This window comes from Nonomuraea sp. SYSU D8015 (genome assembly GCF_008065375.1).
Taxonomy (GTDB): Bacteria; Actinomycetota; Actinomycetes; order Streptosporangiales; family Streptosporangiaceae; genus Nonomuraea.
In genome coordinates this window covers 118,138-174,753 of record NZ_MU084032.1, presented here as the reverse complement: position 1 = coordinate 174,753, position 56,616 = coordinate 118,138, and the positions used below count along the sequence as shown (strand labels likewise).

The window sequence follows — 56,616 nt, the reverse complement described above, 5'->3', positions numbered from 1 at the left end:
GCTGCTATGGCGTAGTGCCATGACGGTCTCGCTCTCGACGCTCAGCTCCAGATGCCTCCACTTTAGCTCTACCTAAATCTTTAGGCAAGCCTAAACTCGGGCGGACTCTTGACGGCCGGCTGCAAGCGGCATATGCCAGCATCGCGCGAGAAGATCATGCGTGAGGAGGCGAAGTGGCCGTCATCGTCGGCGTGCACGGGATCGGCAAGTACAACTACTACCTGGAGGCCGGCGGGTCCGCGGCCGGTGCGGCGGCGGCCATGCGCCTCAAATGGGACCGCTACCTGCACCTGGCGCTCGGGGGCGAGGCCAGGGCCTACTTCAGCGAGATCGCCTACTTCTCCCACCACCTGCACGACGGCAGGTCCGACCCGCGCTCCGTCGCCGCCATGGAGGCCCCGGCCCAGCAGGTCCTCGTGGAGTGGGCCAAGAACCTGGGCGTCGGCGAGCATCTCACGGGCGCGCTCAAGTCGTTGACCGGCTGGCTGCTCAGCAGGCTCGACGGCCGGTCGGCGGCGTTCGCCGAGCGGTTCGCGCCGGAGGTGGCGGCGTACCTCACCGACCCGGGCAAGAGGGACAAGTGCCGGCAGGTGGTGGCCGAGACCATCAGGAGGAACCGGCCGAAGGTGGTCATCGCCCACTCGCTCGGGAGCGTGGTCACGTACGAGACCCTGTGGGCCCACCCCGACCTGCGAATCGACCTGCTGATCACCCTCGGGAGCCCGCTCGGCATGCGCAACGTCGTCTTCGAGCGCCTGCTGCCGGCCCCCGTCAACGGCCGGGGCGAGCGCCCGCCCGGCGTCCGGCGCTGGGTGAACATCGCCGACAAGGACGACATCGCCGCCATCCCGCCTGATCTGGCGGGCTGCTTCGCCGGCGTGGACGCCGAGGAGCTGGTCAACCTCGACTGGATCGACTTCCACACCGCGGAGAAGTACCTGGGCTGCCCGGCGCTGAACCCGCATCTGCGACCATTCCTGGCATGACATGGATTGTGTTCGACTACGGCGGCGTCCTGTCGCTGCCTCAGCCCGAGTCCGACGCCGACGCCATGGCCCGGGCGGTGGACGCGGAGCCGGAGGGGTTCAAGGACCGCTACTGGCGCCACCGCCTGGAATTCGACCGGGCGAGCCTGACACCGCACGCCTACTGGTCGGCGGTGCTGGACAGGCCCGCCAGCCATGCCGAGGTCGCCCGCCTGGTGGCCATGGACGTCGCCAGCTGGGCCCACCCGAACGAGGGCACGGTCGGCCTGCTCGGCGAGCTGATCGAGGCGGGCCACGACGTGGCGCTGCTGTCCAACGCGCCCGCCTGCCTCGCCGACGGCCTGGACGAGCTGCCCTGGATCGCCGCCATCGGCCGCCGCGTCTACAGCGGCCGGATCGGGCTGGTCAAGCCGGACAGGGAGATCTACGACGAGACGGCCCGCACGCTCGGCGCCGCCCCCGCGGAGATCGTCTTCATTGACGACCGCCCCGAGAACGTCGAGGGCGCCGAACGCGCGGGCATGGCCGGCGTGCACTTCACCGATGCTGCGTCGCTCCGCCGAACCCTGGCCGACGTACGGGAGGCCGCCCGCTGATTCAACGGCGAAATGCCGGTTATGTGATCTGAGGCGTCGCCGCCCCCCTGCTCGGCGAGCGGGGCGGCGACCGTGTGGCAGGGGGCGACCGACGCCGACCGGAACCGGACGACGAGGACGGCGTCGGCGTGGCCGGTCATCGGCCGGAGGAACTTCGCGAACAGGACGACTGATGCTGTTCACCCGCCCTTGACTCCACTGTCACGGCGGGGTCAGCGCAGCCGGACATACCTGGGAACGTGGACCGCAGAGCCTTCCTGACAGCGGCGACAGCCGGCTTCCTCGCCTCGCCGACCCTCGCCTCACCGGCGTCGGCCTCCCCCTCCAGAACCCTCCGATCCGACCCGTTCACGCTCGGCGTGGCCTCCGGCGACCCGTCGGCCGACGGCTTCGTCCTGTGGACCAGGCTGGCCGTCGACCCGCTGGGCGGCGACGGCCGCGGCGGCATGCCGTCCCGCGACGTGGAGGTGGACTGGCAGGTCGCGGCCGACGAACGCTTCTCGAAGATCGTCAAGTCCGGTACGGCCACCGCCCGCGCCCGTGACGCCCACAGCGTCCACGTCGAGCTCAAGGGCCTGGAGCCGGGGCGCGAGTACTTCTACCGCTTCAGGAGCCAGGGCAGGATCTCGCCCACGGGCCGCACCAGGACGACGCCCACCGGCGAGACGACGCCGCTCACGTTCGCCGTGGCCGCGTGCGCCCACTACGAGCACGGCTACTACACCGCCTACCGCCGCCTCGCCGAGCAGGAGCCCGACCTGGTGGTGTTCCTCGGCGACTACATGTACGAGTACGGCCCCAGCGGCTACACCGCGCTGGCCGGCCGCGTACGCACCCACACGCCCGGCAAATGCCAGACGCTCGCCGACTACCGGCTGCGGCACGCCCAGTACAAGAGCGACCACGACCTCCAGGCCGCGCACGCGGCGGCGCCCTGGCTGGTGGCGTTCGACGACCATGAAGTGGAGAACAACTGGGCCGGCCCGGTCTCCAGCAAGGAGACACCCGGGTTCACCCGGATGCGGGCGGAGGCGTTCCGCGCCTACTACGAGAACATGCCGCTGCGCCGCGCCAGCCTCCAAGGGGCGGTGCTCAAGGTGAACCGGCGCATCTCCTGGGGCACGCTGGCCCGCTTCCACCTGCTCGACACCCGGCAGTTCCGTGACGACCAGGCGTGCCTGGACGGCGTGCGGGCCGGGTGCGACGACCGTCTGGAGGCCGAGCGCACACTGCTCGGGGCCAGTCAGTGGCGCTGGCTGGAGGAAGGGCTGCGCGGCTCCACCACCCGCTGGAACCTGCTCGGCCAGCAGATCATGATGACGCACCGCGACTACAAGATCGGCCCCGGGCGCGAGGTGAACCTGGACTCCTGGGACGGGTACGCGGCCGAGCGCACCCGGCTGCTGAGATCGCTGGCCCGCACGTCCAACCCGGTGGTCCTGACCGGGGACGCGCACATCCACCACTCGGCCGAGCTCAAGACCGACTTCGACGACCCTGACTCGCCGGTGGTGGCCAGGGAACTGGTGGCCTCGTCGATCGCGAGCGACGGGGACGGGTACCGGGACCGGACGTGGATCGCGGAGGCCCTGCAGGAGAACCCCCACATCTCCTTCATGGACCAGCGGCGCGGCTACCTGGTGGCCCGACTCACCCGGGACGACCTGGCCGTCGACTTCCGGACCCTGGACTACATCTCCCGCCGGGGCGCCAAGGCCAAGACGGCCCACCGCATCACCATCCCGGCCGTCACGGGCGCCGCGGCGGCCGGCCAGGCGGGTGCTCCGCGGGTCGGCTGAAAGCCGGCTGGAGATCGGCTGAAGATTCCCTCAACGCGCTGACCCGCCGTCGTGCGGCCAGGGCTGGGCCGGTCCTGCGCCGACATGCCAGCTGACATCGTGGGCGGGCGTTGGGCGCCCATGTCGCGCCGCCTCCATGCCCGTCGGCGTCGCACCCTGGCGCTGGGCATCGCGGCGGGGTGCGTTGCCGGTGCGCCGGGATGGCACAGCCGGCGGACAGCGCGTCCACCGGAATGGTCCCGCGCCCCAGGGCGGGACGGGCCGGTCATGCGCCTGGCCAGGAGCCGTCGGGGAACTCGCCCGACGCGCTGCCGGACATGACCACTTGGTCGTTCTCGTCCAGCCCCGACGTCACCTCCACGTACTGGTCCCCGCGCACCCCCGTCCGCACCACCTTCGCCAGGTCACGCCCACCCGCGCGCACCGTGACCACCTGGGTGCCGTCCGACCTGCTCCGCACCGCCGCCGCGGGCACGTAGACGACGTTGTCGGCCTCGTCCGTGGTGATCGTCACCGAGGCCGTCTGGCCCAGCATGAGCCCGGCCGGAGGCTCGTCGAAGGCGAGGGTGACCGAGTAGCGGACGAGCCGGCCGTCGACCGTGGCCGTAGGGGCGATGGCCGTCACCGTGCCCTCGTGGCGCTCGCCGTTGCGGGTGGCGAGCGTGATCCGGGCCCTCTGGCCAATGTCGAGCCGGTTGACGTCGGACTCGGTGACCATGGCCTGCACCTGCAGCTCGTCCAGGTCGCCGAGGCTGATGAAGGTGCTCGTGCCCGCGGTGTCGCCGACGTCGCCCGCGACCGACAGCACCGTCCCCGCCACCGGCGCCACGATGCGGGTGGCCCGTACGGCGTCGGCCGCCTGCTCCAGGGCGGCCTCGGCGCGGTCCACGTTCGCGGCGGCCTGGTCCTCGCCCGTCCCGCCCTTCGTCCCGGCCGGGGCCGGACCGCAGGAACCCGTGCCCGGGTCCGGGCGGGCGCCGCCGGTCGCGCCGGTGCTCGGCCTGGCCGAAGGAGGCTTGCCGGTGGCGGTGGGCCTGCCGCTCGTGGAGGGTTTTCCGCTGGTGGACGGCTTGCCGGTGGGGGAGGGGGTGGCCGATGGACCGTCGCCGGTGGAGGGCCCGTCCCCGGTCGGCAGCGATCCGCTGCTCCGGCTCGGGGTGGGGGTGACGGTCGCGGTGACCGTGGCGGTCACGGTGACCGTCACGGTGGGCTGGGGCTCGGTGGGCACGGAGGTCGGGGCGGTCGTGGGGCGAGGGGGGTCCGTCGGATGCGGTGCCGGGCTGGAGGTCGAGGTCGGCGTCGGGCTCTTGTCCCCGTCCGTGCGCGCCCCTGCCTCTCTGGTCGCCTCCGTGCCCATGGAGGGGCGGCCCGACGGCCCGAGCGCGCCGCCGCCTGCCGGGGCGGAGGTTCCGGTGGTGGGGGTGGCCGCGGGCGAGCCGCCGCCCGGGGCACAAGTCGTGCCGGTGCTCCCCGAGGTGCCGTTCCCGCCGGTCGTGCCGGTGCCGGCGGTCGTCGCCGTTCCGGATGACGCCTGGTCCAGGGCCTCCTCGGCGACCGCCAGGTCGGCCTTGGCCGCCTCGTACGCCTCCCGCGCCGCCCGCCCGTCGATCCGGGCCAGGACCTGCCCTTTCTCGACCTTGGACCCGACCCTGACGTACACCTTGGCCACCGTCCCCGAGGAACCGAAGGCGAGGTCGCGGCGGGAGCCGTCCACGGTGGCGCCCGCGGCGCTCACCACGGCATGAACCTGCCCGCGCTGGGCGGAGGCGAGCCGCACCTGGACGGCGGGCGGCGCGTCGTCGCGGAGCGCGACCGCCAGGCCGGAACCGGCGGCGAGCACGGCGAGGGCGAGCCCGCCCAGCGCGAAAGTCCGTCTCATGGCGGATCATCCTGGCGAAGCAGGTTCGCGGCACGCTGCGAGCAGCCTAAGAGTTCCCTGTGCGCCCGCCCGGCCCTCGGCGCTATCAGCGAACGTTCAGCTTGCTCGCGGCTGCGGCGCAGGCTGGTGTGCAAGGGTCACCGCCTGTGAAGGTGTCGAAGAGGCGCAGAGCGCGAGTGAGCAGCAGAGCGCTGATGACCAACGGAGCCCTGGTGGCGCTCCTGGTGTGCGGTGCCGTGCTCGCCTACGGCCAGCTGGGCGCGGGACAGGCCGCGGGCGAGACGACCGTGCGGACCGTGACCGCGAGCCGCGGCTCCGTGGTGGCCTCCGTGTCCGCCTCGGGCTCCGTCGAGAGCGCCAAGTCCCGCGCGCTCTCGTTCGGTACGTCCGGGACGGTCGAGAAGATCTACGTCAAGGCCGGCGACAAGGTCGGCAAGGGCGACATCCTCGCCAGGCTGGACGACGACGCCGCGCAGGAGAGCCTGTCGGCGGCCAAGGCCACGTACGACAGCGCCCTGGACGACGGGACCGGCACGGCCGAGTTGTACGCCGCCTACGTCAAGGCCCGCAACGCCTACCGGGAGGCCCAGCGCACCCTCGCGGCCACCGTGCTGAAGGCCCCGTTCGCCGGCACGATCACGGCGGTGAACGGCTCGGTCGGCGGCGACAGCAGCGGCTCGGCACAGAGCTCCGCGCAGAGCACAGGTCAGGGCCAGGGCACAGGACAGTCCCAGACCGGCAGCGGCTTCATGGAGATCGCCGACACCGGCAGGCTGCAGCTCGTCGGCGCCTTCACCGAGTCCGACGTCGGCAAACTCGAACAGGGCCAGACGGCCACGGTCACGTTCGACGCGCTGCCGGGCGTGACAGCCACCGGCGAGATCACCCAGATCGAGCCCGTCGCCTCCACCAGCGACAACATCGTGCAGTATCCCGTCACGGTCACCTTCACCGAGGTCCCGAGCCAGGTGCGGCTCGGCCAGACCGCCACCGTCGAGGTCGTGGTCGGCCGCGCGGACGACGTGGTCACCGTCCCTTCCACCGCGGTGTCCACCAACGGCGGCCAGGCCACGGTCACGCTGCTGCGGAACGGCCGCCAGACCAGCACGCCCGTGGAGGTGGGCGTGCGGGGCGCGACCCTGACCGAGATCAAGTCGGGCGTGTCCGAGGGCGACCAGATCGTCCCCCCGGCGACCTCGACCGGCACCACCATCGGCGGCAACCAGCGGCAGTTCGGCGGCGGGGGCTTCCCGGGCGGCGGCGGGATCCCCGGCGGGGGCGGCGTGCCGGGAGGCGGGCGATGACATCACCGGACAGCCCCGCGCCGGTCCTGCGGGTCAGGGACCTCGTCAAGGAGTACGGCGACGGCGACGCCAAGGTCCGCGCCCTGCGCGGCGTCAGCCTGGACGTCGAACGCGGCGACTACGTCGCCATCATGGGCGCCTCAGGCTCCGGAAAGTCCACGCTCATGAACATCCTCGGCTGCCTCGACGTCCCCACCTCCGGCACGTACCTGATCGACGGCGCCGACGTGGGCAGCCTGGACGAGCACCAGCTCGCCATCCTGCGCAACCGCCGCGTGGGGTTCGTCTTCCAGTCGTTCAACCTGATCCCGCGCATGAGCGCGCTGGCCAACGTCGAGCTGCCCCTCGTGTACGGCGGCGTCGGCCAGGCGGAGCGGCGCGCCCGGGCGCTGGCCGCGCTGGAGCAGGTCGGCCTGAGCGACCGCGTGCACCACGAGCCGAACCAGCTCTCCGGCGGCCAGCAGCAGCGCGTGGCCGTCGCCAGGGCGCTGGTCACCGCGCCCGCGCTGCTGCTGGCCGACGAGCCGACGGGCAACCTCGACACCACATCCACCAAGGACGTCCTGCAGATCCTGGACCGGCTCAGCGAGTCCGGCCGCACGATCGTGCTCATCACCCACGAAAACGACGTGGCGGCCCACGCCAAACGGGTGATCAGGCTGGTGGACGGCGAGATCGTGGAGGACCGCAGGCAGGCCCCCGTCGAGGGCGTGCCCCCGAGGATGGCGGCCCTGTGAACCAGCTCGAGATCCTCCGCTTCGCGCTGCGCGGCCTGCTGGCCAACAAGCTGCGCAGCTCGCTGACCACGCTCGGCATCCTCATCGGCGTGGCCGCGGTGATCCTGCTGGTCGCGATCGGCGAGGGCTCCTCGCGCAGCATCCAGCAGAACATCCAGCGCCTCGGCGCGAACACGCTCACGATCTCCCCGTCCTTCTCGGGAGGCGGCGGAGGCGGCGGCGCCGCCGGGAACACCGGGCCGCGCACACAGGCCAGGCAGCTCAGCCTGGCCGACGCCAAGGCGCTGACCGACAAGACCCTCGCCCCCTCGGTCAAGTCCGTCTCGCCCGTGGTGAACGCCTCCTCCCAGACGGCGGCGTACGGGGCCGCCGGCCACGCGATCGCGCAGTTCGTCGGCACGTACCCCAGCTACTTCGAGGCAACGAACAAGCCCGTGACGAAGGGCACCTACTTCTTCAACGACGACGTGCTGGCCGCCAGGAAGGTCGTGGTGCTCGGCCAGACCGTCGTGGAGGAGCTGTTCGGGGCCGCGGACCCGATCGGCCGGCAGGTCAGCGTGTCCGGCGTGCCGTTCACGGTGGTCGGCGTGCTGAAGGAGGCCGGCTCCACCGGCATGCAGGACGCCGACGACGTGGCCATCGCGCCGCTGCCGGCCGTGCAGCAGAGCCTCAGCGGCTTCGGCTCGCTCAGCTCGATCGTCGTCCAGGCCACCGGCGCGGAGACCACCACGACGGCGCAGTCGGAGGTCACCGCTATCCTCAACCAGCGACATGGCATCACCGCGAACAACCCCGACTACCGCATACTCAACCAGGCCACGCTCCAGGAGACCGTCAGCGCCGCGACCGGCACCTTCACCGTGCTGCTCGGCGCCGTCGCCGCGATCTCGCTCCTGGTGGGGGGCATCGGCATCACGAACATCATGCTGGTGACCGTCACCGAGCGCACCCGCGAGATCGGCATCCGCAAGGCGATCGGCGCGCCCAGGAGCGCGATCCTGGGCCAGTTCCTGCTGGAGGCCACGTTGCTGAGCCTGGTCGGCGGGCTGTCGGGGGTGCTGGTGGCGTTCGTGGGGACCAGGTTCGCCATCGCCGGCATCGAGCCGGTCCTCGTGCCGTCGTCGGTCGCGCTGGCACTGGGTGTGTCGGTGGGGATCGGGCTGTTCTTCGGCAGTTACCCCGCCAACCGGGCGGCCAAGCTCAGGCCGATCCAGGCCCTGCGCCATGAGTAGGGCGCCACGAGTAAGGAGACGCACATGGCCCAGCTCGACTCCTCGCCGTACCCCGACGACCTGCGGGAGGAGCTCGCCGTCCGGCCCGCCAAGGGCATGTCCAAGCTCACGCTGGCGCTGGCCGCCGGCGTCGTCCTGGTCGCGGGGATCCTCATCGGCCTCCAGGCCGGCAAGCTGTCGGCGACCGCCCAGGCGGCGCCGCAGCGCCTCGCGGGCGGCGGCGGGTACGCCCAGCAGCAGGCGCCCCCCGGGTACGCCGACCGGCAGGGCGGGCTCGCCCAGCGCATGGGCGGCGGCACGACCGGCACGGTCGAGAAGGTCGAGGGCGGCAAGGTCTACGTCAAGACCATGGACGGCGCCACCGTCACCGTGAACACCACCGACCAGACCACCGTCCAGATCGCCACGCCGGGCAAGGTGTCCGACCTGAAGGCGGGCACCACGGTCACGGTCCGCGGCCGGCCGGGCGACGACGGCTCCGTGACCGCCGCCTCCATCACTCAGGGAGGCCCTGGGGGAGGCCCGCGATGAGCGAGCCCGAGGCCAGGCTGCTGGTGGTCGACGACGAGCCCAACATCAGGGAGCTGTTCTCGGCCAGCCTGCGCATGGCCGGGTTCGAGGTGCTGACCGCGGCCGACGGCAAGGAGGCGCTGCGGGTGGCAGAGGAGAGCTCGCCCGACCTGGTGATGCTCGACGTCATGCTGCCCGACCTCGACGGCCTGACGGTCGCGGGAAGGCTGCGCTCGCGCGGCCGTCGCGTCCCGGTGCTGTTCGTGACCGCCAAGGACACGCCCGAGGACCGCCTCGCCGGGCTGGGACTCGGCGAGGACTACGTGACCAAGCCGTTCAGCCTGGAGGAGGTCATCGCCCGGATCCGGGCCGTGCTCCGCAGGACCCGCAGGGGCACGCCGCCGCCGAACCGGCTGCGCGTGGCCGACCTGGAGCTGGATGAGGAGACCCACGAGGTCTGGCGCGACGGCGTCCCCGTGCGGCTGTCGCCGACGGAGTTCAGGCTGCTGCAGTACTTCATGCTCAACGTGGGCCGGGTCCTGTCGAAGACCCAGATCCTCGACCACGTCTGGAACGGCGACTGGCGCACCGACGTCGGCCTCGTCGAGTCGTACGTGTCCTACCTGCGCAGGAAGGTCGACACCGGCGACCGCAAATACCTGCACACCCTGCGCGGGGTCGGCTACATCCTGCGCCCGCCCCGCATATGAGGAAACATCTGGCCCGGACCCCGCTCTGGCTGCGGCTGGTGTCGGCGACCCTGCTGCTGGTCACCCTCGCCATCACGCTGACCGGCCTGTTCGCCGTGCGGCTGCTGCGCGGCTACCTCGTCGAGCGCGTCGACCAGCAGCTTCGCGCGGCCAGCAGCCCGCGCGACCTGCCCCCGCCGCCCGAGCCGCGCCCGGGGATCGCCCGGCCCGAGCGTTTCTTCGGCCTGTTCCACGTGGTGGTGCTGGACTCGTCCGGGATCCTGGTCAGGACGGTCAGCGAGTCGACCGAGGACCACCGGCCCGCTCTGCCCCGGCTGACCGCCGCCGACGTCGCCGCGCGCGGAGGCCGCCCGTTCACCGTCGAGTCGCGGGCCGCCGGCGGCCCGGCGTGGCGGGTCGTCGCCGCGCTGGGGCGCGGGGGCCAGAGCCGGGTGATCGCCGTCAGCCTCAGCGACGTGGACGGCACGGTCTCGCAGCTTCTCCTCATCGTGGCGGTGGCCGGCGGCGGCACGCTGGTCGTGCTCGGGTTCGCCTGCCATTGGGTGGTACGCCGCAGCCTGCGGCCGCTCCGCGAGATCGCGCGTACGGCCAAGGACATCGCGGGCGGCGACCTGTCGCGCCGGGTGCCGCTCTGGGCGGGCACCACGGAGGTCGGCAAGCTCGGCCGCGCGCTCAACACCATGCTGGCCAGGATCGAGTCGGCCGTGCGCGAGCGGGAGGAGGCGGCCGAGTCGGCCCGCCGCTCCGCCACGGCCGCCAGGCGGTCGGAGGAGCTGATGCGCCGGTTCATGGCCGACGCCTCGCACGAGCTGCGCACGCCGCTGACGTCGATCAGGGGGTTCGCGGAGCTGTACCGGCTGGGGGAGGAGAAGGACCCGGCCGAGGCCCTGCGGCTGCTGGGCCGCATCGAGGGGCAGGCGGCCAGGATGGGGCTGCTGGTGGAGGACATGCTGCTGCTGGCCCGGCTCGACCAGCGGCGGGAGCTGGCCATGCGCCCCGTTGACCTGCTCAGCCTGGCGGCCACGACGGTGATCGACGCCCAGACGCTGGCGCCCGACCGGAGGATCGAGCTGGTGCGGCTGTTCGGGGGAGAGGGCGACGTCGTGGTGACCGGGGACGAGGTACGGCTCGGGCAGGTGCTCGGCAACCTCGTGACCAACGCGCTCACGCACACGCCGCCGGGCACGCCGTTCCAGGTGCGGGTCGGCGTGCGAGGGGAGCAGGCCGTGGTGGAGGTGGCCGACGAGGGGCCCGGGTTCCCGCCCGAGGTCGCGGAGCGGGTGTTCGAGCGGTTCTACCGGGCTGATCCGGCGCGCAGCACGGGCGGGTCGGGGCTGGGGCTGTCGATCGCGGCGACGCTCGTGGAGGCGCACGGCGGATTCATCGTGGCGGAGGGGGAGCCCGGCAAGGGGGCCTTGTTCCGGGTGATCCTGCCGACCGGCGGGGCCGCCGAACCGATCGGCGGAGCCGGGGAGTCGACCGGCGGGGCGGCCGAGTCGAACGGCAGGGCAGGGGAGTCGACCGGCGGGGCGGGCGAGCGGGCCGGTGTGGATCCAGGCCGTCAGCCGAAGGCGTAGCCGTACAGGCCGCTGCCCTTGCTGAGCTGGCGGACCTTGCCCATCCGCAGGCCCGGCTTCCTGGAGCCCGGCGCGTACATCACCAGTCCCTGGTCGGGGGCGGCCACCACGAGTGCGTGGAGCGGGCGCCGCCTCTCCAGCGGCCGGTAGCGCTCGGCCAGCGGGAGCACGGCCAGCGACGCGCCGAAGTCGCGCCCCTTGCCCTTGATCAGCAGGTTCCCGACCCGGGTGAGCCCGCCCGAGGAGCGCCCCTGCAGCACCTGGACGGCCCGCTCGCCGGGCACGCCGATGGCCAGCTCGTCCCTGCCGTCGCCGTTGAAGTCCCCCGCCGCCAGCGACGCCCCGAACCGGTCGTAGTAGCGCGGCTTGCCGTCGAGCGAGTTCTGCGACCACGCCTCCGTCTTGTCCGTACGCAGTCCGCTGCGGGAGCCGTACAGGACGTCCACGGTGCCGTCCCCGTAGTCCAGGGCGCGCTGGTTCTTGGTGATCCCCTCGCCCGGCACGCCGATGGCCAGGTCGGACTTGCCGTCGCCGTTGAAGTCGCCGGTGGCCAGCGACGCCCCGAACGCGTCCCACTTCTCCGACGCGCCCTTGATGCCCGGGCTGCTCTGGGTGAGCTGCCGCGCCCGCCGGGCCCGTACGTCGATGACCGTCACCGACCCCTGCCCGTCCAGCCGGACGCTGTCGGCAGGCGCCCCGACGGCCAGCTCGTCGCGGCCGTCCCCGTCGAAGTCCCCGGTCGCGAGCGAGGCCCCCCACTGGTCGGTCACACCGGCCCGCTGCCGCACCCACCGCGTCTTCTGCGTGATCTGGTACGGCTTGCTCCCCTTCATCCAGTACACCGTGACCGCCCCGCCCGATCGGTGGCTGGGCGCGCCCACGGCGAGCTCGTCGCGGCCGTCCCCGTCGAGGTCACCGGCGGCCAGCGAGGCGCCGAACCGGTCGCTCGACGGCTTGGCCGGCGCCAGCTCCTTGCCCTTGACGAGCCCGTCCACCGACCCGTCGAAGAGCTGGACGACCCCGTTCCCGTCGCCGCCGGACACCCGCTCCCCGGCGAACTCCTCCGACACCCCGACGGCCAGGTCGGCGCACTTGTCCCCGTTGAAGTCGCCCACGGCCAGCGCGGAGCCGAACGAGTCGCCCCGCTCCGCGCCGTCCCCCTGGGTGAGCTTGACCTTCTTCCCGTTCCCGTACATCACGGTCACCGAACCGGCCCGGACGTCGTCGTAGGGCGCGGCCACGGCCAGGTCCGGGCGGCCGTCGCCGTCGAAGTCGAGCGGGTGCCCGCCGCACGCGCGAACCGCGGCGGGAGACGTACCGGAGGCGAGGGGGAGAACCAAGCAGGCGGCGAGCAACGCATTCATACCTACAGGTATCTCCACCGTGCGCGACCAGGGTATGAACTGTTGCTGGCGCTCGCTATGCGAACCTATGGCCTCCCGTGGAACTGTGGTCGGGCGGTCCGGCCCCCGCCCCCATTGGTGTCCGCACCAACGGGACAGCGTCCGGCCGGGCGGTGGCTCCAGAGCCGCACTCCATCCTGGAAGGCGGGTCAGGCCCCGAAAACGCGGTTCTCGGCCGCGGTCTGCCCGGCTCAGCCGGACGGATGCGGCCTCGGCTTCCACCGGATCGCTTTCCGGGCTCGGCTGAGCGGAAGACGCTTTACCACCGTGGGAACGTGCCAGGATAGACGGGTGGACATCGACCTCGCTGATCTCGATTTCTGGCGTAAGCCGCTCAAAGAGCGGAATGAGGCGTTCGCTCGGCTCCGGCAACTGGAGCATCCGGTGTTCTTCCCGGAGAAGAAAGTGCCGCTCCTGCGCTCCGGCAAGGGTTTCTACGCCCTCGTACGGCACGCGGACGTGGTCGAGGCCAGCCGCAACCCCAAGATCTTCTCCAGCGAGCCCGCCGTCACCAACCCCGAGCCGCCCGGCTGGGTGAAGCAGGTGTTCGGCGAGTCGATGGTCAACATGGACGACCCGCGCCACGCCCGCCTGCGCCGCATCGTGACCCGCTCGTTCAGCCCGAAGATGCTGGCCAATCTGCAGAGCGACATCGAGGCCGCCTGCGCCCGCATCGTCGACGACGTGATCAAGGAGGGCCCGCGCGACTTCGTCACCCAGGTCGCCGCCCGCCTGCCCATCCACGTCATCTGCGACATGCTGGACATCCCGCACGAGCTCCGGGAGAAGGTCCACCAGCACGTGGACATCTCCACCGCCTACACCGGCGTGCGCCCCAGCCTGGCCCGCAGCGTCCAGATGGCCGGCCAGAACATGCTGGCCCTGCTGGCCCTGCAGCGCATGGTCATCAAGCTCGGTCACGAGCGCGTCGCCAACCCCAAGGGCGACCTGGTCTCCCTCCTGGTCAACGCCAACCCCGACGGGGAGAAGCTGACCGACAAGGAGCTCGGCTCGTTCTTCGCGCTGCTGCTGGTCGCGGGCAACGAGACCGCGCGCAACACGATGGCGCACGGCATCAAGCTCCTCACCGACAACCCGGCGCAGCGCGAGCTGCTGATGAGCGACTTCGACACGCACATCAACGGCGCGATCGAGGAGATGGTCCGCTACGTCTCCCCGATCATGCAGTTCCGCCGCACGGTCACCGAGGACTACTCGCTGCGGGGGCTGGAGCTGAAGAAGGGCGACAAGGTCGTGCTTTTCTACGGCTCCGCCAACCGGGACGAGTCGGTCTTCCCGGACGCGGACACGTTCGACATCACCCGCGACACCAAGCCGCACGTCGGCTTCGGCGGCCCCGGGCCGCACTTCTGCCTGGGCGCCAACCTCGCCAGGCAGGAGATGCGCACGATGTTCCGCGAGCTGCTGACCCGGCTCCCCGGCATCCGCTCGGTTGGCGAGCCGGAGCTGCTGCTGTCGAACTTCGACAACAGCGTCCGCAGTCAGGCGTTCACCTTCTAGCCGTCTCAGTCGTCTCAGTCGCCGTCGGCGGCCAGGACGTTCGTCCTGATCGTGAGGAACGTGATCAGCGCCGACACCACCATCATCCCGGCGCTGATCAGCATCGCCAGCCGGAATCCGGCGTCGAACACCGGCGGATTCCGGAACGCCTCGCCCACCAGCCCCACCATGGGCGGCACCGCGGCCACGGCCAGCAGGCTCCCGGTGCGCGCCACCGCGTTGTTGACGCCGCTGGCGGTGCCCGCGTAACGCTCCTCGGCGGTGGCCAGCACGGTCGAGGTCAGCGGCGCGACCGCCGCCGACAACCCCAGCCCGAACACCGACACCGCGGGCAGCACCTGCAGCAGGTACGACGCTCCGAACCCGATCGTGCTCATCCACAGGAACCCCGCCCCGGCCACCAGGATCCCGATCGTCATCGGCCAGCGCGGCCCGTACCGCTTGGCGACCTCGCCGGCCCGTGCCGACAGCAGCATCATCAAGATCGTCGCCGGCAACACCGCCAGCCCCGCCGCGATGGGCGAGAACCCCGACACCACCTGCAGCTGCACCACCAGCAGGAAGAACACCACGCCCATGGCCGCGTACATGATCAGCGTGACCACGTTCACGGCCGTGAACACGTGGTTGCGGAAGATCCCCACCGGCACCAGCGCATCCGGCGACCTGCGGATCTCGACCGCCACGAACGCCACCCCCAGCGCCAGCCCGGCGATCAGCGGCACCGCCGCGCCCGTCTGGATCAGCCCGTAGGTGATCCCGGCCAGCGCCAGCGCCGCCAGCACCGACCCGAGCACGTCGAACCGCCCCACCGCCTGCTCGTCCCTGCTCTCGGGCACGTGCCGCAGCGCGACGAGCACGACCAGCAGCGCGAACGGCAGGTTGATCAGGAACGCCCACCGCCACCCGACCGTCTGCACCAGCCACCCGCCCAGCAGCGGCCCGATCGCGGCGGCCACCCCGCCCAGCCCCGACCACGCCCCGACCGCCCGCGGCCGGTCCCCGCGCACGAACGACGCCTGAATGATCGCCAGCGACCCCGGCGTCAGCAGCGCCCCTCCGATGCCCTGCAGCGCCCTGGCCGCGATCAGGAACTCGATGTTCGGCGCCAGCCCGCACAACGCGGACGCCACGGCGAACCACACCGTGCCGACGAGGAAGACGCGCCGCCGCCCGTAGCGGTCGCCGAGGGAGCCGCCCAGCAGGATCAGCCCGGCCAGGGTGAGCGTGTAGGCGTTGATCGTCCACTGCAGCCCGTCCATGCCCGCGTCGAGCTCCCGACCGAGGAACGGCAGCGCGACGTTCACCACGGTGCTGTCGAGCATCGCCAGCCCGGACCCGAGCACGGTCGCCACCAGCACCCACCGTCCGCGCGCCGACGTGAACTCCAGATGGCCGTCAGTCTGGAGCCTTTCGGGGCCGTGAGTCATGACCCCCATCCTGTCACCGCCGCCGGCGGCTGATCACGCCGAGCAGTTCGTCGCCGAGAACTTGCAGATGGCTCACGCCGAGTCCACCGCCGAGCGTCCGGCTCACGCGGAAGGTTCGCCGCCGAGCGCCCGGCTCACGCGGAAGATTCGCTGCCGAGGGCCCGGAGGACGAACTCGCACACCAGCGCCTCCGCCGCAGCCACCGTGACAGCCCCGCTGATCAGCGGCACGCGTTCGGCGCCGACCACCGCCATGATCATGCGCGCCGTGGCGGGAACGTCGGCCACGCGGAAGTCGCCCGACTCCATCCCGCTCTCCAGGATCTCCACCAGGATCCGCTGCATGGGCTCGACGTGCTCGGCCAGCCGCTGGTATGCGTCCGGCCCCAGCGCCGCGCTGAGATCGGCCGCACCCGGATGCGGATGCGCCAGCAGCCCGGCCAGTTGCAGCCGCACGAACGCGCGCAGCCGATCGGCGGGGGAGGCGTCCGCCGGTAGCTCCCGCTCGTAGCTGTCGATGAAGTATTGGGTCACCCGCTCGGTGAACGCCAGCAACAGCGCCGCCTTGTCGGGGAAGTAGTTGTACAGGACGGTCCTGGTGATGCCGGCCTCATGGGCCACGTCGGTCAGCGAGATCGCGTCGATGCCCTGCACGCGCGAGAGGCGCGAGACGGCTTGCAGGATCCGGTCGCGGGTCTGCGCGCGATGCTCGCTGATCGTCGCGGCCGAGATGCGGGGCATAGGCCTATCGTAGGCCCGGGCGGTCCCGAGCAACGTGCGCATCGGGGATCATCCTCGCAAATCGCCATGGTGATACACCGCTAACAACGCGGCTCCCTGCTGTCACCGCCCCGCCATCGCGGCCCAGGCGGCCGCCCCAGAGGTACGGCTCCACGGCGATCACCCCGGCCGGCGCCGCCCCGCCTGCCGGCACCACCGCACGCATGCCAGGCCACCGCCCCAAGAGCAACTCGTCGCGGCGGCGCCCTCCCGCCGCACGGAGTCCCCTCTGTTCCGGGCCTGAATCGCGCCCATACAAATCGGGCATATATGAATGAATCAATCATTCACTTGGATGGATGATTCATTCATGGTTTCATGAGGTCATGTTGTACGGCACCCCTGCGCTCCAGCCCGCCGACAAGACGGTGCTCGCCGAGATCGAGGACATGAGGCAGGACCTCAAATACCGCCTGGCCGAAACCCACCGGTGGGACGGCCAGCTCTGCAGGCAGCTTCAGGCGCGAGCGATCCAAGGCTCGAACGCCATCGAGGGCTATCGCGCCAGCGTCGAGGACATCCAGTCCATCATGGCGGGGGAGGAGCCCCTCGAAACCTCCGCTGGGATCGCGAAGGAGATTGCGGGCTATCAGCAGGCGCTCACCTATATCGGGCTAGTGTCGCGGGCGCCGGCGTTCCGTTACGACGTGGGCGTCCTCAATGCGCTCAACTTCATGATGATCGGCCACCACCGGCACAAGACCCCCGGAGTGATTCGACCAGGAAGCATCTGGGTCCGGGATTCGTCCACGGGGGAGGCCGTATACGAAGGGCCTGATGCCGACCTCGTCCCTGCGCTTCTGGATGAGCTGGTCGCGTGGCTCAACGAGGGCGACTTGGAGATGGCAAGTTATGTGCGGGGTGCGATGGCTCACTTCAATCTGGTGAAAATCCATCCGTGGCGTGATGGAAATGGTCGGATGTCGCGTGCCGTTCAGACTTTGGTCCTCGGTCGGGACAACATCACGACACCTGAGTTCTGCTCGATCGAAGAATGGCTCGGGCAGCAGCGCACCACCATCGAGTATTATGACGTGCTCGGCGCGGTCGGACGCCGGCGGTGGAGTCCGCACGGCGACACCCTCGATTGGGTGCGGTTCTGTCTGCGGGCGCATCACATGCAGGCGCAGCGGGTGCGGCAGCGCCTGGCCGAGGCCGGTGAGATCTGGATGTTCCTGGAGGAGCAGGTCGACGCCGACGGGCTCAACACGCGCTGCGTCTCAGCCCTCTACGAGGCGTTCGTGAGCAGGCGGCTGCGCCGGAGCCGATACCAGGCCGACGAGGGGCTCAGTCAGGGCCAGGCCGCCCGCGACCTGCGCGACCTCGCCGCCAAGGGCTGGCTCCGGCCCTATGGCGAGACCAAGGGCCGCTACTACGAGGCAGGCCCGCGGATGGCGGAGCTGAAGGCCGATTTCGCCCAGCGGGTCACCCCGTTGCGGGATCCGTATCGCCAGTGATCGACCGGGTCACCCCGTGTCGCTGGCCTCTCCGTGATCGAGGCCCCGGCTTGGACCTCCTCGCTGCGGGACCCTTATCGCCAGTCATCGACCTCATCCCGCTGAAACCGATGTGGAATCCTTCTATGCGGCGGCGGCCTTGACGACGTGCATGAGCTCGGTGAGCACCTCGGTGTTCAGCTGGTAGGCGAGCTTGACCTCGCGGATGATCCGCTGCTGCTCCCCTTCGTCCAGCTCCAGGGCGTCCAGGCGGGCGCGGTATTCGTTCTTGAAGCGCGGCAGGCTGCCGAGCTCGTCGAAGATGTAGAAGTCGACGCCTCCGCCCTTGGAGTACCCGTAGATCTTCTGCAGTTCCATCCGGATGAACTGCCCGCCGGAAAGGTCGCCCAGATAGCGGGTGTAGTGGTGGGCGATGTAGCCGCCGGGCCAGTCGGACACCTGGTGGATGCGCGCGACCAGGGCCTGGGTGGACTTGGACGGTGCGATCCGGTCTCGCCAGGCGGGGCCGTAGATCGTCGCCAGGTCGCGCTCCAGCGCCCGCTCGCGGTACAGCTCCGGGAAGACGAAGCGCCCGGCCACCGGGTGGTCGGCGAGTCGCCGCGACACTCCGTCGAGAGCGACGTAGGCGAAGTAGTGCTGGGCGACCATCTCGCCGTACTCCTGCTCGCTCAGCCGGCCGCCCATCAGCTCCGTGAGGTAGCCCTCGGATTCGGCGGACTGGTGGTCGCCCCAGGTGGAGTTCCTCAAGGTCTCGGAGAACGACGTCGTCACGGCCCACCTCAACTCGCACTGATGTTTCATGACGAAGTGTCACAAACATGGGCTTCGTGCGTCAAGCTTTTGACGACAGCATGTCATCAAAGCGCGCTTCCTCTCTCTCGTACCCAGAAACAGAGAAGTCAAGAGGTCACCTGCTCGGGACGGCCGAGGGCGATCAGGGCGAGGTTGCGGAGTGATGGGGTGCCCGGGCTGAAGTAGTCGCTGTGACCGCCGGGGCCCACCTCGAAGACGCGCGCGCCGTAGCCGGGGGCCATGGGGTCGGCGCCGAAGCCCAACGGGCCGATCTTGGTCTTGGGGACGAACCTGATCCAGTCGCTCCCGCCGAGCCCTGCCCACACGCGGAGGGGTGGCGGCGTTGTGGCGCGCGGCGCGGGGAAGGCCTGGATCGCCTCCTGCGCCTGCGCCTGCGTCCGTGCCTTCGTCTCGCCCTCCGCCTGCGTCAGTGCCTCCGCCTGTGCCCCCGACTCCATCTGCCGTGAGGTCTCCGCCTGCGTCCGGTCGTCCTCTGTGCCCGCGTCTCCAGGTGTGCCCGCGTCTCCAGGTGTGCGCGCGTCTCCACCTGTGCGCGCGTCTCCGCCTGCGTCCGCGTATCGGCCTGTGCCGGAGTGTCCGCCTCCACCGAGATCTCCGCCTGTGCCTGGGGCCCCGCCTGCGTCCGTGTGTCGGCTCGGATCGAGGTGGCGGCCTGCGCCTGGCCCGTCTGCGGGTTCAGCCATGGGGGCGGGAGGACGTCGCAGGGCGGCGGCGGACGGGGCGTCGAGGCCGGGGCTGCCGAAGACCGCCAGGTCCGTGACGGGTAAGCCGGGGACGGCTTTGGCGCACAGCACCGAACCGTAACTGTGGCATAGCAGGGCGATGGGGGCGGCGGTCCTGGTGCGCAGGTCGCTGACCGTGCGGCGGAGCTCGGCGGCGCCTTCGTCGGCCGCGTCGTGGGTGAGCGCGCCGAGGCTCAGGGTCGGCGGAGAGTCGTAGCCGAGCCAGGCCACCACGGCCAGCCGCTCCTGAGGAGCCAGCCGGGCAGCCTCCGCCAGCAGGGCGCGGGCCGCGCCTCCTGGCCGTTTCGTGCCGGCCTCGAACGTCTCCGCCGTCGTGTCGGCGCCGGGCACGACGATCGCCACCCGGTCGGCCGCGACGAGATCGCCGTAGACCTTCACCAACCTTCCGCTGGGCGGTCCCGGCCACAACAGAACTGTGCCTGCCGCCGTCAGAACCCCTGCGAGTGCGAGCCGTCTGAGCATGCTGCGACGTTACGGAGCGTGGCCGATCGTCCGCGTCACCGTGAGGTCTGATCTTGCGCGTGGTACCAGAGGTTGATCGCGGCTACGACTCACCGCTGCCTTGGAACGGACGGCGGTGGTGCGGGGCCGCGGCGGTGCGGTGTCAGCGGGTGTAGCGGTGCTTGGCGCCCGGAGGGAAGTACTCCGGGTCGCCGGCTTCACGCAGGCGGATGAAGGGCATCTGCTGGACCGGCGGCACGTACGCGGCGAACTCGCTGTTCAGCCGCAGGAGCTGGGTCAGGATCGACTGGCCCACAGCCTGTGCCGTCTCGTCCGCCGGCTTCTCGCCCGGCATGAGCTCCACCGTCACCGTCAGGTGCCGGTCGTGGCGGGCGTCCTCCACCACCTCCATCACGAACTTGCCCGTCACCGAGCCGCTGACCTCCGGCTGCTCCAGGCCGACCGCGATGTTCTCCGGATAGACGTTCGCGCCGTAGTAGGAGACCGTGAAATGGCTGCGGCCGAACACGTACACGAACGGCCGCTCGGGGCTCGGCACGCTGGGCTCGAAGCCGTGCCGCCGGACGAAGTCCAGCATGCGGTCGTACGGGATCACGCCGCCCTCGTCGGCGATGTGGTAGCGGATGAGCGGGATGCCGTTGTCGCCCGAGAAGAGCAGCGTGCCCTGGTGCTCCTCGAAGAAGCGGACCTCCGGGTCGTACTGGACGAGGGTCGGCAGGCGGGACTCGCCGAACAGCTCCCTGGCCGCGTCGGGGCGGGCCGACAGGAAGCGGCGGATCTCGACCGACAGCGCGGTCTCGTTGCCGAGGACGCCCGCGTCGGCGGTGCCGTACAGGGAGGCGATGCCGCGCACCGGGTCGGCGATCCCGGCGCGCTCGGCGACCAGCGTGCGCCACTCCTCGCTGAACACCTCTCCCGCCGTGACCAGCTTGACGTTCCAGGCCGCCCAGGGGAGGTCCTCGGTGTCGATGACGTTCTTCAGGAAGGGCGGGTAGCCGAGGAGCACCACCTGGTCGAAGTGCGGGGCCAGCTCAGGCAGCACGCGGGCGATCTCCCTGCGGTCGGTGCCGGGGGCGATCACGGTGATCGGGTAGCCGCGTTCGGCCAGGTGGCGGCAGCAGTTGACGGTGAACAGGCCGCCCACCCAGGTGCCGAGCGCGAAGCAGACCACGGCCAGCGTGCGTCGCTCGCGGGCGGCGAAGGAGTCGCGGAAGACCTCCTCGAAGCGGGCGGCGATCACACGCTCGTCCGACGCCGAACGGGGCCAGAACGACGGCTCGCCCGTCGAGCCCGACGACACGGCGATCATGTCGCCGATCACGCCGCCCCGGCAGAGGTCGGGCAGGGGGTGACGACGGGTGTAAGTGTCCTTCGTGGCCATCGGCAACCGCTGAAAATCCCGAAATGTCGTGATTTCTGCGGGGTTGACATTGTTTTCCGCCAGAAAGGCTCTGTAGGCGGGCACGGTCGCCGCCACCTGATGGAAGAGCTCAACCGGGTCCATCAGCCGACTGTACGGCGGTCACTCCCCAGGACGCACCAACCCCGTCTCGTACGCGAACACGATCGCCTGCGCCCGGTCACGCAGCCCCAGCTTCATCAGTACTCGCCCGACATGCGTCTTGACCGTCTGTTCGGCCACGAACAGCTTGTCCGCGATCTCCTGGTTGGACAGCGCCTGGGCGACCAGCGTGAGCACCTCGGTCTCGCGCTCGGTCAGCTCCGCCAGCCGCCGGCCCGCCGCCGGGCGCGGGGCGCCGAGCCTGGCGAACTCGTGGATCAGCCGCTTGGTGATCGCCGGGGCGATGAGCGCCTCACCGGCCGCCACCACCCGCACCGCCTCGGCCAGCTGCGCCGCCGAGGCGTCCTTCAGCAAGAACCCGCTCGCCCCGGCCCGCAGCGCCTCATAGACGTAGTCGTCCAGGTCGAACGTCGTCAGGATCAGCACCTTCGGGGACGGCCTCCGAGACAGGAGCTCCCTGGTCGCCTCCAGGCCGTTCATGACCGGCATCCGGACGTCCATGAGCACCACGTCGGGAGCCAGCCGCGCCGCCTGCTCGACGGCCTCCCTGCCGTTCGCGGCCTCGCCCACCACCTCGATGTCCGGCTGCGCGCTCAGGAACACGGTGAACCCCGTGCGCACCATTCCCTGGTCGTCGGCGATCAGTACCCGGATCAAGCGCTCCTCCTCATCCGCAGCCGGCGTGTCCCATCAAACGGCGTCTCATCCGGCGGCGTCTCACCCGGCCGTCTCCCGGTCCGCGATCGGCAGCGTCGCGCGTACCTCGAAGCCTCCGCCTTCGACCGGCTCGGCCTCGAGCACGCCGCCGAGCAGCGCCGCCCGCTCCCGCATCCCCACCAGCCCCTGACCGGCGCCGGGGGCCCCGCCCGCGGTCGCGCCGGGCCCGTTGGCGATGCGCAGCCGCAGCTCGTCACCGTCTCCCGCCAGCTCCACCGCCACGGCCGCGCCGGGCGCGTGCCGCATCGCGTTGCTCAGCGACTCCTGCACGATCCGGTACGCCGACAGCCCCACGGCGGGCGGCACCCCGTCGAGCGGCCCGACCCGCTTGACCAGCACCGCCAGCCCGGCGGCGCGGGCGTTGGCGACCAGCTCGTCCACCCTGTCGAGCCCCGGCTGCGGCGCGGTGTCGGTGCGGCCGTCCTGGTCGCGCAGCACGCCCAGCACCTGCCGCAGCTCCGCGATCGCCTCCAGCGACAGCTGCCGGATCTCCGCCAGGCCGGCTTCCAGCTGCGCGGGATCGCCGGCGGCCTTGAGCGGCACCGCCTCCGCCTGGATCGCTATCACCGACATGTGGTGCGCGACCACGTCGTGCAGCTCGCGCGCGATGCGGGCCCGCTCCTCCAGCACCGCCTGCGCGCTCTCGGCCAGCTGGGTGCGCCGCTCCTCCTCGACGAGCCGCGCCGTCGCGCTCCGCCTGATGCGGACGTTGTAGCCGAACAGCACCGATATCGCCGCGAGGACCGTCACGAGCGCCATCGAGTCGGGATGGGCGATCCAGGCGGCCAGGACCGTGATGATCCAGACGGCCAGCGTGATCTGCCGGTCGCAACGGACGGCGACGGAGTAGAGGACCATCAGGTACGCCAGGCCCGCCGGCACCATGTAAGGCTGCTGGCCGGAGCTGACCGCGGTGGACAACCAGATGGTGAAGGGCATGCCCACGATCGCGACCCGCCAGGCGGCGAGCGGCCACCGGTCGCGCAGCGCCAGGGGAAGAGCGGCGGCGAGCCCGGCGACGTAGGCGAAGCCCTCGGGGATCGCGCCGGCAGCCTCGGCGATCCAGTCGATCGTCATGGCCTGTGTCGACCCGTACACATACAGGGCCAGCACCAGCTCCGCCAGCTGGATGAGGTTGTAGGTCCTGAACGGCACCAGCACGGCGACCCGGCGCGGCACATCGAACGTCAACCGCCGCGACTCGGGCGGCGGATCGGCGTCACCCCGAAACAAGGCGAGCCCGAACGGCCGCACCACCGCCCACCAGACGCGCCTCAACCCGTCGCGCGATCCCGATTCCCGGGGCCCGCGGCTGCTCGCGGACCCTTGAGCGCCGCGCGCGCCCGAGAACGCACGGCTCGGCACGGTGGGCGGCGTCGGCCCGGGGTCCGGTTCCTCGCCGCTCCCGCTCTGGGGCGTGGGGCCGGATCCGCGCGCGTGCACGTCAGAACCTGCGACGTGATCCCGCTCGCCGGGAGCGGTCTGCCTCCGTGCCCGGCCGGCGCGCCACGCGGAGAGGCGGCGGCCGAGGGAACGAGCGCGCTGGACGGAGATCACCTGCTCAAGACTACGTTCGCGCCTGCCCACCGTCGTCACCCCACGGTTTGATCCCGGCCCTCACCCTCAGGTACCGCTTACATGATTACGATCGCCGTGAGCGAACATCAACAAAGAAGGGAACAACAACAGGCTCCAATGAATTGAGTCGGTATAACTCAACCCTTTGGAGTTCGCATGAGTGAGACCTTGACCCTCCCGGTCCTGCCGCTGGACGACGCGGTGGTCTTGCCGGGCATGGTGGTTCCGCTGGACCTGTCCGACTCCGAGGTGCGCGCCGCCATTGACGCGGCCCGTGCATCCGGTGGCAACAAGCCGCGAGTCCTCCTCGTTCCCCGGATTGACGGCCGCTACGGCGCGATCGGCGTCCGGGCCGTTGTCGAGCAGGTCGGCAGGCTGCCGGGCGGGGAGCCCGCCGCGGTGGTCCGCGGTGTCGACCGCGTCCGCGTGGGCACCGGCACGACCGGCCCCGGCGCCGCGCTCTGGGTGGAGGCCGACACGATCGACCCCGTCCCCGCCGGCGAGCGCGCTCACGAGCTGGCCAAGGAATACAAGGCCCTGGCCACCACGATCCTGCAGAAGCGCGGCGCCTGGCAGGTGATCGACCAGGTCAACCAGATCGACGACCCGTCGGTGCTGGCCGACAGCTCCGGCTACACCCCCTGGCTCACCACGGCGCAGAAGGTCGAGCTGCTCGAGGCCGCCGACCCCGCCGACCGGCTGGCCAAGCTGATCGAGTGGTCCCGCGAGCACCTCGCCGAGCTCGACGTCGCCGAGACGATCCGCAAGGACGTCCAGGAGGGCATGGAGAAGCAGCAGCGGGAGTTCCTGCTGCGCCAGCAGCTCGCCGCCGTGCGCAAGGAGCTCAAGGAGCTCAACGGCGACGCCGAGACCGAGGAAGAGGACTACCGGGCCCGCGTCGAGGCCGCCGACCTGCCCGAGAAGGTGCGCGAGGCCGCGCTCAAGGAGGTCGACAAGCTGGAGCGGACCCCCGACCAGTCTCCTGAGACCGGTTGGATCCGCACCTGGCTCGACACGGTCCTCGACATCCCGTGGAACACCCGGACCGAGGACAACTACGACATCACCGGCGCGCGGGCCGTGCTCGACGCCGACCACACCGGCCTGTTCGACGTGAAGGACCGCATCATCGAGCACCTGGCCGTGCGCAAGCGCCGCCAGGACAAGGGCCTCGGCGTGGTGGGCGGCCGCCGCAGCGGCGCCGTGCTCGCCCTCGCCGGTCCTCCCGGCGTCGGCAAGACCTCCCTGGGTGAGTCCGTGGCGCGCGCGATGGGCCGCAAGTTCGTCCGCGTCGCGCTCGGCGGCGTCCGCGACGAGGCGGAGATCCGCGGCCACCGGCGCACGTACGTCGGCGCGCTGCCCGGCCGCATCGTCCGCGCCATCCGCGAGGCCGGCTCCATGAACCCGGTCGTCCTGCTCGACGAGGTCGACAAGGTCGGCGCCGACTACCGCGGCGACCCGACGGCCGCGCTGCTGGAGGTGCTCGACCCGGCGCAGAACCACACGTTCCGCGACCACTACCTCGAGGTCGAGCTCGACCTGTCCGACGTGCTCTTCCTGGCCACGGCCAACGTCCTGGAGGCCATCCCCGGGCCGCTGCTCGACCGGATGGAGGTCGTCACGCTCGACGGCTACACCGAGGACGAGAAGGTCGCGATCGCCCGCGACCACCTTCTGCCGCGTCAGCTGGATCTGGCCGGGCTGAGCGCCGAGGAGGTGACCGTCGAGGACGACGCGCTGCGCAAGCTGGCCGCCGAGTACACCCGCGAGGCGGGCGTGCGCTCGCTGGAGCGGGCGGTCGCCAGGATCCTGCGCAAGGTGGCGGCGAAGGACGAGCTGCCCGTCACCGTGGGCGAGGGCGACCTGGTCGGCTACCTCGGCCGGCCGCGGTTCGTGCCCGAGTCGTCCCTGCCCGAGGCCAGCCAGCGCACCTCGGTGCCGGGCGTGGCGACGGGTCTGGCGGTCACCGGGGCCGGCGGTGACGTGTTGTATGTGGAGGCGTCGCTGGCCGACCCGGAGACCGGCGAGACCGGGCTCACGCTGACCGGCCAGCTGGGCGACGTGATGAAGGAGTCGGCCCGGATCGCGCTGTCCTACCTGCGCTCCCACGGCGCGGAGCTGGAGCTGCCGGTCACCGCGCTGAAGGACCGCTCGGTCCACGTCCACTTCCCGGCGGGGGCCGTGCCCAAGGACGGGCCGTCGGCCGGCGTGACGCTGACGACCGCGCTGGCCTCGCTCCTGTCCGGGCGTCTGGTCCGCGGCGACGTGGCCATGACCGGCGAGATCTCGCTGACCGGGCGGGTCCTGCCGATCGGCGGAGTCAAGCAGAAGCTGCTGGCCGCGCACCGGGCGGGCATCACCACCGTCCTCATCCCGGCCCGCAACGAGCCGGACCTGGACGACGTGCCCGAGGAGGTCCGCAACGAGCTGACCATCCACACGGTGAGCGACGTGCGAGAGGTCCTGGACATCGCGCTGACCCCGGCCCAGGTCGCGTCGACGGTCGCGGCCTGATCCACTCGCCTGCTGCCCGCCGTACCCGGAATTTCGCGGTACGGCGGGCAGCGGCATGTCAGGTCAGCCGCGGCCGTGCGAGTCGTCGGTGATCAGCAACGCCTCCAGCTCGCTCAGCAGCGCGACCGCCCGCTCCGCGTCCGCGGGATCCGGCACCGCCTTCCGCACCGCGTCCTCCGCCGGCGTGGTCGCCCGGCGGAACAGCGCGTGCATGGTGACGTCCGCGACCCGCACCTGGGTGCGGCGCCCGTCGGCCGGGTCCGGACCGGTCTCCACCAGGCCGCGCTCGCGCATCCGGGCCACCGAGGCGGACACATGACTCTGGGCGAACCCCGTACGGGCCGAGATCTCCCCGACCGAGCTTCCCGGGTGCCGCAGGACGTCCTCGAAGACCGCCTCCTCCCCGGGCGTCGGCATCGGCCGCCCCGCTTCGCCGTCATCCGTCCTGGCCAGCTCCACCAGCCGCCGCCCCAGCCTGCGCATCCTCGCGATGTTCATACGCGGGATATTACATCGCTGCCGATGTATCTCCACCGATGTTTCTGGGGCGGCGTGATGTGGATCACGAAACAGCTGAGGAATAGGGGAATCTCGCGACGTCGTTAGCAACGGCGTGAACGAGGCATGCGCGAACGACCGGACCGCCCGCGGGGCGTGTTGTCGCATGCGTATGGGGCGAATGCCGATCCGCTAGCCCAGACCGTCCGCCCGTTCTCCTCGAAGGTCGTCATGATCACACCTGGTTTCGTGCTGCGCAGGCTGAGCCATCTGCCGTTCCATCCCGGCACCCGCTGACACCGGCCCGCACCCGGTCATGTCCGTTCCCGCGGCCCCGCTCGTGGCCGCCCTCAGTCGTGGGGATTTTCCGTGATCCAGGCTTACGGCCTGCGCAAGCAGTACGGCGAGACCGTCGCGCTCGACGGCGTCGACCTGCACGTGCGCGAAGGCGAGATCTACGGCGTGCTCGGTCAGAGCGGCGCCGGCAAGAGCACCCTCCTGCGCTGCGTCAACCTGCTCGAACGCCCCACCGCGGGCACGGTCACCGTCGCGGGCCAGGACCTGACCGCTCTGAGTGACGCCGAGCTGAACCGCGCCCGGCAGCGCATCGGCATGATCCACCAGCACTTCGCGCTGCTCTCCTCGCGCACGGTCGCCGGCAACGTGGCCTTCCCGCTGGAGATCATGGGCATGCCCAGGGCAGAGCGGGAGCGCCGCGTCGCCGAGCTGCTGGAGCTCGTCGGGCTCGAAGGCCGCGGCAAGGACCGCCCCCACCAGCTGTCCGGCGGGCAGAAGCAGCGCGTCGGCATCGCCAGGGCGCTGGCCGGCAACCCGTCGGTGCTGCTGTCGGACGAGGCGACCTCCGCGCTCGACCCGGCCACCACCCAGTCGATCCTCGCGCTGCTCAAGCGGCTCAACGCCGAACTGGGCCTGACCATCCTGCTGATCACCCACGAGATGAACGTCGTCAAGAGCGTCTGCGACTCCGTGGCCATCATGTCGCGCGGCCGCATCGAGGAGTCCGGGGCCATCGCCGACCTCATCAAGACGCCCGGATCCCGCTTGACCAGGGAGATCTTCCCGCTGCCCGAGCCGGCTCCGGCGGGTTCGGTGACGTTGACGTTCACCGGCGACCCGACCCGGCCGGTGGTGTCGGAGGTCGTGCGGAAGTTCGACGTGGACCTGAACATCCTGGGCGGCTCCATCGAGGACCTGGCCGGCGGCTCCGTCGGCCGGCTGCGGATCACGCTGGAGGGCGCGGACACCGGGCCCGCGCTCGCGTACCTGCGCGACTCGGGACTGATCGTCGAGGAGGCCGCCGTATGACGTGGGAAGAGATGCTGCCGCTGCTGTGGCCGGCGACGCTGGAGACGGCGCAGATGGTCGGCTGGGCGACGTTGTTCACCGTGCTGCTCGGCCTGCCGCTCGGCGTGGCGCTCGTGGTGTTCGACCGGGACGGGCTGCGGCCGATGCCGGCGCTCAAGTCGGCGCTCGGGTTCGTCGTCAACGTCGGGCGGTCGCTGCCGTTCATCGTGCTGATGATCGCGATCATCCCGTTCACCCGGCTCGTCGTCGGGACCACCATCGGGACCGCCGCGTTCGTGGTGCCGCTCACGGTCGGGGCGGTGCCGTTCTTCGCCAGGCTGGTCGAGACCGCGCTCAGGGAGGTGGGCACGGACGTCGTCCAGGCGGCGCAGGCCATGGGCGCGAGCCGGACCGCCATCGTGCGCAAGGTCCTGCTGCCCGAAGCCCTTCCCGGGCTGGTGGCGGGGCTGACGGTCACCGTCGTCGCGCTCATCGGCTACTCCGCCATGGCGGGCACCCTCGGCGGCGGCGGGCTCGGCGACCTGGCCGTCAGGTACGGCTACCAGCGGTTCGAGACCCTGCTGATGATCGTGACGGTCGTCCTCCTCCTCGTCATCGTGCAACTGCTGCAGAGCCTGGGCGACTGGGTCGCTCGGCGCCTATCTCACAAGTAAGGAAGATCATGAAGATTCGTCGTATCGCGGGCGCTGTCGCACTCTCCCTGTTGCTTGCCGCATGCGGAACGTCGCAGACCGCCACCACCAATGCCGCCGAGGGCGCCGACACCGTGCTCAAGGTGGGCGCCAGCCCGGTGCCGCATGCCGAGATCCTCGACTACGTCAAGCAGAACCTGGCCCCGGCCGCCGGGCTCAAGCTGGAGGTCGTGGAGTTCACCGACTACGTCCAGCCGAACGTGCAGCTCGACGAGGGCCAGCTGACCGCCAACTTCTTCCAGCACAAGCCGTACCTGGACGACTTCAACTCCTCCAAGGGCACGAAGCTCAGCTTCGTCACCCCGGTCCACCTGGAGCCGCTCGGCCTGTACTCCAAGAAGATCACCGCGCTGTCCGCCCTGCCGGCCGGCGCCACCGTGGCCCTGCCCAACGACGCCACGAACCTGGGCCGCGCGCTCAAGCTGCTCGCCGACAACGGCGTCGTCACGCTCAAGGACGGCGCCGGCACCGCGGCGACCGAGCGCGACGTGCTGGCGAACCCGAAGAACCTGCAGTTCAAGCCGCTGGAGGCGGCCCAGCTCCCGCGCTCGCTCGACGACGTCGACGCCGCGGTGATCAACGGCAACTACGCCATCGAGGCCGGGCTCAAGCCCGCCACGCAGGCGCTGGCGCTGGAGAAGAGCGAGGGCAACCCGTACGTCAACGGCCTCGTCGTCCAGACCGGCCACGAGAAGGACGCGAACGTCGTCACCCTCGGCAAGCTGCTGCAGGACCCGAAGGTCAAGGATTTCATCAAGCAGAAGTACGAGGGTTCCGTGATCGCGGCGGAATGATCGCCGGGAGATGATATTGAAAAACTCCGCTTGATCGGAAATTTCGTCTTATCAGATGATCTATGGCATTAAGTGAATTGTAAGTGCGGCGCAATGCGGCGGGCGTACCAAAGCTGGGTCAGCAAAACCCCTCTCCCGAGGAGGACCCGAAGTGAGATTCGTTTCACGAATCCTGCTGGGCGTCACCGCCGCCACGCTGGTGGCGATCGCCGCTCCGGTCGCCGCCAACGCGGCGACCACTTCCGCACCATCGGCCACGAGCTCGTACGACGCGGCCTGGGGACCGTATTTCTCCGGCGATCACAAGGCCAAGGCCCACGGCCACGTGAGCGTCGAGAAGAAGAAGTTCAAGTTCTGGACCTGGAAGTGGGTGCAGATCAAGAAGGAGGTCTGCTGGAAGGACAAGAAGGGCGACAAACACTGCAAGGTCGTCCTGAAGAAGGACAAGAAGCGCGTCTGGCAGTGGCGCTACGACTACTTCTTCAAGGTCCACAGCACGCTCCACAACAACAAGTGGTGGGGCAAGAAGAAGTGCGCGTGGGAGACGTTCAAGGTCGTGGACAAGAACGGCTCGGCGTACTTCAAGAGCTTCCGCAACTGCACCAAGCACCCGGCGGAATTCACCTTCTACGGTAAGAACGCCGCCCACATCTACGTGGACGTGAGCCGCGGCACCACGTTCGGCCCGACCGGCTTCCACTCCGGCTGGAAGGACGTCTACCACGCGGCCGCCTGATCAGCCGCACCTTCTCGGAGCCGCGACCTCAACGGCGAGGTCGCGGCTTCGCCGTGCTGGTGGGCGGGCGATCTCCCGAATACTGTTCTGTTCATGTATCCGGGAGCCATCGCAGCAGTCACCCCAGACAAGCCCGCTGTGATCATGGCGGGCTCCGGACGGATCATCACCTACCGCGAGCTGGACGAGGAGTCGAACCGGCTGGCCCACCTGTTCCGCGAGGCCGGGCTGCGGCCCGGCGACCACATCGCCTTCATGCTGCCGAACCACCCCCTCTTCCTGGTCGTCGCGTGGGCCGCGCACCGCGCGGGCCTGTACTACACGCCGATCAGCTCACGGCTGCAGACCGGCGAGCTGGCCTACATCGTGGACAACTGCGGCGCCCGGGCGTTCATCTCCAGCGCGGACCTGGCCGGCGTCGCCACCTCGATCACCGCTGCCACGCCCGGGGTGGAGCTGCGGCTCATGACGGACGGCACGGCCGAGGGCTTCACGTCGTACGAGGAGGCGGTCGCGCGGCAGCCCACCACCCCGATCGCCGACGAGTGCACGGGCGCCGACATGCTCTACTCCTCGGGCACCACCGGCCGGCCGAAGGGCGTCAAGCTGGCCGCCACCCTGGGGCCGCTCACCGAGCCCAGCACGCTGCTCAGGCTCAACTCGGCGCTGTTCGCGCCCTCCGCCGGCAGCGTCTACCTCTCACCCGCGCCCCTCTACCACGCCGCCCCGCTGCGTTACAGCATGACGTTCCAGCGGCTCGGCGCCACGGTCGTCGTGATGGAGCGCTTCGACGCCGAGGACTTCCTGCGGGCGGTCGAGCGGTACGGGGTGACGCACGCGCAGCTGGTGCCCACGATGTTCATCAAGATGCTCAAGCTGCCCGAAGAGACTCGGACAAAATACGATATTTCCTCACTTAAGTGTGCGATCCACGCGGCCGCGCCCTGTCCCGTCCCCGTCAAGGAGCAGATGATCGCCTGGTGGGGCCCGATCATCCACGAGTACTACGCCGGCACCGAGGGCAACGGCTTCCTCTACGTCAACTCCCAGGACTGGCTCCAGCACAAGGGCACGGTCGGCCGCTCGCTTCTCGGCACCGTGCACATCTGCGACGAGAAGGGCGACGACCTGCCGCCCCGCGAGCACGGCACGATTTACTTCGAGAACGGCGGCGCCTTCGAATACCACGGCGACCCCGAGCAGACCCGCTCCGCACAGGACCCGAAGGGCCGGGGCTGGACCACCCTGGGCGACATCGGCTACCTCGACGAGGACGGCTTCCTGTACCTCACCGACCGCCGCTCGTACATGATCATCTCCGGCGGCGTGAACATCTACCCGCAGGAGGCCGAGAACGTGCTGTCGGTGCACCCGAAGGTGGCCGACGTGGCGGTGATCGGGGTGCCGGACGAGGAGATGGGTGAGCAGGTCAAGGCCGTGGTGGAGCCGCTGTCGATGGCCGAGGCGGGCCCGGAGCTGGAGGCGGAGCTGATCGCGTACTGCCGCGAGCGCCTGGCCCACTACAAGTGCCCCAAGTCCGTCGACTTCCGCGCCGATCTGCCCCGCCACCCCACGGGCAAGCTGTACAAACGCTTGCTCAGGGACGAGTACTGGCCGGCCTCGAGCTGAGCCGTCCCAGGCGCCGCTACCATCCTGCGGCATGCGACTGATCGCTTTCATGTTCGTGGCCGCGGGGACCGGGCTCACCGCCTGGGGTTTGTACGTCTTCCTGTTTCAGGTGCAGGCGTATGCCGTCTCTGACGGCGGACCGTTTCAGGTGGCCCTCGCGCTGCACGCCCTGGCCAAGCCCCTGCTCCTGGTGATAAGTGGAGCAGGCGCGATGCTAGGCGCCGTCGCCGCGTCGGCGCTCGCAGGAAAGCGTCAGGCGTGATGCCGCGGTCGAGCGGCGCGACACGCACGGATTTCCGGCCGGGACCCATGGAGCCGACCCGGCTCGAGCAGCCTCGATAAGGCGCCCGTGAACCGTCTCACATAGCTCCGATGACCGGCTTAACCAGGGTTTACGCGGGACTTGCGACCCTAGTTCCATCGGGACTTGAGGGAGTGACAGATGGACGCGAACGAGCCTCGCGAGCAGGGCACCGGGTGGAGCCAGTTCGGCGCGACCCCACCGGCCGCCGGGGGCTTCCCCCGGCGGGACACGATCATCATGGAGCAGCCGCCCCCGCCGCCGCCCGCGCCCCCGAAGAAGCAGGCCTTCTTCGGGAGCAAGGCCGTGGCCGGGCTCGCGCTGGCCGCCACCGCCATCGGCGGAGGTGTCGTGGGAGCCGTCGTCGCCAACGCCTTCCAGCCGGACCCGGTCTCCGTGACCACCAACACCAACACCAACACCGGCACGCCGAGCCCGGCCTTCAAGACCACCTCCACCGAGCTCACCGTCTCCGAGGTGGCGGCGAAGGTGCAGCCGAGCGTCGTGATGATCCAGGGCCAGACCGGCGAGGGCTCCGGCGTGGTGCTGTCGGAGGACGGGCTCATCCTGACCAACAACCACGTGGTCGAGGGCGCGGCGCAGGGCGGGCAGATGACCGTCAAGTTCAGCGACGGCAAGACGGCCAAGGCGAGCGTGGTCGGCACCGACCCGGCCACCGACCTGGCCGTCATCCGGGCCGAGGGCGTCTCCGGGCTGACCAAGGCCACCCTCGGCAACAGCGACCTGCTGAAGGTCGGTGACGACGTGCTGGCCATCGGAAGCCCGCTCGGCCTCGACGGATCCGTCACGAGGGGCATCGTCAGCGCGCTCGACCGCACGCTCACCGTCGGCGGCGAGCCGCGCCAGCAGGTGCCGCCCGGCTGGGGCCAGGAGCAGCAGAGCCAGGGGAGCGAGCCCACCACGATCGGCGGTGCCATCCAGACCGACGCCTCGATCAACCCGGGCAACTCCGGCGGCGCGCTGGTCAACGCGGCCGGCGAGGTGGTCGGCATCAACACCGCGATCGCCTCGGACGCCGCGGGCGGCGGCGTCGGCTTCGCCATCCCCGTCAACACCGCCAAGCAGGTGTCCGATCAGCTCATCAGCACCGGCAAGGTCACCCACGCCTTCCTCGGCGTGAGCGTCACCGACGCCACCGGCGACGTGGCCGGCGCGCTCGTCAGGCAGGTCACCGCCGGAAGCCCGGCGGAGAAGGCCGGTCTGAAGCAGGGCGACTTGATCACCAAGATCAATGACAAGGCGGTTGACGGAGGAGATAATGTAGTTGGGCAGGTCAGAGGTTTCAAACCTGGCCAAGAGGTCAAGATCACATATGTGAGGGACGGGCAGACCAACGAGGTGACCGTCACCCTCGTGGAGAAGAACTAACAGGACCCCCACCTTGACGGGTGTGCCGTCGAGATCGCTGCGGACTCGGCGGCACACCCCCCCGCGGTCAGGAGAAACGCCGGCCCTCGTCACGGCGGTAGGCCCACACGGCGGCGGCCGCCACGACGACGGTCCACACCGCCAGCATCACCAGCGCCACGGTGCCCGGCCGGGTGCCGATGGTGGCCCACCAGACCAGCTCCGCCGCGCCCCTGGTGGGCGCGTACGGCGAGAGGGTCTGGAGGAAGTCCGGCATGAACTGCGGCGGCAGCAGGAGGCCGCCGACGATGCCCAGCGGGAAGAACACGATCTGCGAGACCGCGATCGCGGCCTTGGACGACAGCGTGAAGCCGATGAACAGGCCCATCAGCAGGAACGGGACCAGGACGGCCACCAGCACGCCCACCCCGAGCAGAAGCCTGACCGGCGTGATCGTCGCCTCGGTGAACTGCGCGCTCACCAGCAGCACCGGGATCACCGACACCAGCATGACGGCCAGCACCGTCAGGATCCGCCCGGCGAAGTGGGGGAACGGGCCCGCGGGCAGCGTGCGCAGGTACGGGTTCCACGGCTGTTCGCGGTCCTGCGAGACGGAGATGCTGAGCCCGATCAGCGCGTTCGACATCGCGCCGAAGAGCATGAACGAGCCGGTCGCCGCCGTCGCGGCCACCGGATCCTTGCCCGCGAACGGCACCACGAACGCCAGCATCGCGATCGCCGGGAACAGGGCGCCGGCCAGCGGGCCGATGGGCACCCTGAGTTGCTCGATCATGAGATAGCGGGTGTGCGCGAGGACCAGGCTAGACATGTGCGCCCTCCTTCGAGGTGATGGCGAGGAAGGCCTCTTCCAGGGTGGTCGGCCTGATCTCCAGGCCGGAGAACGGCACGCCGCTGCGTACCAGCTCGACGACCAGCCGGTCCGGGTCGGTGGTGACCAGGCTGACCCGGCCGTCCGCACGCTCGGAGCCGAGCACGCCGGGCAGGTCGGGCAGGTCCTCGGCGACGAGGGAGACCCGCCGCACGCCCACCATGTCGCGTACCGCCCGCACCGTGTCGTCGGCCAGCACGCGGCCGTGGCCGACCACCACGACCCGCTCGGCCAGGGCCTCGATCTCCTCGAGGTAGTGGCTGGTGAGCAGCACCGTGCCGCCGTCCTCGTGGAAGGACCTGACGCCGTCCCACAGCGCCCGCCTGGCCTCGACGTCCAGGCCCGTGGTGGGCTCGTCGAGGAAGACCAGCCGCGGCCGGCCCGCGAACGCCAGCGCCACGGCCAGCCGCCGCCGCTGCCCGCCGGACAGGCCGCCGACCTGCCGCCTGATCAGGTCGCTCAGACCGAAACGCTCCAGCAGCTCCCCCTTATCCGCCTTTTCCGGGAAATGTGCCGACACGATGTCGACGATCTCGCCGACGCGTAACGACTCGGGCAGCCCGGTCTCCTGCGGGGTCATGCCGATGCCGCGCCGCACGGCCGGGTCCTGCGGCGAGCCGCCGAGCAGCTCGACCGTGCCGGACGTGGGCCGGCGCAGCCCCACGAACAGGTTGATCAAGGTGGACTTGCCCGCGCCGTTCGGGCCGAGCAGCCCGACCAGCTCGCCGGCCTTGATGTCGAGCGAGAGGCGGTCGAGCGCCAGCACGTCGCCGTAGCGGCGGGTGACCTCGATCGCTCTGGCGAGGATCGTCATACGTTGCCCCCAGCGTTGTCCAGCAAGGCGCGGATCGCCTTGGTGTAGTCCTCGAAGGCCAGCCGTCCACGCGTGGTGAGCGCCACGTACGTGACCGGGGTGCGGCCCTTGTGTGTTTTGGTGATGCGGATGTAGTCCGCCTCCTCGAGCTTGGTCAGGTGGACCGACAGGTTGCCCGCCGTCATGCCCAGCAGGTCCTTCAGCGAGCCGAAGGCCATCTCGTCGCCCTCGCCGAGAACGTTGAGCGCGGCCACCACCCGGAGCCTGGCCTGGGCGTGGATGACCGGGTCGAGCTCGGGCAGAGACTTCTCCGCCGTCATGCCCGGCGCCTCAGCCACAGGCCGGCGACGATGAAACCACCGCCCAGCAGCACCGCCGTCAGCAGCGCGTGCCAGCCGGCGCCGAGCAGCACGCCCACCCCGTTGACGGCGGCGACCCAGACGCCGACGAAGAACATCTGCCAGTTGATCCAGATCGCGCCGCCCACCATGTAGAGCACCGCCACGATCGTCAACATCCCGCCTCCCCAGAGCAGCCCGGCCTCCTGCGGCGGCAGCTGGGGTGACAGCCTGATGGCGATGATCGCGACCAGCGTTATCCCGGCGAACCATGCATAGCCATACATCGCACCTTTGGCGCGGGTCTCTCCGCGGACCTGCCGGTTCATCCGGGTGATCCCGTAAGCGGCTACCGCCCCCGCCACCATTTGCCCGATCATCAGCACGATCTGCGCCTGTGCTTGTGAGATCGGCGCGTACGGCCGTCCGTCGAGCCCGTAGTGCAGGAAGTACGCGGTGAAGCCGAGCAGCCATGCCACACCCACGGAAGGTAGAGCACGAGGGGGTCGATGTAGATGTGTCTCGCGGCGGCGGACTGCTGCTCCTCGATGACGCGGAGCATCTCCTCCGGGCTGGGCGTCCGCTCGTCGTCCTCAAGCATCGCAAACCTCTCGATTCCTCAAACTGGTTTGGATCGCAAACCTGTTTGGGACGTCAACACAATGCCCATCTCCGGGGCGGGGGCTTATCTGCGGGTCAGGACCTCGGACTCCCACAGGTCGCGGTAATAGCCGGGCACGGCGACGAGCTCGTCGTGGTGCCCGCGCTGGACGACGCGGCCCTCCTCGAGCACCACGACCTCGTCGACCATCTCCAGGCCCTTGAGGCGGTGCGTCACGAGCAGCGTGGTGCGGTCTCTGGTCACGTCGAGCAGGTCGCTCATGAGGCGGTCGGCGGTCTCCTCGTCGAGCGCCTCGGCGGGCTCGTCCAGCAGCAGCACCGGCGGGTCGTACAGCAGCGCCCTGGCCAGGGCGAGCCGCTGCAGCTGCCCGCCGGAGACGGTCCTGCCGTCCTCGCCGAGCTCGGTGTCCCATCCTGTCCGCTCGACCCAGTCCTCGAGCCTGGCGTCCCGTACGGCGCGCCGCAGCGTGTCGTCGTCGGCCTCGGGGCCGGCCAGGCGCAGGTTGTCGCGGAGGGTGGCGCGGAAGATGTACGGGTCCTGGGTGAGGCCCGTCATGAGCGCCCGCACGTCGTCGCCGTCCAGCTCCCTGAGGTCCACCCCGTTGACCGTGATGCGCCCGGACTCCGGCTCCACCAGCCGCATCAACGCGGCCAGCAACGTGCTCTTGCCCGCCCCGCTCGGGCCGACGACCGCCACCCGCTTCCCGGGAGTGAGCCGCAGCGACACCCCGTCGAGCGCCGGCCGCCCGCCGTCCACCGCGGGCCGGTCATCGTCCACCGCGGGGCGTACACCGTCGACCGCGGGCCGCCCACCGGGTGCAGGCAGTCCCTCGCCCTGTGCGCCCCCGGTCGGGGAGGCCGCGCCGGGCGCTCCGCCGTCACCGGCCGACGAGGTCGAGTCGGGCGCGTCGTCCCATACGCCCTCGCCTGGCACACCGCCGCCTTCTGCGGCGCTGCCGGATCCCGTGCCGCTTGCCGACCCCTCTGGGGCGCTGCCGGATCCTGTGCTGCTTGCCGAGCCCTCTGGGGCGGGGCGGGGTGCGTGGCGTACCACCAGATCGTCGATCTCGATGGTCAGCGGGGCCTCGGGCCGGGGTGCGGGGGCGGCGGGTTCGGTGACGGCCGGGGTGGCCGCGCGGACCTCGCGCAGCCGACGCAGCGCCGCCATGATCCCCGCCATCCGCTCGCCCGCGGCCGCCAGCGGCAGCACGGGCTCGAAGGCCACCAGCGCGGTCAGCGCGAGCACCGCCGTGCCGACAGAGCCCGCCCCGGCCCCCTGGGCGAGCAGGACGACGGCCGCGACCGTCAGCCCCTGCACCAGCGTGCCCCCGGCCAGGGCGGCGGCGTGGACGCGGGCCTGGCGGCGTTCGAGCGCGGCCAGCGCCTCGTCGGCGGCCAGCGCCTTGCCCAGGGCCGCGTCGTCGGCGCCGTAGGCGGCCAGGTCGGCGGAGCCGTGCACCAGGTCGGCCACCCGGGCGGCCAGCGCCGCCCGCGCGGGGGCGATCCTCGCCGACCAGCGGCGGGCGGCCGCGGCCGTGCCGGCGGGCAGCAGCACCCCGGCCAGGGCCAGCCCGGCCACCAGCACGAGCGCCGCGACCGGCAGGATGGTCAGCCCGATGACGACGGCGGCCAGTCCGGCGATGGCCGCGGCGGCCGCGGGCAGCAGGCAGCGGACGAGCAGGTCCTGTACGGCCTCGGTGTCGTCCACCATGCGGCTGAGCAGGTCGGCACCGCCGTGACGGGGCCGCTGGGGCGGGATCAGGGCCTGGTAGAGGTCCTCACGGGTGCCGGCCTGGGCGCGCAGTGCCACGTCGTGGCCGGTGAGGCGTTCCACGTAGCGGAAGACGCCCTTGCTCGTGGCGAATGCCCTGGTCGCCACGATCGCCACGCTCAACGCGGCCAGGGGCGGCTGCTGGGCGGCCCTGGTGATCAGCCAGGCCGCCGCTGCGATCAGCCCGAGGCCCGCCAGGTCGGCCGCCGCTCCGGCCAGCACGGCCCATACCAGCCGCTTCCCCATGACCCGGTTCATCGCTTGCCCCCGCTTTCCCGCGAAGCCGCGGCCGCCTCGCCACCCCGATCATCCGCCGTCCGAGCGTCCGCGCCCGCTGTCCGGGCGTCCGCTGTCCGGGCGTCCGTGTCCGCCGTCCGAGCGTCCGTGTCCGCCGTCCGGGCGTCCGCGTCTGTCGTCCGGGCGTCCGCTGTCCGGGCGTCCTCCATTCGATCACCCTGACCCGCCGCCCCTTGGCCCCGCCCCGGCGCCTCGTCCTCGCGGTCACCGGCGACGCCGGGCGTGGCGGTGCCGGTGGTGATGGCGGGCGTGGTGGTGCCGTCTGATGGTGCGATGCCGGTCGGGGTGAGGGCGGTGTCGGAGACGACGCGGCCCTCATGGAGGCGGATCACGCGGTCCGCCAGGTCGATCATGGCGGGCCGGTGCGCGACGATGACGGCCGTGCGGTCGTGGGCCAGCTCCGCCGTCCCCGCCACCACGGCGGCCTCGCTGCGCCCGTCCAGGCGGGCCGTGGGCTCGTCCAGGAGCAGCACCGACGCGTCCGGGCGGCAGAAGGCGCGGGCCAGGGCGATGCGCTGCCGCTGGCCGGCGGACAGGTTGGCGCCCCGCTCGCCCACCACGGTGTCGAACCCGTGGGGGAGCGCCTCCACGAAGTCGGCGTGGGCGGCGGCCGCAGCGCGGCGTACCTGCTCCGGAGAGGCGGAGGGAGCCCCCAGGCGGATGTTGTCGGCCACCGACGTCGTGAACAGGTGTGGCCGCTGGGCCACGAACGCCAGCCGCGCCCGCCAGCTCGCCACATCCGCCTCACGCAGGTCCATGCCGTCGACCAGCACCCGGCCCTCCGAAGGCTGGACGAAGCCGAGGAGCAGGTGGAGCAGCGTGCTCTTGCCCCCGCCGCTCTCGCCGACCAGGGCGACCCGCTCCCGCGGATGGATCGTGAGCGTGACGTTCTCCAGCGCGGCGGCGTCCCTGCCGGGATAGCGGACGGTGACGTTCTCCAGCCGGATCTCCGGAGCTCCCGACGGCCGGACCTCCGCGGCGGCCCGCGGTTCGGCGGACCGTACCTCGGAGCCGGCCGCGTCGTCCAGGACGGCGAAGGCCGCGTCGGCGGCCGCCACCCCCTCCATGGAGGCGTGGAAGCGCGTCCCCATGGCCCGCAGCGGCAGGTACGCCTCCGGCGCCAGCAGCAGCACCAGCAGCGCCGTCGTCAGATCCAGCGACCCCCCGAGCAGCCGCAGCCCGATCGGCACCGCCACCAGCGCCAGCGACAGCGACGCGCACAGCTCCAGCACCAGCGACGACAGAAAAGCCACCCGCAACGTCCGCATGGTGGCGCTGCGGTGCGCGTCGGCCACCTGACGGATGACGGTGGCCTGGTAACGCGCCCGCCCGAAGGCCCGCAGGGTGGGCAGGCCGCGCACCACGTCCAGGAAGTGGCCGCCGAGCCGCGACAGCGCGCGGTATTGGCGCTCGGTCACGACCTTGGTCGTCATGCCGACGAGCGCCCCGAAGATCGGGATCAGCGGCAACGTGACCAGCACGATGACCGCGCTGGCGAGGTCGGCGGCGAACAACCGCACGAGCACGGCCAGCGGCACCACCGCGGCCACCGCGATCGACGGCAGGTAGCCGGTCAGATAGGCGTCCAGCCCGTCGAGCCCGCGCCCGGCCAGGGTGACCAGCTCGCCGGAGCGGTGCGCGGTCAGCCGCCCGGGGCCGAGCTCACGCAGCCGGGCCAGCAGCCGGTGGCGCAGCGCCGACTTGACCCCGGTCGCGGTGTGCCCGGCGAAGACGCCCTGCGTCCAGGCGAGCAGCGCCCGCACGCCCACGACCCCCGCCAGCACGGCCAGGACGGCGGCGGTGAACCGGCCCGACAGCACCCCGGCCAGCAGCTCCGCCTGCACGAGCACGAGCAGCCCCGCCAGCACGGCCGCGGCCATGGTCACGGTCAGGTGGCGGCGTACCGACCGCTCGGCCCGCATGAGCCGCAGGAGATCTTTGTGCACAGGTCCTCTAGAAGAACGATGGGAGCCGGAAGGCGTCCTTCCCCGGGCGGAAAGTGCGCCACACCCATAGTTGCGCGCCCAGCATGATCGGCGCGAACGGCAGGACCATGAGACTGAGCACATTCAAGGTAGCCGCGGGTGCGCTGTGCTCCAGCAGATACGGCGCCGCCCCCGCCAGCACCCCCGCCGCGGGCAGCGCGGCGACGGCCCCGGAGAGCAGCAGCGCCCGCCCCGACCGCGTCGCACCGAAGTCGCCCGGCGCCCGCCACGCCAGGAACGTCCACCCGTGCCAGGCGAACAACAGCGTCACGACCACCCCCAGCATCAGCCCGACCGGATGCACGGGCGAGGCCTCGAACCCGGTGGCTGCCGCGTAGAGCGCCATGCCCCACCCGAACGACAGCCCCAGCGACCCGAAGGCGATCGCCGCGTCCCAGAACCCGCGCCACCGCGGCCCGTCGATCCTGCGCCGGAACCACAGGCCCGCGTCCCGCAGGACCCAGCTCAGCAGCATCGCCACCACCACGGGGTACAGCCCGAACAGCACCTCCCCCTCCAGCAGCGGATAGACCCCGAACATCGTCCCGGCCACCGCCACCAGCCACACCTCGTTGGCCAGCACGTACGGCGCCACGGCCGCCACCATGCGATCGCGCCCCTCCCGCGTCCGGCCGAGGAAGGGCAGCAGCAGCCCGACCCCCAGATCGAATCCCTCCAGGGCGAAGTAGCCGGCCAGCAGCACCGCGAAGAAGACGAGCCAGATCATTTCCATGTCAGCACTCCTAGTAGCTCAGCACCGGCGTACGGGGCTCGCGGGCCGACGAGGAGCCGAGGTCGAGGCCCTGCGGCCCGCGCCTGATCACCCGCGCGATGAGCACGTAGTCGACGACCGCCAGCAGCCCCAGCACCGCCGCGAACCCGATCAGCGAGGCCGTGACCATCCCCGAGGTGAGGCCCGGCGACATGGCGTCGGCCACGGTGAGCTTCTCCCAGATCATCCACGGCTGCCGCCCGACCTCCCTGGCGATCCAGCCCGCGATCGACAGGACGAACGGCAGCGGCGTCATCGCGATCAAGATCGGGTGCGTCCACCGCCGGCGCGGCAGGCCGCGGATCATCGGCAGCATCACCAGCAGCACGATGAGCCCCAGCAACTGCCCGATCTCCATCATGATCGCGAGCCCGATCGCCGCCCCCACGTTGCCCGAGAACTTGTCCTCGACCGGGATCACAGCGAACTGCGCGTAGCCGAACCCCATCGTGACGAAGATCCCGATCGCGGCCGTGGTCACGCCGGTGCGCATGGACTTGGTGAAGAACTCCACGTGCTCGGTGCGGCGCCGCAGCTGGTACGCACTCGCCCCCACCAGCACCATCGCCCCGGTGAACAGTCCGGCCCCGACCACGTGCGGGAACGCGAACACCAGGGACGGGTTGGTGAGCAGGGCGCCGAAGTCGACCAGCTCCATCCGGCCGCCGCGGACGACGGATCCGGCCGGGTTCTGCAGGTACGAGTTGGCCACCATGATGAAGAACGCGCTCGCGTACGCCGTCAGCGTCACGAGCCAGATGCAGGCCACGTGCAGCCCCTTGGGCAGCCGGTGCCAGCCGAAGATCCACAGCCCCAGGAAGGTGGACTCCAGGAAGAAGGCGATCAGGGTCTCCATGGCCAGCGGGGCGCCGAACACGTCGCCGGCGTAGTGGGACAGGCCGCTCCAGGACAGCCCGAACTGGAACTCCATCACCAGCCCGGTGACGATGCCGAGCGCGTAGTTGATGACGTAGATCTGCCCCCAGAACCGGGTCATGGCCTCGTCGAGCGGCTTGCCCGAGATGGCCCAGCGGGTGTGCATGATCGCGACCAGCGGGGCGAGCCCGAGCGTGAGCACCACGAACAGGAAGTGCAGGCTGCCGGTCACCGCGAACTGCGTGCGTGCCAGATCGAGTACATCCATCAGATCTCCGATTGTTGTGCCTATCTACATATAGACAGCCTACATGTAGACTGACTACATGCTGACGGGTTGCCTAAGATCTGAAACATGAATCCGGACGCGCTGCGCGGGCACATGGACGCGCTGCTGCTCTCAGTGCTGGAGCGCGAGCCGCTGCACGGCTACGCCATCATCGAGGCGCTGCAGGAGCGCAGCGGGGGAGCGCTGAGCGTGCCCACGGGCACCGTCTACCCGGCGCTGCGCAGGCTGGAGCGCATCGGCTACCTGTCGAGCGAGTGGGCGACCGTGGGCGGGCGCAGGCGCCGCACCTACCGGCTGACGGACGCGGGCAGGAGGCAGCTCGAAGGGGAGCGGTCGGCCTGGCGGGAGTTCACCACCGTGATCGGCAGTGTGCTCCGCGCGGAGGCCAGGGCATCAGGATGACCGCTCGGCCGCCCCGGCGCGCGGGTGCGTCGCCCGGGTGATGCGCATGCAGTGGATGGCGCCGTAGACCTGCAGGCCCCATACGGCCGCGGTCACCAGGTTGGCCAGCGCGGAGGGCAGGACGTCCAGGCCGCTGGCCCCTTCCGTGCCGTGCGTGAGGAACTGGGCGAGCGCGATGGTGATCGGCAGCGAGATCCACACGACCAGCGCGAGCGACCTGGTGAGCAACCGGGGCCGGCGGATCCACCGCGCCCCGCGGCCCAGCGCCAGCAGCACGAGGCCTCCGTAGACGCCGACGGCGAGCTGGACGATGTCGAGCAGGCGGGAGACCGGGGAGTACCACACGGGCTGGCTCGCCCACACGTCGTCGTCGGCTGGGTACATCCGCCACAGCACCGACCACATGAGCACGGTGATCGGCACGCTGATGAACAGCAGGAAGCCCAGCCGCCGCCCCGCGGCGGAGGTGAGCTCGGCCTGGTAGCCGGGGGCGATCTCGGGGACGGGGCCGAACTCCGCCACCGCGATCCGCTCCGCCTCCGCCCGGTCGAGCCCCTCGGCCTCCAGCGCGTCGGCGGTGTCGGTCAGGCTGTCGCGCGCCTCGACGACCAGGTCGCGCTTGGGCCCGGGCGGGCCGGTGAGCGTACGGTTGAGCTCTGCCACGTAGTCGTCGATCGGCATGATCCCCAGTTTACGGAGGGGCGCCCTCAGGGCTCACTCCGGGAACTCCCTGATATTTCGCGGCCCAGGGTTGTTATGTAGGAAAAAACCTACGTATAGTGGCCGACATGCCGATCTCCTCAATTCTCACCGTCACCGTGCCCGTCGCCGACCAGGAGCGGGCGCTGGACTTCTACACCCGCGTGCTCGACTTCGAAGTGCGCAGTGACAACCCCTTCCCGATGGGCCGCTGGCTCACCGTCGCCCCCAAGGGCGCCGAGACCGCGCTCCTGCTCGCCTCCTGGTTCCCCGACATGGCGCCGATCGGCGGCCTCGTGGTGGCCGCGCCCGACCTCGACGCCCTGGCCGCACGCCTGCGCGAGCACGAGATCGCCTTCGAGGGGCCCACGGACGAGCCCTGGGGACGGCAACTGCTGTTCCACGACCCGTTCGGCAACGGCTTCGTCGTCAGCCAGGCATGACCGCCGATCACGTGTTCACCGCACTGGCCAGCCCGGCCAGGCGCGAGCTGCTGCGCCTCCTCCTGGAGGAGGGCGGCCAGCCCGCCGGCCGGCTGGCCGAGCGGTTCGACATGAGCCGGCCCAGCGTGTCGGAGCACCTCAAGGTCCTCAAGGACGCCGGGCTGGTCTCCGAGACCCGCAAGGGCAGGGAGCGGCACTACCGGCTGGAGGCGGCGCCGCTGATGGAGATCCGCGACTGGCTCACCCCCTACGAACGGTTCTGGCGCGAGAAGCTCACGAACCTCACCAACCTCCTCGACGAGATGGAAGACGATGGACGAGACAGCTGAGGACCTGCGCGCGATCAGGCTCGACCAGTTCATCCCGCACCCGCCGGAGAAGGTGTGGCGGGCGCTGACCGAGCCGGAGCTGGTCGCGAAATGGCTCATGCCCAACGACTTCAAGGCGGAGGTCGGGCACCGGTTCACCTTCCGCACCGAGCCCAAGAAGCAGGTGGGCTTCGACGGCATCGTCTACTGCGAGGTGCTGGAGCTGGAGCCGGGGAAGCTGTTGAAGATCAGCTGGAGCGATCGCAAGCGGGCCGACTGGACGGTCACGTGGCGGCTGGAGCCCGAGGGCCGGGGCACCCGGTTGTTCCTCGACCACGAGGGCTTCGACCCCGACGACGAGCTGCAGCAGATGTCGCGCCGGATCATGGGCGGCGGCTGGCGCTCGAGGCACTTCAGCGCCATCGCCGCGGTGGCCGCCGAGCTCTAACGGGGCATCGCCGTGCCGTGGCCGGTCGAGGTCCACAGCGCGGCGGCCGCGGCGATCGCGGCAAGCAGCGCGAACCAGGCTCCCGGCCGGCCCATGCGCGTGGCGTACCCGTACAGCAGCCACGACACCCACAGCCACCACCGGTGACCGGCCCGGCGGCGCATCTCCCAGGCGGCGGAGGCGAAGTCGGCCGACGTGGCGCGGTCGCTGGGCCGTAACCCGGCGTAGAGCGCGGCGAGCCGATCCGGGGTGGCGCCGGGATCGGCCGCGCCGCCGCCCATGCCGTGCTCGTCGGCCAGAGCGCTGCGGCGGGAGAACCACCGCAGCATCGGCCGGCGCAGGCTCACCCGCATGCCACGCGGGGTGAGCGCGAACGTGCAGTCCTTGACCCGCACCCCGGACGGGTGGGCGAGCCCGGCGAACCTGCACGCGGACAGGTCGAGGCCGTGCAGCGCCAGGTCGGCGGCCTCCACCTGGCGCAGCGAGGTCAGCATCGAGGTGCCCCGGCCGCTCACCGTGGCCGGGCCGCGCAGCACCGCGCCCTCCAGGTCGGCGTGGGAGTCGGTCAGCTTCAGCGTGGTCGGCCCCGACACCTCCACGCCGCGCAGGTTCACGCCGCACCCAGCGACCGCCACGTCCAGCAGCCCGTCCGCGCGGGCGCGGGCCGCCGACAGCCGCCCGGTGGCCGACAGGTACGCGTCCGCGGCGAAGTGCGCGGCCTCGAACCCGGCGTGCCCGCTGACCTTGCGGAAGGACAGGGTGCGGCCGAAACGCGCGCCGCGGAAGGCGGCCCCGTCGCCGAGGCGGGCGCCGTCGAAGGTGGCGTACCCGTCGAACCTGGCCCGCTCACACGACAGCCCGTGGCCGAAGACCGCCTGGCTGAACAGCGCGTCCCGGGCCATCACCGCCCGGTCGAGCGAGACGTGCCCGCGCACGGTGACGCCGTGGAAGGACAGCTCGCGGGCGAACCTGGCGCCGGCCAGCGACGCGTTGCCCTCGAAGCGGGCGCCGAAGAACGAGGCCAGCCGGTCGAACCTGGCGCCGTCGAGCGACACGTCCCCGGCGAACGTCACGCCCGACAGCCGGACGTCGCCGGTGAACCTGACCCGGTCCAGCCGTGCCCGGCCCGGCCTGCCGCCGGTGGCCTCCAGCACGCGGGACAGCAGGTCGCTGGTGACGGTCGTGCCGCGCAAGTCGATCAGGCGGCCGGGGGACAGCTGGGCGAGGGCTTCGGAGAGCCGGTCGGGGGACAGGTGGGCGAGGCAGAGGCCGGACGGCCGGACGGCGATCCCGGTGCAGGCAACGGAATGCGCGCAGGTGACCCAGTCCATGCCTTCGTCATACCCGCTAGGGCCCCGTGTCAAGGTTCGATGTTTTCATCTTCTATCCACATTTACGTGGAAATATGCAGGCAAAATAGCTCTAAAGTGCCGGTCATGCGCGTTTTATCCCGAGCATCCCTGGCTGCCGCGGTCGCGGTGGCCCTCATCGCCACCCCGGCCGCCGCCCAGTCCGCCGTCCAGCCCGCCGCTCCCTGCGACACCCCCGCCACCCACCGCGTCGCGCAGGTGCAGGGCAACGGCGAGGCGACCCCGCTGGCCGGTCAGACCGTGCGCGTCGAGGGCGTCGTGACCGGCGACTTCCAGCGGACCGACCAGCTCAGCGGCTTCTTCCTGCAGGACACCAAGCCCGACGGCGACCCGAAGACCTCCGAGGGGCTGTTCGCGTTCGCCCGCGAGTCCTTCAAGGACGTCAAGGTCGGCGATCGGGTGCTGGTCACCGGCCGGGCCGTCGAGTTCAACGGGTGGACCGAGCTGTCGCCGGTCACCGCCGTGGACGTGTGCGGCACGGGGAGCGTGGCGGCGCAGCCGTACACGTTGCCGACGGCTGAGAGCTCGGGCGGGCTGGAGCCGGTCGAGAACATGCTCCTGACGTTCCCGCAGCCGCTGACCGTCAGCGACCACTACAACCTGGGCCGCTACGGCGAGGTCACGCTGTCCTCGCAGGGGCGGCTGTTCCAGCCGACGGACCGGCCCGGCGTGGACCCCGCGCTGAACGCGCGCCGCTCGCTCCTCGTCGACGACGGCTCCAACCGGGAGAACCCCGCCACCCTGCCGCCCATCGTGCGGACCGGCGACGTGGCCGCCGGGATCACCGGCGTGCTCGGGTACGGCTTCGGCAAGTACCGGCTGCAGCCCACCAAGCAGATCTCCTACAAGAACCTCAACCCGCGCCTGCCCAAGCCGTTCCCGGTGATCGGCAACGTCAAGGTGGCCTCGTTCAACACCCTCAACTGGTTCACCACCCTCGGCTCGCGCGGCGCCACCACCGCCGAGGAGCAGCAGCGCCAGCTCGCCAAGCTGGTCGCCGCGCTCAGGGGCCTCGACGCGGACGCGGTCGGGCTCATGGAGATCCAGAACAACGGCCAGACCGCGCTGCAGGCGCTGGTGGACGCGGTCAACGCCGAGGTGGGAGCGGGCACGTACGCGGCGCTCGCGCACCCATACCCCGGCACAGACCTCATCCAGGTCGGCCTGATCTACAAGCCCGCCAAGCTCACCCCCGTGGGCGAGACCAAGGCGTCGCAGGACCCGGTGTTCAGCCGTCCGCCGCTGATCCAGACCTTCCGCAGGAAGAGCGGCGGCCAGCCGTTCACGATGATCGTCAACCACCTCAAGTCCAAGGGCACCTGCCCCTCCAGCGGCCCCGACGCCGACCAGGGCGACGGCCAGGGCTGCTGGAACGCCACCCGCGTCGCGCAGGCCAAGGCGCTGCTCGGCCTCATCGAGGAGCAGGACCTGCCGAACCCGCTCGTGCTCGGCGACCTCAACGCCTACGGCGAGGAGGACCCGATCGACACCCTCGAGGCCGGCGGCCTGACCAGCGTGACGAAGCGGTTCGTGCCCGCGCCGCAGCGCTACAGCTACCTGTTCGACGGGCTCGCCGGCGAGCTGGACCACGCCATGGTCGGCAGGCAGCTGCTCAAGCGGGTGACCGGCGCGACCATCTGGCACATCAACTCCGACGAGCCGCGCATCCTCGACTACAACACCGAGTACAACCCGCCCGGCCTCTACAAGCCGGACGCGTACCGCTCCTCGGACCATGATCCGGTGATCGTCGGTCTGACTCTTCCAGGAGGAAAGTCCTAACCGCGCGGACAAGAGAGAGCCCCGGCGAAGTCCGGGGCTCTTTCCGCTTGCGGACTCATCACACCATGTGCTCAGACAGACACAGACTGTCGCCAATTCTTACGAAATATGCGACTGAGCGATTCATCTGACCCTTCTGGGCGGTCGCGTGCGTATCTGATCTCGAAAGCGGACGGTCCCGTCGACTCGCAAGGTCAGGCGGCCGCTATGGGACAGCGTCTGGGGGCGGGTCGCATCTCAGACGAAGAGAGGGATTGTGATGAGACATCAAAATGGCTCACGCTTCCGTGGAAGGACGGCGGCCATACTCGCGGCCCTGGCCGTTATGAGCGGCGGGCTCACAGTCGGTGCCGCGGAGGCGGCGTCGAGCGGGGCATCCGGCGCGGCCTTCGCGCCGACCATCTCGTGCCCCTCTGTGGCTGACAGAGTGGGCGACGTGCCCGCTCGTGCTCAGGCGGAGGTCCAGCGGAATCTCCAGCAGCTGGAGAACCAGATCGCTGAGGCGAATCGGCGGCTGGAGACCTCGGCAGGGCAGGGCGGCCCGAACTTCGTGCAGAACGCCATCCTCGGCCCGCTGCGCGACAAGCGGACGGCCGCCCTTCAGCGGATCCAGATCGCCTTCCAGCGGGTCGGCGTCCAGCCGCCGGCCGGCCTGCAAAACCTCGCCACCTGCACCGTGCAGGACGACGGCACCGGAAACGACAACGGTGGCCAGGACAACGGCCAGGACAACGGCGGCCAGGACAACGGCCAGGACAATGGCGGTCAGAACGGCGGCCAGGACAATGGCGGTCAGAACGGCGGCCAGGACAATGGCGGTCAGAACGGCGGCCAAGGCAACGGCGGTCAGGGCAACGGCGGCCAGTTCGGTACTCCTGGCCAGATCTCCTGCCCAGCTGTGGCGGACCGGCTGGGGCGAATCCCTGCTCGTGCTCAGGCGGAGGTCCAGCGGAACCTGCAGCAGCTGGAGAACCAGATCGCTGAGGCGAATCGGCGGCTGGAGACCTCGGCAGGGCAGGGTGGCCCGAACTTCGTGCAGAACGCCATCCTCGGCCCGCTGCGCGACAAGCGGACGGCCACCCTTCAGCGGATCGCGATCGCCTTCCAGCGTGCCGGCGCCCAGCCGCCGGCCGGCCTGCAGACCCTGGCGACCTGCGAGCTCACGGACGGCGGCGCAGGGAACGGAGGCAACAACGGGAACAACGGCGGTGACGGCAACAACAACGGCGGCGACGGGAACAACAACGGCGGCGACGGCAACAACGGTGACGGAGGGAACCAGGCCAGAGGGCCCGTTCCCGAGGACTTCGTCGACATCCGTTCGGTCCGGCCGAACGTGAGGACGCCCCGCGCGCAGGGGAACGGCTCCAGGGGAACCTTCAGCGTGGACTGTGGCCGCAACGAGCGGCGGATCTTCAACTCCGACAACGTCATCGTGGCGCCCGGCGTGTCCAACGGCGCGCAGCACACGCACGACTACGTGGGCAACGTGTCCACCAACAACCAGTCCACCAACGAGAGCCTGCTGGCGGCCGGTACCACCTGCCGCAACGGTGACAAGTCCACGCACTACTGGCCCGTGCTGAGGGCGCTGGGCCAGGAGGAGTTCGACGCCAACCAGCGAGGCGGCGGGCTCGACCTGAACGTCGGCAAGATCCTCACCCCGGTTCAGGTGCAGATCACCTTCAAGGGCAACCCGACCGCCAAGGTGGTGCCGGCTCCGCAGTTCCTGCGCATCATCACCGGTAACGCCCGGGTCGGCGGGGCCGACCCCAACGCCGGGTGGACCTGCACCGGGTTCGAGAATCGCCAGTTGACGGACAAGTACCCGCTCTGCCCGCGAGGCAGCAGGCTCGTACGGGTCTTCGACTTCCAGAGCTGCTGGGACGGCCAGAACATCGACAGCGCCAACCACCGGACCCACGTCACCTTCCCGCAGGCCGACGGCAGCTGCCCGCAGGGCTTCCAGCCCATCCCGGCGCTGGAGCACCGGCTCGTCTACAACGTGCCGCAGGGCCCCAACTTCGCTGTCGACGGCTTCCCCGAGGAACTGCACAAGCCGATCACCGACCACAGCGACTTCATCAACCTGATGAACGAACAGCAGATGCAGCAGGTCGTCAACTGCATCAACAGCGGCAGGCGCTGCCGCTGACCCTGAATCGAGCAGGGTTCTGACAGCAGAGGAGCAAGGCGCGGCCGGGCGACCGGCCGCGCCGTCCTCGTACCCGGCCATGACGTACGCGGCATGGCCGGCGTCCGGGTCGATGCACGCCGCGTGCCGGTGGGGCCCTCACCTCGCCCACCGCGTCGACCGGACCGCACAGTCCCCCCGGTGTCCGCATCCGGGGTGAACGGGAACTACCGCCGCTGCGTATCGCTAGGAGGACGTCCATGTCAGCTGTGGGAAGGGACAGGATCGTGGCAGGCTTCTCCAGCGCCGCTCCAGAGGCTGCGGCGCGTACGACCGGCGTCGTCAAGAGGCGAGGGTACGGAGGCATCCTCCTGTCACTGCCGGCCATCGCCGCGGCGCTCGCGCTCACCGGATGCGGTGTGCACGCCGAGGCGCACAGCGGGCCGGAGCGGGCGGGGAGCGCCGCCGGCGCCGGCGGGACGGCCCCCAAGACCTACACCGTCGAGCAGTTGGCGGCCGCCGTCGGCTGCACCGCCAAGATCACCCTCAAGGCGCTGGACTACCGGCAGGGGGAGTGCACCAGCGACGGGATCCCCTATGTGTTCCTCGACTTCCAAACGGCCAAAGGCCAGCGCGAGTGGCTCGACTACGCCCAGATGTACGGTGGCCTCTACCTCGTGGGCGATCGATGGGTGCTGTCGGCCAAGTCCAAGGAGTTCATGCAGGAACTGAGCAAGAAATTCGGTGGCACGGTCGAAGAATCCGGCTCCGGCGGCCCCGCTCCGTCCTCGAGCCCTCACCACTCCGCTCCGTCCTCAAGCCCCCACCACTCCGCTCCCTCCTCAAGCCCCCACCACTCCGCTCCTTCCGCGAGCCCGCACCACTGATGCATTTGTGCCCCGTACAGGGCCGCGCATGGAATGCTGGGAGCGGGTACGTGGTTGACAACGGAAGCATTGAAGCGACGACGAGCGAGGAGCCACTTGTGGCGACCATCGAAGTAACGGAGAAGAACTTCAACGACATCGCCGACAAGGGGATTGTCCTGCTCGACTTCTGGGCGGACTGGTGCCCGCCGTGCAAGAAGTTCGGGCCGATCTTCGAGCAGGCGTCGGAGAAGCACGGCGACATCACCTTCGGCAAGATCGACACTGATGCCGAGCAGGGGCTTGCGCAGGGGTTCGACATCACCTCGATCCCGACGCTCATGGCCATCCGCGACGGCATCGTGGTCTTCGCGCAGGCCGGCGCCATCCCGGCCCCGGCTCTTGAGGACCTGATCCGGCAGGTGCGGGCGCTCGACATGGACGCCATCAGGGCCGAGCTCAGCGAGGAGCTGAAGAGCGCCGAGCAGAACTGACCGGCCGTCGCACGGCATCGGCCGTCGCCCGGCAGACGAAGAGCCCCGCCTTTTTCCGGCAGGGCTCTCCTTTTTTTGCCAGGGATTTCCTTTTTGCTAGGGCTTGCGGCCGACTCCGACATATCCGAAATCGATGCCGTTCCCTGGGGCATCCGGGTCGTCGGGGCGCCACCCGTTCGGGAACGTCAGGCCGGGCTCGGCCAGCTCGTAGCCTTCGAAGAAGCGCAGGATCTCCTCGCGGGTCCGGAGATTGAGCGAGGCCGTGGCCTTCTTGTAGATCTCCAGGGCCTGCGGGGTGGTGTCCGGCGTGGAATCCACGGCGTGGCTGATCACCAGATGGCTTCCCGGCGCGCTCACCTCCCGCAGCCGCTTCACGACGTCGTAGGCGGCGGCGTCGGGGATGAAGTGCAGGATCGCCAGCATCAGGAACGCCACCGGCTCGTCGAAGTCGATCAGGCCGTCCAGATTCTCCAGCAGGGCGTCCGGCTCGCGTACGTCCGCCTGCACGAAGTCGACGTTCTCCCTCCTGGCCAGCAGCGCCCTGCCGTGCACGCAGACCACGGGGTCGTAGTCCACGTAGACGACGCGTGCCTCCGGGGCGATCTCGTGGGTGTTGCCCCGGGTCGGGAGGCCCGCGCCCAGGTCCACGATCTGCCCGACGCCCTCGTCCACCACGTGCCGCACCGCCCGGCGCAGGAACGCGCGGTTCGCCCGGGCTGCGGGCTTGGTGTTGGGGAACGTCTTGAGTATCTGCTCCGCCGCTGCCCGGTCGGCTGCGAAGTTGTCCTTGCCGTCGAGGAAGTAGTCGTACATGCGCGCGACGTTGGGGACGTTGGGGTCCACCCCCTCCGGGGCACTATCCACGTTTTCTCCCAAATTTCGCCATTTTTGGGGCGATCATAGTCCCGCGCCCCAACAATGCACCGGACTTCCATTCGGCCCTCCGGCCCGATGAGACGCAGATCACTCCTTTTTCCCGGAAACCGCCGCCCCCGTCACAGCCCGCCGCCCACCGCTCACACCCCGGTGCCCCGCCGACAGCGGCCACCCACCGCCCGAGGCTGTCCGCTGCGCTGTTTCGGCGCGCCGGTCGCGCCGTCGTTGTCGCGCTGCCGTTCGTCGTGCCGCTGGCCGTCGCGCTGTCGTCCGTCGTGCTGTCGCACCGCCCCGCCCGCCCATCCGTCACCCCGTTATCAGCCCGCTGCGGCCGTCTCGTTCGTTGCAGGGGGCTCGTCGGCGCTGTCCGTGCCTGCCGCTGCCTATGAGTAGGCGCCACTGGGGCGGTGCGGGATCGTGGCAGTGCGTCGGCTGTGAGTGCGATCCGGCCCCGCTGCGGTGACGGGATCCGCCGTGGTTGCAGAGCGCCGGTCGTTGCGTGCGCTGGGTTGCGGGAGCCCGCTGCGGTGGTAAGGGCCGCAGCGGGCGGGGAGCCCCGGTGGGCGTGTGCCGGTGCGGGGCTCCGCAGGCCGGGCGGTCAGCCGCGGTAGAGCTCTGCGACGCGGAAGGCCAGGTCGAGGGACTGGCTGCGGTTGAGGCGGGGGTCGCAGGCCGTCTCGTAACGGGTCGCGAGGTCGTCCTCGACGATCCCGTGCCCGCCGCCCACGCACTCGGTCACGTCGTCGCCGGTGAACTCGATGTGGATGCCGCCAGGATGCGTGCCGAGCGCCCGGTGCACCTCGAAGAACCCGGCAACCTCGTCCAGCACGTCGTCCAGCCGCCGCGTCTTGTGCCCGCTGGGCGCCTCGAACGTGTTGCCGTGCATCGGGTCGCAGATCCAGGCCACCTGCGCCCCGGAGGCGGTGACCTCCTTGACCAGTGCTGGCAGGTTTTCCCGGATCTTGGAGGCGCCCATCCGGGTGATGAACGTGAGCCGCCCCGCCTCGTTGCCCGGGTTGAGCCGCTCCACCAGCGCCAGCGCCTCCTCGGGCGTGGTCGTCGGGCCGAGCTTGACGCCGATCGGGTTGCGGATGCGGGCGAAGAAGTCGACGTGCGCGCCGTCGAGCTGGCGGGTGCGCTCGCCGATCCAGACCATGTGAGCCGACACGTCGTACGGCAGCCCCGTACGTGAGTCGATGCGCGTGAGCGCCCGGTCGTAGTCGAGGATCAGCGCCTCGTGCGAGGAGTAGAACTCGACCGTGTGGAACTCCTCCGGATCGGCCCCGCAGGCGTGCATGAACGCGAGAGCCTGGTCGATCTCCCTGGCCAGCTGCTCGTAGCGGCGCCCGGCCGGCGACTCGGCCACGAAGTCCTGGTTCCAGGCGTGCACCTGGCGCAGGTCGGCGTAGCCGCCCTTGGTGAACGCCCGGGCGAGGTTGAGCGTCACGGCCGAGGAGTGGTACGCCTTGAGCAGCCGCCAAGGATCCGGCTTGCGCGCCTCGGCGGTGAACTCGAAACCGTTGACCATGTCACCGCGGTAGGCGGGCAGCTCGATGCCGTCGCGGGTCTCGGTCGGCTTGGAACGCGGCTTGGCGAACTGGCCGGCGACCCGGCCGATCTTCACGACCGGCACCTTGCCCGCGTACGTCAGCACGATCGCCATCTGCAGCAACGTCTTGAGCTTGTTGCGGACGTTGTCGGCGGTGGCGCCGGAAAAGGTCTCGGCGCAGTCGCCGCCCTGCAGGACGAACGCCTCGCCGCGGACGACGGCGGCCAGCTGGTCCTTGAGCTGGTCGCACTCGCCGGCGAAGACCAAGGGGGGCAGGCCGCCGAGCTCCGCGACGACCTTGTCGAGCTCGCCGCGGTCGGGCCAGTCGGGCTGCTGCGCCGCCGGGAGGGCTCGCCAGGAATCGAGATCCAGAAGATTGCTGCTCACGAGATACGAGGGTATTCCACTGAGCGCGCCGCTACCGACCCCCTTGTCCACCATTTGGCATCCGCCCCGGTACCGAACCGGTTATTTACCCGCCGGCCGCACCTCCCTCGTGGCCACGTGCTCGGGACGGATCCCGAGACCCAGGAAGCGCGGGCCTATCTGGTTGAGCAGCGGGAGCCGCGTCAGGTTCCGCGGCAGCCAGGTGGGATCGAAACGGCCCCGCAGCGCCCGGCTGATCAGCAGGTTCTGGGCCACGCGCTGGGCGGCCTGGGTGACCCGGGTCGGCGGCATCCGCCGTTTCTGCAGCAGGTGCAGGGCGGACTCCGGGATCGGCGCGCCGGACCTGAGCGACCCCGCCAGGAGGTTGGCGGCGGCCACCGCGTCCTGCACGGCCAGGTTGATCCCCACCCCGAAGACCGGCGACATGGCGTGCGCCGCGTCCCCGATGCACAGGAACCCGGGCCGGTGCCACCGGCGCAGCCGGTTGAGCGCGACCGTGAGCACGCTCACGTCGTCGTAGCCGGTGATCTGCCCGACCCGGTCGGCCAGGAACGGCAGCAGCGACGCCACGGGCTCGCGGAGCGCCCCGATGCCCGCCGCGACGAGCCGGTCGTGGCCGCCCTTGGGGATGAGGTACGCCAGCTGCCAGTAGGTCACGCGGTTGATCGCGACCATCATGTGGCCGCGCGAGACCCGCAGGAACGTGTCCTCCGGATCCCCGTCCTGCCAGGGCAGCCGGAACCACACGACGTCCATCGGCGCGCCCAGCTCCTCGGGGACCAGTCCCGCCCGCTCCCGCAGCACCGAGTGCCGCCCGTCGGCGGCGACCGTCAGGTCGGCCCGGATCTCGTGCTCACCGGACTCGTCGCGGTAACGCAGCCCGCGCACGGCCCCGCCCTCGCGGATCAGGTCGTACGCCTCCGCCCGCATCAAGAGCCGGAACCCCGGGTACCGCTCCGCGGCCGTGGTGATCGTGTTCAGGAAGTCCCACTGCGGCAGGAACGCGACGTAGTTGTACGGGCCGGGGAGCCCGCGCAGGCTCGCCAGCCGGATCTCGCCGGCGTCGGTCACCATGCGCGGCTCGTACAGCTTCCTGTGGGGGAGTTTCAGCAGTTCGTCAGCCAGGCCGAGCTCGGCGAGCACCTGGAGCGTGGACGGGTGGATCGTGTCGCCTCTGAAGTCGCGCAGGAAGTCGGCGTGCTTCTCCAGGAGTGTGACCTCGACCCCCGCTCTGGCCAGCTGGAGGGCGAGCATCGCGCCCGCGGGGCCGCCGCCCGCTATCACACATGCCATAATTCATCACCCACTGAAATTGTCTCATGTCAGCGGAAATGAGCAAGCCCCTGGGCCATCCGACATGCCCGAGTGACCGAAGTACATGCGTGAGCCGCCTCTCACCGTGGAGTGGATGATGAACGACGACCTCCACACCCTCTCTGGTGCCTACGCCGTGCACGCACTGCCGTACGCCGAGTGGGTGCTGTTCGAGGAGCACCTGCGCGCGTGTCGAATATGCGGAGCCGAAGTATGGCGTCTGCGCGAGACGGCCGCCAGGCTGGCCGAAACGGTGGCCGAGCCGCCGCCCGCCTCGCTCCGCGACCGCCTGCTCGCCGCCGCGCGGGAGTCCCGGCCCGTGGCCGACCGGCCGGAGCCGGTGCCCGACGACGGCCCGACCATCTGGCGCCCTCCGGAGCCCCGCGCCTCCGGCGCTTCCGCGAGACCCGCCCCGCCGCCCCACCAGGGGGATCCGTCGGTGAACCCTCCGACCCTCAGGATCACGCCCGATCCTGGCCGAACGCCCACCCGAGGCCAAACGCCCGACCCCCGGCAAACGCCGGGTTCGCGCCCTGGGGCCGGGCAGGTTCAGGGTTCGCGCCCCGAGCCCGGGCAGGTTCCAGGTTCGCGCCGTGAGCCCGGGCAAGCTTCAGGTTCCCGCCCTGAGGCGCCGGGTGCCCATCCGCACCCTGGGCAGGTGCCGGGTTCGCGCGCGGCAGGCGGGCATGAGCGGGGTCCATGGTCGGAGTCGGTGCAGGCGCCGGATTCGCCGGCCGGAGCTGCACAGGTGCCGGGTTCGCCGGCCAGGTCCGCACAGGTGCCGGGTTCGCGTGCGGAGCCCGGGCAGGTGTCGCGGCCGGGCGAGGAGCCGGGGCGGGGGTCGCGGCCGGGTGTCGGGTCCGGGCAGGGGGCGTCGCCGGGTGCCGGGCCGGGGGAGGCGCCGGGGTTCCGGGTGGCGCCCGGGATCCCGGGGCGGCCGGAGGGCGGGGGCGAGGTCGTGCCGCTCCGGCGTGGACGGTCGAAAGCCCTGGCGGGGTTGGCGGCGGTGTCCGCGGCCGCCGCGGTCGCGCTCGGCGCGGTGGCCGTGGACGCCCGCCGCGACCTGGGCGAGCTGACCGCCAGGAACGAGGAGATGACCGCCGTGCTGGCCGCGGCCGACGCCCGGACGGTGCGCCGTAAGGTCACGTCGGGCGGCACCGGCACGGTGGTGATCTCCCGGTCCAAGGGCCGCATGGTGTTCACCTCATCAGACCTGCCCGAACTGCCGGAAACCAAGGGGTACGAGCTGTGGCTGATGGGCCCCGACGGCCCGCGCCCG

Annotated in this window: 53 protein-coding genes (2 of these 53 cut by a window edge); 29 read left to right on the top strand and 24 right to left on the bottom strand. The window is 70.8% G+C overall.

Translation table 11 applies throughout. From position 1 onward, the window contains the following. A protein-coding gene (locus ID574_RS00740; RefSeq protein WP_188186788.1) for a helix-turn-helix domain-containing protein crosses the window boundary here: on the bottom strand, positions 1 to 21 show its beginning. Its footprint begins 258 nt before the window's first position; the window shows 21 of its 279 coding nt (coding positions 1-21); it begins with the start codon at positions 19 to 21; its stop codon lies off the left edge, out of view. A gap of 152 nt (positions 22 to 173) precedes the next feature. On the opposite strand from ID574_RS00740, the gene ID574_RS00735 reads away from it, so the two are divergent. From ID574_RS00735 to ID574_RS00725, 3 genes are all read left to right on the top strand, one after another. After that, a complete protein-coding gene (locus ID574_RS00735; protein ID WP_188186787.1) occupies positions 174 to 986 on the top strand; it encodes a hypothetical protein in 813 nt (270 codons plus the stop codon). Next, entirely contained in the window at positions 983 to 1,582 is a 600-nt protein-coding gene (locus ID574_RS00730) for an HAD family hydrolase (RefSeq protein WP_188186786.1), read from the top strand. Before ID574_RS00735 ends, ID574_RS00730 begins: the two co-directional genes overlap by 4 nt. Before the next feature lie 239 nt (positions 1,583 to 1,821). Next, on the top strand, positions 1,822 to 3,381 hold the full coding sequence (locus ID574_RS00725) for an alkaline phosphatase D family protein (RefSeq protein WP_188186785.1): 1,560 nt from the start codon (positions 1,822 to 1,824) through the stop codon (positions 3,379 to 3,381). Positions 3,382 to 3,646: 265 nt separating this feature from the next. Here the strand turns inward: ID574_RS00725 and ID574_RS61420 are convergent, their stop codons facing one another. Then, positions 3,647 to 5,260, bottom strand: coding sequence for an efflux RND transporter periplasmic adaptor subunit (locus tag ID574_RS61420; protein ID WP_188186784.1), 1,614 nt, complete (start codon positions 5,258 to 5,260; stop codon positions 3,647 to 3,649). Between the two features lie 194 nt (positions 5,261 to 5,454). Between ID574_RS61420 and ID574_RS00715 the strand changes: the two genes are divergently transcribed. Genes ID574_RS00715 through ID574_RS00690 form a run of 6 tightly spaced genes read left to right on the top strand, consistent with a single transcriptional unit; the run spans position 5,455 to position 11,330 of the window. Further along, on the top strand, positions 5,455 to 6,564 hold the full coding sequence (locus ID574_RS00715; RefSeq protein ID WP_188186783.1) for an efflux RND transporter periplasmic adaptor subunit: 1,110 nt from the start codon (positions 5,455 to 5,457) through the stop codon (positions 6,562 to 6,564). Further along, positions 6,561 to 7,301, top strand: coding sequence for an ABC transporter ATP-binding protein (locus ID574_RS00710; protein WP_188186782.1), 741 nt, complete (start codon positions 6,561 to 6,563; stop codon positions 7,299 to 7,301). The genes ID574_RS00715 and ID574_RS00710 overlap by 4 nt, the downstream gene beginning before the upstream one ends. Then, the gene (locus tag ID574_RS00705; RefSeq protein WP_188186781.1) at positions 7,298 to 8,533 is read left to right on the top strand and encodes an ABC transporter permease; all 1,236 of its coding nucleotides are present in this window, start codon (positions 7,298 to 7,300) and stop codon (positions 8,531 to 8,533) included. Before ID574_RS00710 ends, ID574_RS00705 begins: the two co-directional genes overlap by 4 nt. A 24-nt stretch (positions 8,534 to 8,557) precedes the next feature. After that, positions 8,558 to 9,064, top strand: a complete 507-nt coding sequence (locus ID574_RS00700) for a single stranded DNA-binding domain-containing protein (protein ID WP_188186780.1) — start codon at positions 8,558 to 8,560, stop codon at positions 9,062 to 9,064. Beyond that, positions 9,061 to 9,753 (top strand): response regulator transcription factor, encoded by a 693-nt coding sequence (locus tag ID574_RS00695; RefSeq protein ID WP_188186779.1) that lies wholly within the window; start codon positions 9,061 to 9,063, stop codon positions 9,751 to 9,753. Before ID574_RS00700 ends, ID574_RS00695 begins: the two co-directional genes overlap by 4 nt. Continuing rightward, positions 9,750 to 11,330: a sensor histidine kinase gene (locus tag ID574_RS00690; protein ID WP_188186778.1), complete on the top strand. Its 1,581-nt coding sequence runs from the start codon at positions 9,750 to 9,752 to the stop codon at positions 11,328 to 11,330. The genes ID574_RS00695 and ID574_RS00690 overlap by 4 nt, the downstream gene beginning before the upstream one ends. Here ID574_RS00690 and ID574_RS00685 read toward each other — a convergent pair. After that, entirely contained in the window at positions 11,315 to 12,694 is a 1,380-nt protein-coding gene (locus ID574_RS00685) for an FG-GAP and VCBS repeat-containing protein (RefSeq protein ID WP_188186777.1), read from the bottom strand. The two genes, ID574_RS00690 and ID574_RS00685, sit on opposite strands and share 16 nt — an antisense overlap. Positions 12,695 to 13,024: 330 nt before the next feature. Here ID574_RS00685 and ID574_RS00680 point away from each other — a divergent pair, with 330 nt between their 5' ends. Next, a complete protein-coding gene (locus tag ID574_RS00680; protein WP_188186776.1) occupies positions 13,025 to 14,254 on the top strand; it encodes a cytochrome P450 in 1,230 nt (409 codons plus the stop codon). A gap of 14 nt (positions 14,255 to 14,268) precedes the next feature. On the opposite strand, the gene ID574_RS00675 is transcribed toward ID574_RS00680, so the two are convergent. Together ID574_RS00675 and ID574_RS00670 are read right to left on the bottom strand one after the other, a co-directional pair. After that, positions 14,269 to 15,684: an MFS transporter gene (locus ID574_RS00675; RefSeq protein WP_188186775.1), complete on the bottom strand. Its 1,416-nt coding sequence runs from the start codon at positions 15,682 to 15,684 to the stop codon at positions 14,269 to 14,271. 134 nt (positions 15,685 to 15,818) lie between these two features. Then, positions 15,819 to 16,424 (bottom strand): TetR/AcrR family transcriptional regulator, encoded by a 606-nt coding sequence (locus tag ID574_RS00670; protein WP_188186774.1) that lies wholly within the window; start codon positions 16,422 to 16,424, stop codon positions 15,819 to 15,821. 365 nt (positions 16,425 to 16,789) lie between these two features. On the opposite strand from ID574_RS00670, the gene ID574_RS00665 reads away from it, so the two are divergent. Next, entirely contained in the window at positions 16,790 to 17,920 is a 1,131-nt protein-coding gene (locus ID574_RS00665) for a Fic family protein (RefSeq protein WP_188186773.1), read from the top strand. 123 nt (positions 17,921 to 18,043) lie between these two features. Here ID574_RS00665 and ID574_RS00660 read toward each other — a convergent pair whose 3' ends face one another. The 5 genes from ID574_RS00660 to ID574_RS00640 all read right to left on the bottom strand — a co-directional run bounded on the left by ID574_RS00660 (position 18,044) and on the right by ID574_RS00640 (position 23,455). Further along, positions 18,044 to 18,721 carry a biliverdin-producing heme oxygenase gene (locus ID574_RS00660; RefSeq protein WP_188186772.1) on the bottom strand — a complete coding sequence of 226 codons (678 nt, stop codon included), beginning with the start codon at positions 18,719 to 18,721 and terminating at the stop codon, positions 18,044 to 18,046. A 98-nt stretch (positions 18,722 to 18,819) separates the two neighbouring features. Beyond that, on the bottom strand, positions 18,820 to 19,938 hold the full coding sequence (locus tag ID574_RS00655; RefSeq protein ID WP_188186771.1) for an alpha/beta hydrolase: 1,119 nt from the start codon (positions 19,936 to 19,938) through the stop codon (positions 18,820 to 18,822). A 142-nt stretch (positions 19,939 to 20,080) separates the two neighbouring features. Beyond that, on the bottom strand, positions 20,081 to 21,442 hold the full coding sequence (locus tag ID574_RS00650) for a phenylacetate--CoA ligase family protein (RefSeq protein WP_188186770.1): 1,362 nt from the start codon (positions 21,440 to 21,442) through the stop codon (positions 20,081 to 20,083). 18 nt (positions 21,443 to 21,460) lie between these two features. Further along, a complete protein-coding gene (locus tag ID574_RS00645; RefSeq protein ID WP_188186769.1) occupies positions 21,461 to 22,117 on the bottom strand; it encodes a response regulator in 657 nt (218 codons plus the stop codon). 60 nt (positions 22,118 to 22,177) lie between these two features. Further along, entirely contained in the window at positions 22,178 to 23,455 is a 1,278-nt protein-coding gene (locus tag ID574_RS00640) for a sensor histidine kinase (protein WP_188186768.1), read from the bottom strand. Between the two features lie 456 nt (positions 23,456 to 23,911). Between ID574_RS00640 and lon the strand changes: the two genes are divergently transcribed. Then, the gene (lon, locus tag ID574_RS00635) at positions 23,912 to 26,269 is read left to right on the top strand and encodes an endopeptidase La (RefSeq protein WP_188186767.1); all 2,358 of its coding nucleotides are present in this window, start codon (positions 23,912 to 23,914) and stop codon (positions 26,267 to 26,269) included. A gap of 63 nt (positions 26,270 to 26,332) precedes the next feature. Here the strand turns inward: lon and ID574_RS00630 are convergent, their stop codons facing one another. Then, positions 26,333 to 26,767 (bottom strand): MarR family transcriptional regulator, encoded by a 435-nt coding sequence (locus ID574_RS00630; protein ID WP_188186766.1) that lies wholly within the window; start codon positions 26,765 to 26,767, stop codon positions 26,333 to 26,335. A 126-nt stretch (positions 26,768 to 26,893) separates the two neighbouring features. Here ID574_RS00630 and ID574_RS00625 point away from each other — a divergent pair, with 126 nt between their 5' ends. The 8 genes from ID574_RS00625 (at position 26,894) to ID574_RS00590 (ending at position 33,634) form a co-directional block, all read left to right on the top strand. Beyond that, a complete protein-coding gene (locus ID574_RS00625; protein ID WP_188186765.1) occupies positions 26,894 to 27,064 on the top strand; it encodes a hypothetical protein in 171 nt (56 codons plus the stop codon). A gap of 72 nt (positions 27,065 to 27,136) precedes the next feature. Continuing rightward, complete coding sequence (locus ID574_RS00620; protein WP_188186764.1) at positions 27,137 to 28,093, top strand: methionine ABC transporter ATP-binding protein; 957 nt, start codon at positions 27,137 to 27,139, stop codon at positions 28,091 to 28,093. After that, positions 28,090 to 28,746 (top strand): methionine ABC transporter permease, encoded by a 657-nt coding sequence (locus tag ID574_RS00615; RefSeq protein WP_188186763.1) that lies wholly within the window; start codon positions 28,090 to 28,092, stop codon positions 28,744 to 28,746. Before ID574_RS00620 ends, ID574_RS00615 begins: the two co-directional genes overlap by 4 nt. A gap of 8 nt (positions 28,747 to 28,754) precedes the next feature. Further along, a complete protein-coding gene (locus ID574_RS00610) occupies positions 28,755 to 29,579 on the top strand; it encodes a MetQ/NlpA family ABC transporter substrate-binding protein (protein WP_188186762.1) in 825 nt (274 codons plus the stop codon). 151 nt (positions 29,580 to 29,730) lie between these two features. Continuing rightward, positions 29,731 to 30,315, top strand: a complete 585-nt coding sequence (locus ID574_RS00605; protein ID WP_188186761.1) for a hypothetical protein — start codon at positions 29,731 to 29,733, stop codon at positions 30,313 to 30,315. Between the two features lie 93 nt (positions 30,316 to 30,408). Continuing rightward, positions 30,409 to 31,944, top strand: coding sequence for an acyl-CoA synthetase (locus ID574_RS00600; protein WP_188186760.1), 1,536 nt, complete (start codon positions 30,409 to 30,411; stop codon positions 31,942 to 31,944). A gap of 31 nt (positions 31,945 to 31,975) precedes the next feature. Further along, the gene (locus ID574_RS00595; RefSeq protein WP_188186759.1) at positions 31,976 to 32,206 is read left to right on the top strand and encodes a hypothetical protein; all 231 of its coding nucleotides are present in this window, start codon (positions 31,976 to 31,978) and stop codon (positions 32,204 to 32,206) included. A 180-nt stretch (positions 32,207 to 32,386) separates the two neighbouring features. After that, positions 32,387 to 33,634 carry a S1C family serine protease gene (locus ID574_RS00590; RefSeq protein WP_188186758.1) on the top strand — a complete coding sequence of 416 codons (1,248 nt, stop codon included), beginning with the start codon at positions 32,387 to 32,389 and terminating at the stop codon, positions 33,632 to 33,634. A 67-nt stretch (positions 33,635 to 33,701) separates the two neighbouring features. Here the strand turns inward: ID574_RS00590 and ID574_RS00585 are convergent, their stop codons facing one another. The 8 genes from ID574_RS00585 to ID574_RS00550 form a co-directional block, all read right to left on the bottom strand. Next, positions 33,702 to 34,442: an ABC transporter permease gene (locus ID574_RS00585; RefSeq protein WP_188186757.1), complete on the bottom strand. Its 741-nt coding sequence runs from the start codon at positions 34,440 to 34,442 to the stop codon at positions 33,702 to 33,704. Further along, positions 34,435 to 35,316, bottom strand: a complete 882-nt coding sequence (locus ID574_RS00580; RefSeq protein WP_188186756.1) for an ABC transporter ATP-binding protein — start codon at positions 35,314 to 35,316, stop codon at positions 34,435 to 34,437. Before ID574_RS00580 ends, ID574_RS00585 begins: the two co-directional genes overlap by 8 nt. Beyond that, a complete protein-coding gene (locus ID574_RS00575) occupies positions 35,313 to 35,636 on the bottom strand; it encodes a transcriptional regulator (protein ID WP_188186755.1) in 324 nt (107 codons plus the stop codon). Before ID574_RS00575 ends, ID574_RS00580 begins: the two co-directional genes overlap by 4 nt. After that, positions 35,633 to 36,139, bottom strand: a complete 507-nt coding sequence (locus ID574_RS00570; protein WP_188186754.1) for a hypothetical protein — start codon at positions 36,137 to 36,139, stop codon at positions 35,633 to 35,635. Before ID574_RS00570 ends, ID574_RS00575 begins: the two co-directional genes overlap by 4 nt. Positions 36,140 to 36,339: 200 nt before the next feature. Next, positions 36,340 to 38,292 (bottom strand): amino acid ABC transporter ATP-binding/permease protein, encoded by a 1,953-nt coding sequence (locus ID574_RS00565; protein WP_223166241.1) that lies wholly within the window; start codon positions 38,290 to 38,292, stop codon positions 36,340 to 36,342. Positions 38,293 to 38,300: 8 nt separating this feature from the next. After that, entirely contained in the window at positions 38,301 to 40,289 is a 1,989-nt protein-coding gene (gene cydD, locus ID574_RS00560; protein WP_188186753.1) for a thiol reductant ABC exporter subunit CydD, read from the bottom strand. Between the two features lie 7 nt (positions 40,290 to 40,296). Next, on the bottom strand, positions 40,297 to 41,061 hold the full coding sequence (locus tag ID574_RS00555) for a cytochrome d ubiquinol oxidase subunit II (RefSeq protein WP_188186752.1): 765 nt from the start codon (positions 41,059 to 41,061) through the stop codon (positions 40,297 to 40,299). 10 nt (positions 41,062 to 41,071) lie between these two features. Beyond that, complete coding sequence (locus ID574_RS00550; protein WP_188186751.1) at positions 41,072 to 42,244, bottom strand: cytochrome ubiquinol oxidase subunit I; 1,173 nt, start codon at positions 42,242 to 42,244, stop codon at positions 41,072 to 41,074. 87 nt (positions 42,245 to 42,331) lie between these two features. Between ID574_RS00550 and ID574_RS00545 the strand changes: the two genes are divergently transcribed. Next, positions 42,332 to 42,667: a helix-turn-helix transcriptional regulator gene (locus ID574_RS00545; protein ID WP_188186750.1), complete on the top strand. Its 336-nt coding sequence runs from the start codon at positions 42,332 to 42,334 to the stop codon at positions 42,665 to 42,667. Here ID574_RS00545 and ID574_RS00540 read toward each other — a convergent pair. Further along, complete coding sequence (locus ID574_RS00540; RefSeq protein ID WP_188186749.1) at positions 42,659 to 43,348, bottom strand: permease prefix domain 1-containing protein; 690 nt, start codon at positions 43,346 to 43,348, stop codon at positions 42,659 to 42,661. The two genes, ID574_RS00545 and ID574_RS00540, sit on opposite strands and share 9 nt — an antisense overlap. Positions 43,349 to 43,455: 107 nt before the next feature. On the opposite strand from ID574_RS00540, the gene ID574_RS00535 reads away from it, so the two are divergent. Genes ID574_RS00535 through ID574_RS00525 form a run of 3 tightly spaced genes read left to right on the top strand, consistent with a single transcriptional unit; the run spans position 43,456 to position 44,565 of the window. Continuing rightward, complete coding sequence (locus ID574_RS00535; protein WP_188186748.1) at positions 43,456 to 43,809, top strand: VOC family protein; 354 nt, start codon at positions 43,456 to 43,458, stop codon at positions 43,807 to 43,809. Next, the gene (locus ID574_RS00530; protein ID WP_188186747.1) at positions 43,806 to 44,138 is read left to right on the top strand and encodes an ArsR/SmtB family transcription factor; all 333 of its coding nucleotides are present in this window, start codon (positions 43,806 to 43,808) and stop codon (positions 44,136 to 44,138) included. Before ID574_RS00535 ends, ID574_RS00530 begins: the two co-directional genes overlap by 4 nt. Beyond that, complete coding sequence (locus ID574_RS00525) at positions 44,122 to 44,565, top strand: SRPBCC family protein (RefSeq protein ID WP_188186746.1); 444 nt, start codon at positions 44,122 to 44,124, stop codon at positions 44,563 to 44,565. Before ID574_RS00530 ends, ID574_RS00525 begins: the two co-directional genes overlap by 17 nt. Here the strand turns inward: ID574_RS00525 and ID574_RS00520 are convergent. Then, a complete protein-coding gene (locus tag ID574_RS00520) occupies positions 44,562 to 45,896 on the bottom strand; it encodes a pentapeptide repeat-containing protein (RefSeq protein WP_188186745.1) in 1,335 nt (444 codons plus the stop codon). The genes ID574_RS00525 and ID574_RS00520 overlap by 4 nt on opposite strands. 105 nt (positions 45,897 to 46,001) lie before the next feature. On the opposite strand from ID574_RS00520, the gene ID574_RS00515 reads away from it, so the two are divergent. The 4 genes from ID574_RS00515 (at position 46,002) to ID574_RS00500 (ending at position 51,211) form a co-directional block, all read left to right on the top strand. Continuing rightward, positions 46,002 to 47,717: an ExeM/NucH family extracellular endonuclease gene (locus ID574_RS00515; protein WP_188186744.1), complete on the top strand. Its 1,716-nt coding sequence runs from the start codon at positions 46,002 to 46,004 to the stop codon at positions 47,715 to 47,717. Positions 47,718 to 48,153: 436 nt separating this feature from the next. Continuing rightward, the gene (locus ID574_RS00510) at positions 48,154 to 49,872 is read left to right on the top strand and encodes a DUF1996 domain-containing protein (RefSeq protein ID WP_223166240.1); all 1,719 of its coding nucleotides are present in this window, start codon (positions 48,154 to 48,156) and stop codon (positions 49,870 to 49,872) included. A 239-nt stretch (positions 49,873 to 50,111) separates the two neighbouring features. Next, positions 50,112 to 50,738 carry a hypothetical protein gene (locus tag ID574_RS00505; protein ID WP_188186743.1) on the top strand — a complete coding sequence of 209 codons (627 nt, stop codon included), beginning with the start codon at positions 50,112 to 50,114 and terminating at the stop codon, positions 50,736 to 50,738. A gap of 98 nt (positions 50,739 to 50,836) precedes the next feature. Next, on the top strand, positions 50,837 to 51,211 hold the full coding sequence (locus tag ID574_RS00500) for a thioredoxin family protein (protein WP_188186742.1): 375 nt from the start codon (positions 50,837 to 50,839) through the stop codon (positions 51,209 to 51,211). 96 nt (positions 51,212 to 51,307) lie between these two features. Here ID574_RS00500 and ID574_RS00495 read toward each other — a convergent pair whose 3' ends face one another. The 3 genes from ID574_RS00495 to ID574_RS00485 form a co-directional block, all read right to left on the bottom strand. Continuing rightward, entirely contained in the window at positions 51,308 to 52,075 is a 768-nt protein-coding gene (locus ID574_RS00495; protein ID WP_188186741.1) for an SAM-dependent methyltransferase, read from the bottom strand. A gap of 610 nt (positions 52,076 to 52,685) precedes the next feature. Further along, the gene (locus tag ID574_RS00490; protein ID WP_188186740.1) at positions 52,686 to 54,023 is read right to left on the bottom strand and encodes a class II 3-deoxy-7-phosphoheptulonate synthase; all 1,338 of its coding nucleotides are present in this window, start codon (positions 54,021 to 54,023) and stop codon (positions 52,686 to 52,688) included. 81 nt (positions 54,024 to 54,104) lie between these two features. Further along, positions 54,105 to 55,316, bottom strand: coding sequence for an FAD-dependent oxidoreductase (locus tag ID574_RS00485; RefSeq protein WP_188186739.1), 1,212 nt, complete (start codon positions 55,314 to 55,316; stop codon positions 54,105 to 54,107). Positions 55,317 to 56,115: 799 nt separating this feature from the next. Here ID574_RS00485 and ID574_RS62335 point away from each other — a divergent pair. Continuing rightward, on the top strand, positions 56,116 to 56,616 hold the 5' portion of the coding sequence (locus ID574_RS62335; RefSeq protein ID WP_336245480.1) for an anti-sigma factor. The gene runs 159 nt beyond the window's last position; 501 of the gene's 660 nt are visible here — the first part of the coding sequence; it begins with the start codon at positions 56,116 to 56,118; its stop codon lies beyond the right edge, outside the window.

Coding starts and splice junctions, on each gene's coding strand:
- ID574_RS00730 (WP_188186786.1), top strand. CDS start 983: ATGACATGGATTGTGTTCGACTACGGCGGCGTCCTGTCGCTGCCTCAG.
- ID574_RS61420 (WP_188186784.1), bottom strand. CDS start 5,260: ATGAGACGGACTTTCGCGCTGGGCGGGCTCGCCCTCGCCGTGCTCGCC.
- ID574_RS00715 (WP_188186783.1), top strand. CDS start 5,455: ATGACCAACGGAGCCCTGGTGGCGCTCCTGGTGTGCGGTGCCGTGCTC.
- ID574_RS00710 (WP_188186782.1), top strand. CDS start 6,561: ATGACATCACCGGACAGCCCCGCGCCGGTCCTGCGGGTCAGGGACCTC.
- ID574_RS00700 (WP_188186780.1), top strand. CDS start 8,558: ATGGCCCAGCTCGACTCCTCGCCGTACCCCGACGACCTGCGGGAGGAG.
- ID574_RS00695 (WP_188186779.1), top strand. CDS start 9,061: ATGAGCGAGCCCGAGGCCAGGCTGCTGGTGGTCGACGACGAGCCCAAC.
- ID574_RS00690 (WP_188186778.1), top strand. CDS start 9,750: ATGAGGAAACATCTGGCCCGGACCCCGCTCTGGCTGCGGCTGGTGTCG.
- ID574_RS00685 (WP_188186777.1), bottom strand. CDS start 12,694: ATGAATGCGTTGCTCGCCGCCTGCTTGGTTCTCCCCCTCGCCTCCGGT.
- ID574_RS00675 (WP_188186775.1), bottom strand. CDS start 15,684: ATGACTCACGGCCCCGAAAGGCTCCAGACTGACGGCCATCTGGAGTTC.
- ID574_RS00670 (WP_188186774.1), bottom strand. CDS start 16,424: ATGCCCCGCATCTCGGCCGCGACGATCAGCGAGCATCGCGCGCAGACC.
- ID574_RS00665 (WP_188186773.1), top strand. CDS start 16,790: ATGTTGTACGGCACCCCTGCGCTCCAGCCCGCCGACAAGACGGTGCTC.
- ID574_RS00660 (WP_188186772.1), bottom strand. CDS start 18,721: ATGAAACATCAGTGCGAGTTGAGGTGGGCCGTGACGACGTCGTTCTCC.
- ID574_RS00655 (WP_188186771.1), bottom strand. CDS start 19,938: ATGCTCAGACGGCTCGCACTCGCAGGGGTTCTGACGGCGGCAGGCACA.
- ID574_RS00650 (WP_188186770.1), bottom strand. CDS start 21,442: ATGGACCCGGTTGAGCTCTTCCATCAGGTGGCGGCGACCGTGCCCGCC.
- lon (WP_188186767.1), top strand. CDS start 23,912: ATGAGTGAGACCTTGACCCTCCCGGTCCTGCCGCTGGACGACGCGGTG.
- ID574_RS00630 (WP_188186766.1), bottom strand. CDS start 26,767: ATGAACATCGCGAGGATGCGCAGGCTGGGGCGGCGGCTGGTGGAGCTG.
- ID574_RS00625 (WP_188186765.1), top strand. CDS start 26,894: ATGCGCGAACGACCGGACCGCCCGCGGGGCGTGTTGTCGCATGCGTAT.
- ID574_RS00615 (WP_188186763.1), top strand. CDS start 28,090: ATGACGTGGGAAGAGATGCTGCCGCTGCTGTGGCCGGCGACGCTGGAG.
- ID574_RS00610 (WP_188186762.1), top strand. CDS start 28,755: ATGAAGATTCGTCGTATCGCGGGCGCTGTCGCACTCTCCCTGTTGCTT.
- ID574_RS00600 (WP_188186760.1), top strand. CDS start 30,409: ATGTATCCGGGAGCCATCGCAGCAGTCACCCCAGACAAGCCCGCTGTG.
- ID574_RS00595 (WP_188186759.1), top strand. CDS start 31,976: ATGCGACTGATCGCTTTCATGTTCGTGGCCGCGGGGACCGGGCTCACC.
- ID574_RS00590 (WP_188186758.1), top strand. CDS start 32,387: ATGGACGCGAACGAGCCTCGCGAGCAGGGCACCGGGTGGAGCCAGTTC.
- ID574_RS00585 (WP_188186757.1), bottom strand. CDS start 34,442: ATGTCTAGCCTGGTCCTCGCGCACACCCGCTATCTCATGATCGAGCAA.
- ID574_RS00580 (WP_188186756.1), bottom strand. CDS start 35,316: ATGACGATCCTCGCCAGAGCGATCGAGGTCACCCGCCGCTACGGCGAC.
- ID574_RS00575 (WP_188186755.1), bottom strand. CDS start 35,636: ATGACGGCGGAGAAGTCTCTGCCCGAGCTCGACCCGGTCATCCACGCC.
- ID574_RS00565 (WP_223166241.1), bottom strand. CDS start 38,292: ATGGGGAAGCGGCTGGTATGGGCCGTGCTGGCCGGAGCGGCGGCCGAC.
- ID574_RS00555 (WP_188186752.1), bottom strand. CDS start 41,061: ATGGAAATGATCTGGCTCGTCTTCTTCGCGGTGCTGCTGGCCGGCTAC.
- ID574_RS00550 (WP_188186751.1), bottom strand. CDS start 42,244: ATGGATGTACTCGATCTGGCACGCACGCAGTTCGCGGTGACCGGCAGC.
- ID574_RS00545 (WP_188186750.1), top strand. CDS start 42,332: ATGAATCCGGACGCGCTGCGCGGGCACATGGACGCGCTGCTGCTCTCA.
- ID574_RS00540 (WP_188186749.1), bottom strand. CDS start 43,348: ATGCCGATCGACGACTACGTGGCAGAGCTCAACCGTACGCTCACCGGC.
- ID574_RS00535 (WP_188186748.1), top strand. CDS start 43,456: ATGCCGATCTCCTCAATTCTCACCGTCACCGTGCCCGTCGCCGACCAG.
- ID574_RS00530 (WP_188186747.1), top strand. CDS start 43,806: ATGACCGCCGATCACGTGTTCACCGCACTGGCCAGCCCGGCCAGGCGC.
- ID574_RS00525 (WP_188186746.1), top strand. CDS start 44,122: ATGGACGAGACAGCTGAGGACCTGCGCGCGATCAGGCTCGACCAGTTC.
- ID574_RS00520 (WP_188186745.1), bottom strand. CDS start 45,896: ATGGACTGGGTCACCTGCGCGCATTCCGTTGCCTGCACCGGGATCGCC.
- ID574_RS00515 (WP_188186744.1), top strand. CDS start 46,002: ATGCGCGTTTTATCCCGAGCATCCCTGGCTGCCGCGGTCGCGGTGGCC.
- ID574_RS00505 (WP_188186743.1), top strand. CDS start 50,112: ATGTCAGCTGTGGGAAGGGACAGGATCGTGGCAGGCTTCTCCAGCGCC.
- ID574_RS00485 (WP_188186739.1), bottom strand. CDS start 55,316: ATGGCATGTGTGATAGCGGGCGGCGGCCCCGCGGGCGCGATGCTCGCC.